The sequence below is a fragment of the Oculatella sp. FACHB-28 genome (genome assembly GCF_014696015.1).
GTDB lineage: Bacteria > Cyanobacteriota > Cyanobacteriia > Elainellales > Elainellaceae > JAAUTN01.
Map to the genome: position 1 here is coordinate 1 of NZ_JACJPJ010000108.1, position 57671 is coordinate 57671.

At 42.4% G+C, this 57671-nt stretch carries 53 protein-coding genes, 1 tRNA gene, 1 pseudogene and 1 CRISPR repeat array (1 of these 56 running past the window's edge); of the genes and pseudogenes, 38 read left to right on the forward strand and 17 right to left on the reverse strand.

The features are described 5' to 3' along the window. Positions 1 to 114 precede the first annotated feature (114 nt). From H6F88_RS31505 to H6F88_RS31535, 8 genes and pseudogenes are all read right to left on the reverse strand, one after another. Positions 115 to 453 carry a hypothetical protein gene (locus H6F88_RS31505; protein ID WP_190646778.1) on the reverse strand — a complete coding sequence of 113 codons (339 nt, stop codon included), beginning with the start codon at positions 451 to 453 and terminating at the stop codon, positions 115 to 117. A 28-nt stretch (positions 454 to 481) separates the two neighbouring features. Then, positions 482 to 970 (reverse strand): hypothetical protein, encoded by a 489-nt coding sequence (locus H6F88_RS34770; RefSeq protein ID WP_347277771.1) that lies wholly within the window; start codon positions 968 to 970, stop codon positions 482 to 484. A 381-nt stretch (positions 971 to 1351) separates the two neighbouring features. After that, a pseudogene (locus H6F88_RS34775) lies at positions 1352 to 3232 on the reverse strand (hypothetical protein); the annotation flags it as partial. A 28-nt stretch (positions 3233 to 3260) separates the two neighbouring features. Next, the gene (locus H6F88_RS31515; RefSeq protein WP_190646780.1) at positions 3261 to 3680 is read right to left on the reverse strand and encodes a type IIL restriction-modification enzyme MmeI; all 420 of its coding nucleotides are present in this window, start codon (positions 3678 to 3680) and stop codon (positions 3261 to 3263) included. A gap of 364 nt (positions 3681 to 4044) precedes the next feature. Then, positions 4045 to 4980, reverse strand: a complete 936-nt coding sequence (locus H6F88_RS31520; RefSeq protein ID WP_190646781.1) for a hypothetical protein — start codon at positions 4978 to 4980, stop codon at positions 4045 to 4047. Positions 4981 to 4988: 8 nt separating this feature from the next. Then, complete coding sequence (locus H6F88_RS31525) at positions 4989 to 5378, reverse strand: hypothetical protein (RefSeq protein WP_190646782.1); 390 nt, start codon at positions 5376 to 5378, stop codon at positions 4989 to 4991. Positions 5379 to 5522: 144 nt separating this feature from the next. Next, on the reverse strand, positions 5523 to 9563 hold the full coding sequence (locus H6F88_RS31530) for a caspase family protein (protein WP_190646783.1): 4041 nt from the start codon (positions 9561 to 9563) through the stop codon (positions 5523 to 5525). Positions 9564 to 9733: 170 nt separating this feature from the next. Next, positions 9734 to 9913: a hypothetical protein gene (locus H6F88_RS31535; protein ID WP_190646784.1), complete on the reverse strand. Its 180-nt coding sequence runs from the start codon at positions 9911 to 9913 to the stop codon at positions 9734 to 9736. Positions 9914 to 10126: 213 nt separating this feature from the next. Here H6F88_RS31535 and H6F88_RS31540 point away from each other — a divergent pair, with 213 nt between their 5' ends. Further along, positions 10127 to 10306 carry a hypothetical protein gene (locus H6F88_RS31540; RefSeq protein ID WP_190646882.1) on the forward strand — a complete coding sequence of 60 codons (180 nt, stop codon included), beginning with the start codon at positions 10127 to 10129 and terminating at the stop codon, positions 10304 to 10306. A 171-nt stretch (positions 10307 to 10477) separates the two neighbouring features. Beyond that, a CRISPR array of direct repeats spans positions 10478 to 10662; the repeat unit is 33 nt; unit sequence AGTCCCGTGAACCGGGATGTGACCTTTGCAACT. A gap of 203 nt (positions 10663 to 10865) precedes the next feature. On the opposite strand, the gene cas6 is transcribed toward H6F88_RS31540, so the two are convergent. Genes cas6 through cas10d form a run of 4 tightly spaced genes read right to left on the reverse strand, consistent with a single transcriptional unit; the run spans position 10866 to position 16402 of the window. After that, the gene (gene cas6 / locus H6F88_RS31545; RefSeq protein ID WP_190646785.1) at positions 10866 to 11687 is read right to left on the reverse strand and encodes a CRISPR-associated endoribonuclease Cas6; all 822 of its coding nucleotides are present in this window, start codon (positions 11685 to 11687) and stop codon (positions 10866 to 10868) included. After that, positions 11656 to 12441: a type I-D CRISPR-associated protein Cas5/Csc1 gene (cas5d, locus tag H6F88_RS31550; protein ID WP_190646786.1), complete on the reverse strand. Its 786-nt coding sequence runs from the start codon at positions 12439 to 12441 to the stop codon at positions 11656 to 11658. The genes cas6 and cas5d overlap by 32 nt, the downstream gene beginning before the upstream one ends. 11 nt (positions 12442 to 12452) lie before the next feature. Beyond that, the gene (cas7d, locus tag H6F88_RS31555) at positions 12453 to 13490 is read right to left on the reverse strand and encodes a type I-D CRISPR-associated protein Cas7/Csc2 (RefSeq protein ID WP_190646787.1); all 1038 of its coding nucleotides are present in this window, start codon (positions 13488 to 13490) and stop codon (positions 12453 to 12455) included. Then, positions 13487 to 16402, reverse strand: a complete 2916-nt coding sequence (gene cas10d, locus H6F88_RS31560) for a type I-D CRISPR-associated protein Cas10d/Csc3 (protein WP_190646788.1) — start codon at positions 16400 to 16402, stop codon at positions 13487 to 13489. The genes cas7d and cas10d overlap by 4 nt, the downstream gene beginning before the upstream one ends. Before the next feature lie 427 nt (positions 16403 to 16829). On the opposite strand from cas10d, the gene H6F88_RS31565 reads away from it, so the two are divergent. Genes H6F88_RS31565 through H6F88_RS31580 form a run of 4 tightly spaced genes read left to right on the forward strand, consistent with a single transcriptional unit; the run spans position 16830 to position 22915 of the window. After that, a complete protein-coding gene (locus H6F88_RS31565; protein ID WP_190646789.1) occupies positions 16830 to 17570 on the forward strand; it encodes a TniQ family protein in 741 nt (246 codons plus the stop codon). Between the two features lie 33 nt (positions 17571 to 17603). After that, positions 17604 to 20378 (forward strand): DDE-type integrase/transposase/recombinase, encoded by a 2775-nt coding sequence (locus H6F88_RS31570; RefSeq protein ID WP_190646790.1) that lies wholly within the window; start codon positions 17604 to 17606, stop codon positions 20376 to 20378. After that, complete coding sequence (locus tag H6F88_RS31575) at positions 20366 to 21511, forward strand: ATP-binding protein (protein ID WP_190646791.1); 1146 nt, start codon at positions 20366 to 20368, stop codon at positions 21509 to 21511. Before H6F88_RS31570 ends, H6F88_RS31575 begins: the two co-directional genes overlap by 13 nt. 48 nt (positions 21512 to 21559) lie before the next feature. Next, positions 21560 to 22915: a TniQ family protein gene (locus tag H6F88_RS31580; protein ID WP_190646792.1), complete on the forward strand. Its 1356-nt coding sequence runs from the start codon at positions 21560 to 21562 to the stop codon at positions 22913 to 22915. 154 nt (positions 22916 to 23069) lie between these two features. Here H6F88_RS31580 and H6F88_RS31585 read toward each other — a convergent pair. Further along, positions 23070 to 23142: transfer RNA gene (locus tag H6F88_RS31585), tRNA-Ala, on the reverse strand. A 618-nt stretch (positions 23143 to 23760) separates the two neighbouring features. Between H6F88_RS31585 and H6F88_RS31590 the strand changes: the two genes are divergently transcribed. Then, a complete protein-coding gene (locus H6F88_RS31590; protein WP_190646793.1) occupies positions 23761 to 25485 on the forward strand; it encodes a hypothetical protein in 1725 nt (574 codons plus the stop codon). 85 nt (positions 25486 to 25570) lie between these two features. Here H6F88_RS31590 and H6F88_RS31595 read toward each other — a convergent pair whose 3' ends face one another. Beyond that, positions 25571 to 26206, reverse strand: coding sequence for a hypothetical protein (locus tag H6F88_RS31595; protein WP_190646794.1), 636 nt, complete (start codon positions 26204 to 26206; stop codon positions 25571 to 25573). 169 nt (positions 26207 to 26375) lie between these two features. On the opposite strand from H6F88_RS31595, the gene H6F88_RS31600 reads away from it, so the two are divergent. The 4 genes from H6F88_RS31600 (at position 26376) to H6F88_RS31615 (ending at position 29556) form a co-directional block, all read left to right on the forward strand. Next, positions 26376 to 27698: a HEPN domain-containing protein gene (locus H6F88_RS31600; RefSeq protein ID WP_199333889.1), complete on the forward strand. Its 1323-nt coding sequence runs from the start codon at positions 26376 to 26378 to the stop codon at positions 27696 to 27698. Positions 27699 to 27876: 178 nt separating this feature from the next. Next, positions 27877 to 28536, forward strand: a complete 660-nt coding sequence (locus H6F88_RS31605) for a hypothetical protein (RefSeq protein WP_190646795.1) — start codon at positions 27877 to 27879, stop codon at positions 28534 to 28536. Positions 28537 to 28738: 202 nt separating this feature from the next. Next, positions 28739 to 28969 carry a hypothetical protein gene (locus H6F88_RS31610; protein ID WP_190646796.1) on the forward strand — a complete coding sequence of 77 codons (231 nt, stop codon included), beginning with the start codon at positions 28739 to 28741 and terminating at the stop codon, positions 28967 to 28969. A gap of 182 nt (positions 28970 to 29151) precedes the next feature. Then, a complete protein-coding gene (locus tag H6F88_RS31615) occupies positions 29152 to 29556 on the forward strand; it encodes a hypothetical protein (RefSeq protein WP_190646797.1) in 405 nt (134 codons plus the stop codon). 462 nt (positions 29557 to 30018) lie between these two features. On the opposite strand, the gene H6F88_RS31620 is transcribed toward H6F88_RS31615, so the two are convergent. The 3 genes from H6F88_RS31620 to H6F88_RS31630 all read right to left on the reverse strand — a co-directional run bounded on the left by H6F88_RS31620 (position 30019) and on the right by H6F88_RS31630 (position 32265). Continuing rightward, the gene (locus H6F88_RS31620; RefSeq protein ID WP_190646798.1) at positions 30019 to 31527 is read right to left on the reverse strand and encodes a hypothetical protein; all 1509 of its coding nucleotides are present in this window, start codon (positions 31525 to 31527) and stop codon (positions 30019 to 30021) included. A gap of 148 nt (positions 31528 to 31675) precedes the next feature. Then, positions 31676 to 31819, reverse strand: a complete 144-nt coding sequence (locus H6F88_RS31625; protein WP_190646799.1) for a hypothetical protein — start codon at positions 31817 to 31819, stop codon at positions 31676 to 31678. Between the two features lie 203 nt (positions 31820 to 32022). Beyond that, on the reverse strand, positions 32023 to 32265 hold the full coding sequence (locus H6F88_RS31630) for a hypothetical protein (protein ID WP_190646800.1): 243 nt from the start codon (positions 32263 to 32265) through the stop codon (positions 32023 to 32025). 124 nt (positions 32266 to 32389) lie between these two features. Between H6F88_RS31630 and H6F88_RS31635 the strand changes: the two genes are divergently transcribed. The 28 genes from H6F88_RS31635 to H6F88_RS31775 form a co-directional block, all read left to right on the forward strand. Continuing rightward, positions 32390 to 32806, forward strand: coding sequence for a hypothetical protein (locus H6F88_RS31635; RefSeq protein ID WP_190646801.1), 417 nt, complete (start codon positions 32390 to 32392; stop codon positions 32804 to 32806). 187 nt (positions 32807 to 32993) lie between these two features. Further along, a complete protein-coding gene (locus H6F88_RS31640) occupies positions 32994 to 33401 on the forward strand; it encodes a hypothetical protein (protein WP_190646802.1) in 408 nt (135 codons plus the stop codon). A 61-nt stretch (positions 33402 to 33462) separates the two neighbouring features. Then, positions 33463 to 34005, forward strand: coding sequence for a hypothetical protein (locus H6F88_RS31645; protein ID WP_190646803.1), 543 nt, complete (start codon positions 33463 to 33465; stop codon positions 34003 to 34005). Continuing rightward, complete coding sequence (locus H6F88_RS31650; protein ID WP_190646804.1) at positions 34006 to 35256, forward strand: hypothetical protein; 1251 nt, start codon at positions 34006 to 34008, stop codon at positions 35254 to 35256. Positions 35257 to 35262: 6 nt separating this feature from the next. Beyond that, positions 35263 to 36771 carry a hypothetical protein gene (locus H6F88_RS31655; RefSeq protein ID WP_190646805.1) on the forward strand — a complete coding sequence of 503 codons (1509 nt, stop codon included), beginning with the start codon at positions 35263 to 35265 and terminating at the stop codon, positions 36769 to 36771. A 141-nt stretch (positions 36772 to 36912) separates the two neighbouring features. Then, positions 36913 to 37521 carry a hypothetical protein gene (locus H6F88_RS31660; protein ID WP_190646806.1) on the forward strand — a complete coding sequence of 203 codons (609 nt, stop codon included), beginning with the start codon at positions 36913 to 36915 and terminating at the stop codon, positions 37519 to 37521. 37 nt (positions 37522 to 37558) lie between these two features. Further along, complete coding sequence (locus H6F88_RS31665) at positions 37559 to 38557, forward strand: phage major capsid protein (RefSeq protein WP_190646807.1); 999 nt, start codon at positions 37559 to 37561, stop codon at positions 38555 to 38557. Between the two features lie 69 nt (positions 38558 to 38626). After that, entirely contained in the window at positions 38627 to 38980 is a 354-nt protein-coding gene (locus tag H6F88_RS31670) for a hypothetical protein (RefSeq protein ID WP_190646808.1), read from the forward strand. Between the two features lie 372 nt (positions 38981 to 39352). Beyond that, complete coding sequence (locus H6F88_RS31680) at positions 39353 to 39829, forward strand: hypothetical protein (RefSeq protein ID WP_190646810.1); 477 nt, start codon at positions 39353 to 39355, stop codon at positions 39827 to 39829. Continuing rightward, positions 39829 to 40452, forward strand: coding sequence for a hypothetical protein (locus tag H6F88_RS31685; protein WP_190646811.1), 624 nt, complete (start codon positions 39829 to 39831; stop codon positions 40450 to 40452). The genes H6F88_RS31680 and H6F88_RS31685 overlap by 1 nt, the downstream gene beginning before the upstream one ends. A gap of 121 nt (positions 40453 to 40573) precedes the next feature. Beyond that, positions 40574 to 41926, forward strand: a complete 1353-nt coding sequence (locus H6F88_RS31690; RefSeq protein ID WP_190646812.1) for a phage tail sheath subtilisin-like domain-containing protein — start codon at positions 40574 to 40576, stop codon at positions 41924 to 41926. 72 nt (positions 41927 to 41998) lie between these two features. Next, the gene (locus H6F88_RS31695; RefSeq protein WP_190646813.1) at positions 41999 to 42454 is read left to right on the forward strand and encodes a hypothetical protein; all 456 of its coding nucleotides are present in this window, start codon (positions 41999 to 42001) and stop codon (positions 42452 to 42454) included. Between the two features lie 62 nt (positions 42455 to 42516). Next, positions 42517 to 43020, forward strand: a complete 504-nt coding sequence (locus tag H6F88_RS31700; RefSeq protein ID WP_190646814.1) for a hypothetical protein — start codon at positions 42517 to 42519, stop codon at positions 43018 to 43020. Between the two features lie 252 nt (positions 43021 to 43272). After that, positions 43273 to 45300 (forward strand): hypothetical protein, encoded by a 2028-nt coding sequence (locus tag H6F88_RS31705; RefSeq protein ID WP_190646815.1) that lies wholly within the window; start codon positions 43273 to 43275, stop codon positions 45298 to 45300. 133 nt (positions 45301 to 45433) lie between these two features. Further along, positions 45434 to 46270 (forward strand): CBS domain-containing protein, encoded by an 837-nt coding sequence (locus H6F88_RS31710; RefSeq protein ID WP_190646816.1) that lies wholly within the window; start codon positions 45434 to 45436, stop codon positions 46268 to 46270. Positions 46271 to 46311: 41 nt separating this feature from the next. Beyond that, a complete protein-coding gene (locus H6F88_RS31715; protein WP_190646817.1) occupies positions 46312 to 46908 on the forward strand; it encodes a hypothetical protein in 597 nt (198 codons plus the stop codon). Positions 46909 to 47043: 135 nt separating this feature from the next. After that, positions 47044 to 47448, forward strand: a complete 405-nt coding sequence (locus tag H6F88_RS31720) for a hypothetical protein (protein WP_190646818.1) — start codon at positions 47044 to 47046, stop codon at positions 47446 to 47448. 83 nt (positions 47449 to 47531) lie between these two features. Then, positions 47532 to 48293: a hypothetical protein gene (locus H6F88_RS31725; protein WP_190646819.1), complete on the forward strand. Its 762-nt coding sequence runs from the start codon at positions 47532 to 47534 to the stop codon at positions 48291 to 48293. 14 nt (positions 48294 to 48307) lie between these two features. Further along, complete coding sequence (locus H6F88_RS31730) at positions 48308 to 48631, forward strand: LysM peptidoglycan-binding domain-containing protein (RefSeq protein ID WP_190646820.1); 324 nt, start codon at positions 48308 to 48310, stop codon at positions 48629 to 48631. A gap of 6 nt (positions 48632 to 48637) precedes the next feature. Continuing rightward, on the forward strand, positions 48638 to 50752 hold the full coding sequence (locus tag H6F88_RS33730) for a peptidoglycan DD-metalloendopeptidase family protein (protein ID WP_242050791.1): 2115 nt from the start codon (positions 48638 to 48640) through the stop codon (positions 50750 to 50752). 67 nt (positions 50753 to 50819) lie between these two features. Beyond that, positions 50820 to 52274 (forward strand): hypothetical protein, encoded by a 1455-nt coding sequence (locus H6F88_RS31740; protein ID WP_190646821.1) that lies wholly within the window; start codon positions 50820 to 50822, stop codon positions 52272 to 52274. A gap of 93 nt (positions 52275 to 52367) precedes the next feature. Then, positions 52368 to 52967 (forward strand): hypothetical protein, encoded by a 600-nt coding sequence (locus H6F88_RS31745; protein ID WP_206756480.1) that lies wholly within the window; start codon positions 52368 to 52370, stop codon positions 52965 to 52967. Between the two features lie 4 nt (positions 52968 to 52971). Continuing rightward, on the forward strand, positions 52972 to 53322 hold the full coding sequence (locus H6F88_RS31750) for a GPW/gp25 family protein (protein WP_190646823.1): 351 nt from the start codon (positions 52972 to 52974) through the stop codon (positions 53320 to 53322). 8 nt (positions 53323 to 53330) lie between these two features. Continuing rightward, positions 53331 to 54527, forward strand: coding sequence for a baseplate J/gp47 family protein (locus tag H6F88_RS31755; protein WP_190646824.1), 1197 nt, complete (start codon positions 53331 to 53333; stop codon positions 54525 to 54527). A gap of 11 nt (positions 54528 to 54538) precedes the next feature. Beyond that, a complete protein-coding gene (locus tag H6F88_RS31760; RefSeq protein ID WP_190646825.1) occupies positions 54539 to 55165 on the forward strand; it encodes a phage tail protein in 627 nt (208 codons plus the stop codon). 8 nt (positions 55166 to 55173) lie between these two features. Continuing rightward, positions 55174 to 56220 (forward strand): tail fiber protein, encoded by a 1047-nt coding sequence (locus H6F88_RS31765; RefSeq protein ID WP_190646826.1) that lies wholly within the window; start codon positions 55174 to 55176, stop codon positions 56218 to 56220. A gap of 6 nt (positions 56221 to 56226) precedes the next feature. Then, on the forward strand, positions 56227 to 56979 hold the full coding sequence (locus H6F88_RS31770) for a hypothetical protein (protein WP_190646827.1): 753 nt from the start codon (positions 56227 to 56229) through the stop codon (positions 56977 to 56979). An 18-nt stretch (positions 56980 to 56997) separates the two neighbouring features. Next, positions 56998 to 57671 carry the 5' portion of a tail fiber protein gene (locus H6F88_RS31775; RefSeq protein WP_190646828.1) on the forward strand. It continues 472 nt past the right edge of the window, so 674 of the gene's 1146 nt are visible here — the first part of the coding sequence; its start codon is at positions 56998 to 57000; its stop codon lies off the right edge, out of view.

The window sequence follows — 57671 nt, forward strand, 5'->3', positions numbered from 1 at the left end:
CTCATCTATTCAAACTTCAGAAGCTCCCTACCCGAATCATCAAGTATTTCAAACATCCATTCATTGCTTATGCTGCTTGAACAGATGTAGTCTCATTTATTGCCAGGTTAATAATTATTGACATTCACTTATAGATTGTTGAATTGCATCAATATCATTTGAAATTTTATTCTGAATTTCATCGCCACTCAAGCCTTCACTGCGAAAAGAGGTTTCTAACAGGAGTTGCATGATTCTAGACATGTGAACACTAATTTCTTGGGCTATCCTCGGATCTACTTCTCCATTTTCATCAGGTGAAATTAGATCCTCTGTCAGCTTAACAGTATCAGCAATTAATTCATTCCTCTCCTGGGAAGTGAACATCTCACTAGAGTTAAGGCGGCTTAAGGCTTTAATATTTGTAATAATTCTGTCCAAGCTAGGACATTTTGCACTACCACTACCACACATAATCGATCTCCCTAATGTAAGTTGTAAACTAGTTTCTTAAGCAAAAAGGCAAATCTTCCTCTATTATTTCAGGGGAGGTACTTGAATAGTTGTGTAAAATTTGACACCCTAACAACATTAAATTATCCAAAGTGGGCTGAAATTTCTCATTCACCGCTTCACTCTTTTCAATTTCCCAAATCCTAATATTTCCATCTTGATCAGCGGAAGAAAAAACTAGGGAACTCGTTCCCAACCGTGTTGGGTTTGGAATGAAGCTAATGCGATCAACTGAGCCAGGAGAAACAATTTCTCTATAGCGTGTTTCGGGTTCTCCTTTGTTTCTCCAAGTTTCAATTACTTCAGCGACATCCCATATTTTTATGGATTGACTAAAGTTGGTGGAGGCGATGAATTTATCATCTGGGCTAAATTCTGCATAGAATACATAATTTTCAGGAGCTTTAATTCTACCCAGAAGTTGTCCTTGTTGAGCCCATATATTTATAAACCCTTTGTCATCAGATGATACTATCATGTCCCCGTTATTGCTAAATCTGACTGAGGTGGCTACGGAAGATAATTCCTCTGTTGCTCTAAAACGCTTTGGATCACTAATATTGCTTCCATAATTCCATAGTGCAATGTCATAATTCTCATGCCCTGTAGTAACAAGTATTTTTCTTTGAGGATGGAAATCCAAACCGTATATCTTATACTCTGCATTTTCTAAAGATTCCTGCTCAAAGAGAACCTGCGCTGGCAACGGGTTATTAACATCTTCAATATTCCATATTGATATAAATCCTCCTTTACCAACAGCAGCAATTTCTTGATTGTTATTACTGAAGCCGATGTCGTAAACTTTATCTCTATGAATTAAATCACTTAATTTATTACCTTGGGTATCCCAAATTATTACGTGTTTATCAGTACTGCCTGATGCAAAAAATTCTGAGCTATGACCGAATCTCACAGATCTAATTAAATCTGTATGTGCTGATTTGATAATTGGTAAAGAACTTCCTTGAAATCTCCAGATCCCAATATCTTTATCAGCGCCACCAGACACAATTACGTCTCCATTTGGATCGGAATCGATGCCAACAATTTCTCCAGTATGGACTTCTAATCGATTGCGTTCATTGATACTCAACAATATTTCTTGTAATTCTCTTAACTCTTGATCTTTCTCTCTGTCTATCTCTTTCAGTTCGCTCAGTAGTTTTACACTGGCTAGAGCAGCCTCAAGTTCATTATGAGTTTCTAAGAGTTGTTTAGCTTTACCAAGCGATTCCCCAATAATTCGTGCTTCTTGTTCCGATGCTCTTGCTTGCTGATATTGTGCAAAACCTCCTAACCCTAAGCTAAAAGTTGCCAGCACTCCAGCAACGATCGCAAACTGTCTTTTGCGTTTTTCAGCTTTGGCTCTAGCAGTTGCTTCTTTTGCTGTTTGTGCTTCGGCTTCGGCTCGTCTTTCTGCCTCTAATTTCTTTTCGAGTTCTGCGATCGCCCTCGCCTCAGCTTCTTCCTTCAGCCGCTTTAGTTCTTGAAACTCTCGATCGCGCCTTTCCAAACTTTTTCTCACATACTCCGCTTCTGGTAAGTTCTGCCAATCGAGTTTCTCTTCAACAGCTGCTAGTAGAGCACCTGATAACAGCGCATCATCTGACGCTTGATACTTGTCTTTCCAATCAAAACAATCCGACTCAACTCGATGCTTAAGGCGAATTTTCTCTCGATCGCTTTCAATCCAGCTTTGTAGAAGTGCCCATTCAGGCAGCAGCGATTCATGAGCCAATTCAATGGTCTTCTCATCAGTTGCTATCAGCCGCTCATTAGCTAACTGATTGATGACCTCGCGCATCATGTCTGGCGCAAACTTTGGGAGTTGGGCAATTGCGTCTAACCGCTCCCAAGTTGTACGGCGGCGCGTAACGGCTTCCCCCTCTCCAAGTTGTACTAGTTCTTCTACAAACAGCCGACGGACAAACTCCTGTTCTGATTTGCTAAAGCTGTTATAAAGCAAGGTTGCTTGTCTTTCTAATGCACCACCTACTCGACCAATCTTGTCGTAGCTTTTCCAGGTTAAGCAGGGCTGAGGAGATTCTGTTTCCTCAATGCAGACCTTCCATAACTCCTTAAGAGCATATTGCAATAGCGGTAATGCTCCCGGACGATCAATGACATCAGAAATAATTTGCTGAATTAATCCTGGCTCAAAGTCAACACCTTGTTGAGCAGCAGGTTTGGCGATCGCCTCCTCCAACTCCGCCCGAAAGTCTGGCAAACACAGCGACTTCACCATGTACCCCGTAGGACGAGAAACATTAATCAGATCAGCAATTTCGGGATAGTCGCCACACTTCACCATGAAATCCGCTCGAATCACAACGACAATTCGGGTTTCACAGTCAGTTCTTCCGGCTTCGTTTGCAATCAACCGGATGAACCCTCGTCGCTCGGACTCATCTTCGCAGAGCGTAAAGACTTCCTCAAACTGATCAATGATTAACAAAAAGGGAACCTGAGAAGACTGGTGTTGCTCCAGAAATTCTATCAACCGCCGTCGAGGATGCCGACCGGGAGTGATGACCTCAATGTCCCACTGGTTATTACCAGAAAAATGGCTCTGTCTGAGTTTTGGCAGCACTCCCGCTTTAATCAGGGAAGATTTTCCACTACCAGAGGAACCCATCACTGCCAGAAATCGATTACTAGAGATGCAGCCAATGACATCCCAAACTGCCTGTTCCCGTCCAAAAAAGCGATTCTTCTGCTTCTCTTCAAAGGCATAGAGTCCTAGATAGGGATTGACAGGATTGAATTCAGAGGATTGGGAGGTTGGGACGGGGGCGAATCACAAAGGGCGGCTTGCTCGGCAAAAAGGGCGTATAGCTCAACGCCTGATAAAACGCCTTCTCCATCGCCGTGTCATAGGTCTTTGTGCCCCGCTTTGCCGTGCCCCGCTTTGAGGAATTGCCGCCCTGCTTTGCCTCAATCAGGAAATGCCCTTCCTTATAAAAATCAGCAAAATTGGTCGTGATTCCATCCTTGTGAATCACCTGAATGTCTTTATCAAAACAGTACGGGTCGCCTGGAATATTTCCCTTTGGCGGCGGGCGATCAACCCCCAACGCCTCACACAAATCCAGAAAAAATCCCTGATAGTTGGCTCGCTCATTCCCCTGCGAACCCTGCCATTTTTTGAGGAATGCTTGGATGCGATCGCCATCTTCAGGCTTCATACCCACTTCCCCCATTTCCAACACCAGCACAACTGGTAGACACAGTAAGAAGAGGGTTGAGCGACCAAAGAAAGGGCATGACAGACAAAAGCGTTACGTCTCGTAATTTATGCTTAGGCTGCCCACTATTTTGGCATTGCGCTCAAGCGAATGTCAGGGAATTCACAGGATTGCAAGAGATTAACCAGCAATACGATTGGCATTCATTCTGAAATAAAACCGGCAAACAAAAAGCGATCGCCCCCTATCCTCGCGAAGAGTTGTTGAGAACCCTAAATGCCCATAGCGATTAACCTCCCCAACAACAGCATCTCAGCTCATACTTCAGGATTGCTCTCTAAACTGATAGGGCATCGAACCAAAACTACGATTTGGGTGGTTGAGTAAATTCTGGGTAGGGGCGATCGCTTCCCCGCCACAGGTACTCGGTAAGCTGTTGCCCAAACTGCTTTTCTTCAGCTGGGTTAGTGGGAACGGGAAAGTGAAGGGATTTGTAAAGCTCTAGGCGGTGTAAGTCAAAGGCTGACTCTAATAGGTCGCTGTAGGTTGCGGCAGCTTCCAGCATCCAGCCATAAGCAAACCATGCTACTACTATCCCGACTGGAATTGCCCACCAAGCCCAAACCACCCAAACCCAAAACAAGACTCCCCATAACCAAACACGCGCTGCTGTATTGAGATCGGTACGGGCTTCCTGCAATTCTTTTTTGACAGCATCGGGAAGAACTAACCACAGGCGCGACCAGCAAATTACCGCATCCAATCCATATTTCTCAGTTGGACGGCTTTCGGCTGCCCTGAGGAGATTGCCCAGTTGGGTAGGCATTAGCCGTTCGGGTTGGGATGGGGCTTGGCGCAACTGCCAGTCGATCGCAATCAACTCATCTAGCTCTTCGGGATTCAGATCCTTTTGAGCTTGCCGCAACTGATCCCGCTTAATTGCCAGGTCTTGCCAACGCTGGTCAAGTCGATTGAGTTTCTTATGCTGTTGCTTGAGGAGCCAGCGACGCAAGGGATTCATCCAGCTAGACCAGTAACCCTCAAAAAATCGCAGCACCGCCAGATCTAGCTTTTGAATAGCGAAGGCAGTGACCAAAACGATCAACAAGCCCACAAACAAAATAGCGATCTGGAGGGGTTCGACCAGTTGAGTGAACCATTGCTCTAATGAACGCCAGCCAAATTTTTGAATCCACGCGGCTAATCCACCCAACCAAAAGACAAAAGCTGGAGTGAATAAGTTGGCTACCCACTGTTCTGCCAGTTTTCCGCCCAGGCTTTCTAACAATTTGGTTGGCATGGCAATTTCTATGCTCCCTGATCAGGGATAAGTTCACCATGTGTGGGGCAGGTCGGTACAGAAATCCCAACCGATCGCCGATACCAGACATAATCGCCTTGAGGGCAGACGTACTTCTGCGCGGGAACAGCACCACTGCCACCGGGTAGACGTTCAAATCCTCTTGAAACCTGCGCTGAACTCAAAAACTCCTTAATCCACTGAAATGTATTCGGATTGCTTTTGAGTAGCTCCAGAATTTGGGTATCAACTGATTCTCCAGCTTGTGCTTGTGCTAGCAAGTCAGCCAGTTGTTGATCAACCTGAGTAGCATCTGAACCTAATAGGGATGGCAAAGACGGACGGATGGAACGGGCGCATTCCAAAATATCTTCTGGGGAAAATTTCGGGGTCGGCATTGTGCAATTCCTACAAATAGGAAGAACTATTACTCAGAGAATAACCTTGTGAAGGAGTGGCAGAAGTTTCAAATGATGGTCAGGAGCGATCGCCCTCCTGACCACAAAATTCGAGTTCTGACTGAGCATTTCACAATCCAAAATTCAAAACTCCTCATCAATGGCTCCCATAAGCTTTAATGCTGTGCGCTGGGCACTGGTTAGCCCAGTTGCCCCAGTAATATTTAACCCAGCACAGTGCTGGCAATTAATCACTTGCAGGCACTCACCTGTAGCAGCATTCCAAAGGCGAAGGGTTTCGTCATCACCACCCGAGACAATCCGTTCTCCATCGGGGCTAAAGGTGACTGACCTGACCCAATCCTCATGTCCCTGAAAGGGCTGACCTACTGGGTTGCCCTGCAAGTCCCACAGCCGCACTGTAGCGTCAATACCACCCGAGACAATCCGTTCTCCATCGGGGCTAAAGGCAACTGACCTGACCCAATCCTGATGCCCCTGAAAGGGCTGACCTACCGGGTTGCCCTGCAAGTCCCACAGCCGCACTGTAGCGTCGTCACTACCCGAGGCAATCCGTTCTCCATCGGGGCTTAAGGCAACCGACCAGACCCCTCTCTCATGCCCCTGAAAGGGCTGACCTACTGGGTTGCCCTGCAAGTCCCACAGCCGCACTGTAGCGTCGTCACTACCCGAGGCAATCCGTTCTCCATTGGGGCTAAAGGCGACTGACCTGACCCAATCCTCATGCCCCTGAAAGGGCTGACCTACCGGGTTGCCCTGCAAGTCCCACAGCCGCACTGTAGCGTCACCACCACCCGAGACAATCCGTTCTCCATCGGGGCTAAAGGCAACTGACCTGACCCAATCCTGATGCCCCTGAAAGGGCTGACCTACTGGGTTGCCCTGCAAGTCCCACAACCGCACTGTAGCGTCGTCACTACCCGAGACAATCCGTTCTCCATCGGGGCTAAAGGCAACTGACCTGACCCCTCCCTCATGCCCCTGAAAGGGCTGACCTACTGGGTTGCCCTGCAAGTCCCACAGCCGCACTGTAGCGTCGTCACTACCCGAGGCAATCCGTTCTCCATCGGGGCTAAAGGCAACTGACCTGACCCCTCCCTGATGCCCCTGAAAGGGCTGACCTACTGGGTTGCCCTGCAAGTCCCACAGCCGCACTGTAGCGTCAGCACCACCCGAGGCAATCCGTTCTCCATCGGGGCTAAAGGCAACTGACCTGACCCAATCCTGATGCCCCTGAAGAAATAATAGAATCCGTCTGGTCGCTGTTTCCCAGAGTTGAATCGTGCCTCTGCTATCTCCGATTGCTAGGTATTTGCTGTCCGGGCTGAACGTTACAGAATTCACCCCTCCTAACACTGGCGCGACAACAGCTCCAGTCAAATCTGCATTCACCAAGTTCACCCAGCGCAAACTGACAGGGGCAAAGTTAACTTGCATCAATACTGTCTGGCTCAAGTCACTCTGCTCCAGAGCATAGGGATTGACTCCCAGCAGTAATTTCACCAGGTTACCTCCGAAGTACCAGACTTCACTCTGTTGCTTAGCCCGCGTTGTCTGCACCAGGGCTAGCAGCCGTTCTCGATAACCCTGTTTATCCAGCATCGGTACTGCCAGATCCAGCACAGCTTTTGCCAACGGAGAATCCGCTAGGTGTTGCATCAGTTGTTCCAGAGGAGCAGTGGTGAATGAGTGGAGTGGCGCGATGGGTAGAGGCAGATTCTCTGCCCCACACTGACGCTGAAAGTAGTTTGTCCAGGTGTAGACTGTTGCCGAAGCAGTATCATCCAGATAGGCTTGAGCCTGAGCTAATTCGGTAAAGTCAGGGGCTAATATGCCCAACTCTGCCACCAGCTTGTAAGCCACAAAAAACTCCAGAAGGGAGCGATGGGCAGGGCTGTAATCGCCTTCGGCGTTGCGAATCAGCATCGTTTGCCCCATCATGTCGTACTGCCAGTGGTCTAAATCTTTCTCTTCCTGCACCTGAGAACTAAATAGCGTGCGAATGCGGTCTGGAAACTCTACGTAGTTTATGCTCATCCGATCCGTCGAAAGCATCTCCCAGGACAATTCACACAGAAAATAAAGCTTATCTGCTAGAGACGTAAAGGTACGCTCTGCCTTAATGTCTCGCTGCATTTTGTGTCGCACTGCGTAGAGATAGACCCGTGCAATGTCTATAGGTTTTCCGGCTTCAATCTCCGGGAGCGCTTCTATAACTAGTTCCGTCATCACCGGACGACGAGCCAAATCCAGAAGGGCTGGGTTGCTCATTACCTGTTCGACTGTTTCCGATTGCGCCTGAAACGCCAGCACCTGTCGAATCTGGTCATCATTAAACTTCTCCAATTCCAGCACTTCAAAGCGGGGCGTTTCAAACGGCAGATGAATTGTAGATGCCTGCAACTCTGCACTTAGCAATGCCCGTCCTTCCTTCGCCTCTGGAAAATGCTCCGTGCGGCAGGTCAAAATCACTTTGGCTCCCGGCACTACGACCTTCGCCAACTCCCAGAAGTTATTCACCATCTGCTGACGGTTTATCCTGGCTGCCATCTCATCAAACCCGTCAAAGATCAGCAGCAGCTTGCCCATCTGGTTCAGTTGTTCAAATACCGAATAGCCAGGAATTGGAATTTCATGCTTACGGAAAAAGAATTCTGAAAACAGCGATTCCACACTCACTGCTTTGGCATAATCCCGGAGCGGAATTACCAGCGGCAGACGCGGACGTTCTACACCCCGTTGTTTCGCGTCTTTATATCGTTGCAAAGCTATCCAGGCATAATGCAGCACAAACCAGGTCTTGCCTGTGCCAAATTCCCCCAAAATCGACAGGTGCTCTTTCGCCGGGTCATCCAGCCAGCGATCTACATAGCCATCAACCCAGCCATCCTCCGCTGCATAACGGCTAACCCCCATCCTCTGCTTCGTTACCAAATCAAATTCTTCTTTAGTGCAAGCCAGAGGCACATAGTTCTGATCAATCTTCCGTTGCTGAATCTCTTGTTCAAGCCAGCTCAAATATCCACTAAAGTCAGCGGTTTGATCCAGCAATTCATCCAAGGTGTAGCAATAAAGGTGCTGGTTTTCCTCCTTTGTCTTTTCAGTACGGCAAGCAGGACTAATTCGGCGATTGGTCACTAGCCATCCTTCATCAGTTCTCTGTTGCTCAACTGCTTGGCGAAGGGCTATAAAATCCCCGATACTTGCCTCGCCAGCGACTCCCCGTACCACTACCCGGTCATATCCTCGTCGTGTTGGAATGTTAATGCCCCATTCAAAATAATTTGTATCCCAAACCTTGTACGACTCAAATTTGTAGTCCAGCGTCTCAAACCACTCCCGCAATTGTGTTGCCAACCCCGCTGCCTGACAGGTTTGCTCAGGGGGTGACTCAGCGATCGCAGGCGTTGGTTCGGCAGTGCTTGTCGCTCTAGAAACAAGATTGATCACGCCCACATTGTTGGACACAAATCGCTGAGGTTCTGCCTTCAATTCTTGCCGTAAAAAGGTTACTAAGGTTTCATTCGTCACCCATTGATTTGACGGTGGCGCTAAATCAAATCCGCGCAGAATTGCCTGAGTGAACGCACTATACTCTTCTCCATTTACCCCAAGTACTGGCTCAAATTCTCTTGAAGCCGCAATGAAACAGCGATCGCGTGCCCGCCCTCGATTGCCCGGATCAGCCTCCGAAAAATTCAGCAATTCTCCTGAGTAGCAGCAATCCAACCAAACAATCTGCTGCCGGATTGGGCTTTCCTGCAACAATTCCCGCAACCACTTCAAACTCAATCCCCAATTCCGTGCAGCTGGATTAGCGTCACTCGCTGCCAAAAATCCCTCTGAACTTCGCCGCCCTGTTTTCCGTAGTCCATGTCCAGAAAAGTAAAAAAGAGCTGTATCAGGAATGCTGTTCCCTTCAGGATAAAAAAGCTGTTCTAATGCTGCTTCCAGGTCTGCTACTGTGACATTTTCGTTGTGAGCAATCCGACGAGCATCATCCTCAAATGGGTCTAGATACTCCGGTAGACGTATGACATTGAAATTGCCATCCTGTTGAAGCCGTTGAGCGATCGCTTCTGCATCGTTGGCAGGTGCTGACAAATTCTGCAAGCCATCGCACTGATAGGTATTGATCCCAACGACTAAAGCATCGCGGCTCATAGGAGAAACTGCTCAACTAAAATTCCTTCGACGAATTTGACACACAATTCCAGGAAAAGCCGTGATTTGGATGCGATCTTTAGACTTTGGCAAAGGCAAAGAAGGCGATCGCCCTCGAGAATAGGAGCGATCGCCCAAACACGCCCTAAAGACCGAACCTAAAGACCGAACTACATTGGGTCACTTGGATCAAACACGACCGAAAACTCAGCTTGAGGAATCAACTGCTTCAGCGTTTTTCGGTGTCCGTCCGCATTCGACCAATTGCGAAACCTACCAACAACTATCTGTTGCATCGTTGGCAACAGTCGAACCACAAGCCAGGGATTCAAACGGTTCTGATACGACATAATGAACTCATCTCCAAAACTAAACAAACGGAGTCAGAGCCAGTCTTCATGCTTACCAGGCGGGGACTGGCTCTTGTTATTCAAAGATTCGCTCCAAATTTAGCACGAAGCAAGCCCAAATTTGTAGCTAAAAGGTAGCTATTATGTCGTTATAATCTAACTTGTCCACCTTGGCATGTACGATAAAGGACGACACCAATGCCAGAGCCGCCCGTGAGCAAGCGTATTCACATCACCTTGCCAGATTCCATTTATGAAGCCTTAGAGCGATGGGCAGACAAACAAGGTCGCCCCACCGCTAATTTGGGATCTTTCCTGATCGAAGTTGCCGTCCTAGAAGCACAAAAAACGGGGGAAATTCCCCCCGGTTCAGAAAATCCGCAGAAACGATAGTTCTCAAACCTTTTTTGAGCTATTGCTCTTATTATTCTTTCCTCAGTACACCTGTTTTATAGTCTGCTGACTCGCATTTCAGATTCTTAAACGCGCAACTAGAAAGAGCTATGCAAAACTGCGATGCAAGCATCTGCTCTTCAGATGGTGTTAGAGGCTCCAGACATACATCTTTCAGTCCCGTGAACCGGGATGTGACCTTTGCAACTTCAGGGTTTGATAGTCGCGATTGGGATGTTTCCGCTTTTAGTCCCGTGAACCGGGATGTGACCTTTGCAACTTGGACCCGATGGAGAGGAAAACGTTCTAGACAAAGACTTTCAGTCCCGTGAACCGGGATGTGACCTTTGCAACTGATGCGTGTAAAAGGCAGGGGATAAACGGCTTTCAAGGACAGTTTTGGCAAACCTCAAATTGGGGGTTAAATATCCCTTTCAAAAACTTACCATCGTTCTTTCATTTCAGCTAATAAAAACCAGAAAGTATTGTAGTTTATGGGTTCTGGCAATTCTGGCAAACCTTCTGGGATTTTAGCCCTCGCTTAGGTTTGCCAAAAATCTCATCGCACTGAATTGTCTAGCACTGTCTCGCCCATTCCCATCGCTGTCTTTCGCCCCACTCCAGAAAAGAAAGCAAAATGAGCCAATATCGTTGCAATTTTTGCCTGCTCTGAATCAGGAAATCGGTACCTGACCCAGCCAACTGCTCCAAGTTCAACTGAATTTTTTATTCTCACCTTTTCAGTTTTAAGGTTGTAATCAGAAGTCCATCCGCTCCAATGAACTCCACGAAATTTTAATTCTGCCGGGGCAAATGCATTCCAACGGCGACATAAACTGCCGAACACAGCTTCAGGTAAGGGAAAGGGTTGAATTCCTTGCCCAGTGTTCAGCTTAAAGCTAGTTGGAGAGAGGTATTTCAGTGTCAATTCATTCAATATGATGGGGGTCTTAGTAAGCAGAGCATAATCAGATGAACGAACCCATGAATCAGTACCCGGCAGCATGTTGATGCTTTGAATTACAAAAGAAAATCTTGCCAAGGAGAACGGTGCATCTTCCAATTTCTCTAATCCCTTGAGCAACGGTTCTATAAGACCTCCGTTCAACAGTCCAATTCGGAAATAGAATTCATCTCCTGCCTTCGCTTCTGTCTTCTGACATTGACTCATTAATCTAGAAAGGCTGAGGGGCGCTTCTTGGCTCTTGTGAATTGCCTCAGAAACTTCTGGATTGCCTTGACGAAACCACTCTAAAACTTGAGCATAAATGGCTCGACCACAAGCTGAAGGTAAAGCCCCACTCTCTGCGGCTCTTAAATGAACGACTAGAGTATTTAACCCAGTAGGCTCAACACAGGGCAGGGGCATTACTGGCTCCATACGCTATTCCACTTGGTAAGCAAACTCTACTCGGCAAGCCTTTAAGGGCTGACCATTCTGTCAATCCCTGCCAGTTAGCTGGTTTGGAAATTTTCCAATAGTTACCGAATAGTTGTGCTTGACTCAGCAGGCTTACAGGAGGCATGACAACTCGGTTGTATAGCAGTAAGCGATTTGAATCGGGTAAATCTATTGGATTTAAAGGATGCTCACAAATATACTCACCTGATTTTTGTTTGATCCCCGCTTCGGGAATTGGTTTTACCTCTACTTGAATTTTGGCTGCCCACTTACCCAATCTAATCCAACGGGGAATTTGAACAGTTTCAGGCGCAATAATATACGTTCTATAGGTGCTGCCTACTGCTAATTCTTTTGCTCGCCCGTAGTTAATGGGATAGTTGCGATCGCTGCCTTTTTCGCCTAATTTTTTAGGGCGATCGCAGTAGGCAACAGGAGACGATTTGAAAGTATTAACTTGGTATGACCAGCGAATGGGTAAGGCTGGAAAGACATAAATTCCTGCATCGTTCAGATGCAACAGGTTTTGTTCGTTATCCGCCTCCAAGTAGCCGGGACGTTGGGCAGTTTCGCCCTGCAAACTGTATGGTCTTGGGATGTAGGTTGCTTCAAAGAAGGCAAAGCTAAGTGCCCAGTTGTGTAGGTATTTCTCTGTCTCGTAGAGAGTTCCCATCTCACGCGAGGCAAAGAATACGTTGTCGTGGAGGGTCAGATGACAGAAATAGAGAACCATTTGACCACCTCTCAAATAGAAGAGCCTTGCTCTGCTTTCTTCTTCTCTGCTTTTTTCTTTTCAAGGACTAGTGCTCCATAGGTTTCGGAGTAGGTCTGGGCTTTTTGACACAGCGTACTCATCGTGGTTCGCAGCCTTGCTTCATCCTGATACATACCAATCACTTCCTCCAGTAAACTATCTAGTTCATTGCCAGAAATTATAGTGCTGCGAACTGGCTCCTTCCTCAAACAGTTTTCTGCCACCATTGCTGCCTGCTGGCGAACTTCTCCAATGGGTACCTGAGTATCACCTTTTGCACTCAAGGCATCATAGATTGCTTGGGTGAAATACAGGTTGCTGAAAACCTCACCGTCGCAAAAGGCAATACCGATAATATGGTTAGTCATCGTTCCGGTTCGAGATTCTTGCCCGCCATAACGGCGGGTGCGAAGCAGATTACCCAGCACATAAATGAATCCCTCAAATGTTGGATCACGCAAGGTTTCGACACTGGGAAACGTCACTTCCGGCAGGACGTGATCCAAGTCATTAATCGAATTCCTCATTTCTCCTTTTTCGCTCATCGTGCCGTTTTCAGATGGGGCGTTGAAGGTAAAACTGCGATGAGAGGTTTCATAGGGACTAAGCGAGAAGGCTGAGTCTGAGTAAACCTTTGAGCGCTCTGCTCCTTTATCTCCAATACCAAATCCGTAGATAATACAATCTGGGCACTTTTTGCACGATTTTTGACTGTTGTACTCGCAAAAGTTGTTTTCCCCTTCCACTGCACTAGTCAATCCCAGCGATCGCAGCAGTTGCCGCCCAACCAATCGTTCTGGTGTCACCTGCTTGCGTTTGAACATCACTAAACGAGTGATCAGTTGTCTGGACTTTTCACCCTCACTTTCCAATCCAGCTTGAGTTCGAGCCGTATTCAGTACTCCGTCGGTTTGAAAGACTGGAAAAGACTGGCTGTGACGCACCAGGAAAAAGTGAACATAGTTTCCCGATGCCAAGCGGGGAAAAGCAGCGTGAAATTGAGGTCTTAGTTTCTCCAGCAGGCTCATAGTTGTGCTCCTTCCACGTCCTGCTGTTTCGTTTTAGATTCCGACTCCTGCATTGCCAGTAGGCGGTAAGCAAACTCAGCACCTGACTTAACTCGATGGCGGTGTTCTTGCAGGAGGGCGCGATCGCCTTTGTACTGCCCTAGAAATAGATCCTTGATACAGGTAGTTACGAACTGATGGATTGCCTGTATCTCGTTGTTGACGCGAATTTCAATCGACAGCGACTGATCCATGATCAAAGGACGCTTGTAAGGTTCCTGGCGCTTTAGGGCATCATGCAGCCGTCCTGCTGTCTGTAACATAAGGGTCTCGATCGGTAGGTCACTGGAAGTTGAAAGAATGTCTTCTAAGACCTTCGATAGGGGGAGAACAATGGCGTAGGATGATTTCGCCACATGGACTCGATAGAACATGCGATATTCCTGAACCAGCCGTTGAGTCAGTTCAAGTTGCTGTTCCATATTTAGATCTCCTGCTGCCCAAATCTGAGCAAATTCCCAGTACTGTTGAACTTTGTCATCCGAAAGATTTTGAAAATGCGAGCGAGCAAGGCTAAAAATAGCTAAGACATCCGTTACGATCGCATGTACTGTACCCGGAAATGATTGCCAGCGAGAGTCGGGGGGTTTCGACCGACAATCAAGATGAATCGTGTAGGCAATCAGTAAGCGATCGATCCAATCACTCAGATGTTTGGACTGCTCCTGCAAGTGCTCCTCCAGATGAAGGGTAGTTGGCAAACCCAAAAGACTCCAAAAACTTGCGGGTCCATCCACCTGTGCTGTCGCCTGAAACTCGCTGCCCCTGTTGTAAGAAGGTACGGAACTGGCAGTAGCAACTACTTTAATACCCAGTAGAAGTGGGAGCGCGATTGCTAAAAACGCAGGTTCAATCCAGGCATCAGTCGTAGTTTTACCTTTTGTAGTGGTGTAAGTGACCGCCAGGAAAGGCAGATCACGTTTATCTTCCGTGTTTGAGTCGAGATCAGTTCTAAGCCAGGGGTAGAAGCGCAAAGCATTGGCATCCATCCCGTGCTCCTGCCAGAATCGACGAATTTCCCACAAGTTGACCTGCTTGAGTTGATTGACTAAAAGTCGAATGGCTTTTGTGATTTGGGGAGCGTGGACAAAGGCAGGAAAAAGGTATAGAAAAATAGGCTGTTGATCTTCCAGTTTGCCTGCGGGAACAGACCAGAATGCCTGCCGTAGGAGCATCTCCAACGACCAAATCTTAGAAATCCCTCGCTTAAGCTGCCGCCCCCCCAGCGAATTCTTGTTGCTGTACTGCTGCGGTTTGAACAGAACTACCGAGTCCACCTGATCTTCTGAGAGAAATTCTCCAGAACTTAAGGAGCAAATGGGCTGCTTGGCAAGCTTGGTCTTAGCATTGACGTAGCCTGCCAATTCTCGTTGAAACGAGGTTGCTTGTACATCCCAGCTTTGAATTTCAAGGTATTGTGTCACATAGTCATAAAAAATTTCGCGAGTCGGATTAGGGTGAGTGGGCAACAGCTGATTTTGCTCAGCCCAGGTTGCTAACTGTTCCGCTAAATCTTGAAGCTCTATCAAGAAGTGATTTGGAACTGGGTTATTTGAGTTCGGAGTGGGATGCTTGGCAACGTAATGAGCGGCTGCATGATACCAACCTAAGTTCACGCCTCCCGCATTCCGCTGAGTCTGTTCAGGAGTGATGTCAGATTGAATCTCTAGTTTTTCAAGAATCCAGGCAATGAATTCGGGACGATTCCTAAAAAATTCTCGTTGAACCAGGATGAGAAACTCTGCAAGGCGATCGCTTCTTAAATCGGCACCCCCCGCCAAAAACTCCTGCTCGGTTGAGTCAAGACTAAGCCTTACCAGTCGTTTAGGCGTTGCTGGTTCCTTCTCATTTCTGACGTAAGCTTTGATGATACTAGGTAAATTCCGAATCAACTGGGCTGGTGAGAATAGCTCCAGCGTTTGAGGTGCAGCTTTTAGACCTTTACCATCTCGCTTGAAGCCAGCTTCTCCTCGAAGCATACTGTCTATTAATCGATCACTGATCTGTTTCCATGCAAACTCCTGGAATTCTATGTGAGTGGGTACTCCACTATTGGGTGGTGCAAGGTAAATAATGCCTTCAGGGAAAAATAAAATTGGTTGCCAGTCCAGCTTCTCAGTAAATTGCAGGACTGCATTGTGGATACTGTTGGTGAGTAGTCCAATACAATTACGGAGGCGATGATAAATCAGAGTGCGATTAATCCCCAGCTCATTCATTACCCCTTGGAGGTAATTGCCCCTCAGTGTAACGACAATATCAGCAGGGTCGGAAATGTGAGCGGCGATCTTTCCAAAAGTAAGAAGTTGGTTTAGAAGCAATTTCAGCCGAGGTTCAGGAATTTTATAAGGAGATTGTTTTGTTGGAGCAATCCTCTCTCCTGCCGTCTGATAAATAGTTGGAACTATATAAGTAAGCTCTGGTAGATACTCTTGCCACCCTGCCCAAAATGCGTCAAGGTTCAAAGTTTCTCCTAAGAGAATAACTGGTGTACGTTCTGAAGTTTTTGCGCTGTGCTGCCAAAGGTTGCGATAACCCTGGAATGTGAATCCTAAGCAAAGCAGCCGTTTTTCACTGTCAGATAATGCAAGTTTTTTACTCAGGAATGGAAGTAAGTTCCAGACAGTTAGGAGTCCATTTAGAATGAAGATCAACAAGCTTTGGTCAGAATCATTAGTGCTGTAAAATACCCGCTGCACCTCATCCAGTTTTCCTAGCTGTACAAACCTATCGTTGCTTGATCCTTCAACAACAGGGAGCATCCCAAACTTCTGTTCCACAGCAGGTAGTACTGTCTCGATATAAGCAAGAAGCACTGGATCGAGATCGGCTGGTAGTGTCTGAAGGAGGAGAGTCTGAAGAAGGGTTGCCATAACGAACCCAGTTTGAGCTCAGAGTGCTGGTAATTCTCCGAATGCTACAGGAAATTTCTGGAAGGAATCAGAAAAGCAATATTTTCTTTCGATTGAGAGCAAAGTGGTTCTTCATACTCTACAACTCGCTGAAGAAGTGAGATGGAAGCAGTCACTGGCTATTCAATTACCTGTTAAGTATTTCTTTGTTTCTTCTTGAGGGATAACCTGCTAATATCTTTCATTAATACACCTGTACCTATTGAGGCTAGTGTAAATAGATCTCATAGTGGGTCAATAGCAAAAATTGTAACGATCTAGTATCAAGCTCTTGGTATAAGTCAACTCATCTATACATTAATGGAGGAAATCTGTCTCTCCAGAGTTTTCTAATCAGCAAAGAGGTGAACAGGTAACAAAGCAACATATTGTAGAGAACCCACAACCTATGACTTCTGAGAATTTAACCCTTCTAAATATCCCCGAACGGAGCAGACTTTACCATCTAGAGCCAATTGCAGTCGGTACTCCATACGTTGAAAGTTTAATCAGCTATATTTGCCGCCTTGCTGAAGCACATTGTGTCTCTCCAGGAATTTTGCTTAAGAAAGAAATCCTCCCCATTTTCAGGAAGAACTACTCCATTAGTTTTGGAGGAGTTTACACCCTACAAGCGGATGGATGTGGTGTTTTAGTGTCTTCTATGACTAAGCCTGTTTACCGGAAGAATCCCAACGAGTATGGGCTATTGGCTTGGCAGTATCTTGAGGGGCTTCAGTTATTGACATTGAGGGCAGATCTGCAATCACTGATTATTCCTATCGACACAAATCAAGTTTTGGAGGGTATGACGGGGCGGGAGCTAGGGCGAGATTTACGAGCCTGGTGCCCCGAATGTTTTCAGCAATGGCATTCGAGCGGACATTCCATTTACGAGCCCCTCCTTTGGTCAATTTCTGCTGTCATGATATGCCCCTATCATCACAAACCGCTACAGTTCCACTGTCCACACTGTCGAAAATCGCAGCGCCCTCTCACGGCTAAAACAAGAGGGGCTCAATGTTCTCAGTGCTTTAATTGGTTAGGTGTTCGTGCAGCAGCATCTGAAAAAGAACTTCTAATTGCGTTGCAATTAGAACAATATCTTGAGATTGCAGAACAGATGATGAAATTTATAAGTTTGGGTTGATTTGATTAGCTAGCAATCAATGGAGGAAAAGTAATGCTGTCAGGGGAAGAACTAAAGCAGTGGATTAACCACTTGAGTCTACCAGAAATAGGTCGTGAACTTTTAAAGGAAATACTTTCTTCTGAGCCAGTACGAAGAGTAGGAGGTGGAGCCAATAACACTTATGGCTTCTACTCTAGTACAAAGATGGGTAGGACTATCGCATTTGAATCTGGTAAGGTTGAGCAACCAGGTTTAGAACAATTTTACGAATATAACAATGAAGTTTTAGGATACCTCGATCAACCATATCGATTCACACTCAAATATCTGTCAAGAGATAGCAGGGTCGTTACAACTGGGTACGTTCCAGATTACTGTGTCTTCTACAAAGACTTTATTGCAATTGACGAATGGAAACCTGAAAAGAGACTAGTAGAACTATCAGAGCAGCAACCCAACCGCTATTATCGGGATGAAAATGGCCAATGGCGAAGTCTGCCTGCTGAGGAGGTTATACAACAATATGGTTTTCGTTTCAGGATTCGCACAGATACTGAAATTAACTGGGTTAAAGTCAGCAATATTAGATGCCTTCGGGCCTACCTTAATCTCGGTAGAAAATATCAAGTTGATGAGCGGATTGAGAAGAGTATTACTGCGATTGTGGCTTCCCATCCTGAAGGGATTTTTCTCAGTCAATTGCGCCAGGAGATAAGCGAGGCAACAATTGATGACATCTATGCTCTTATTGCAGAAAACGTGATTTGGGTTAACCAGGATGCAGTTTCTCTGACAGATAATCAGGATCAAGTGAGGATCTTCTCAAATCAGCAAGTTGCTGAGGCGTGTGTATTGATACAACAGACTCAAGTTCATTCATTAGAAAATGCGTTGCAAGTTGTAGATATTGTTGAAGGAACTACTTTTTACTGGAACGGAAAGTTACGAAAGATTCTTCATGTTGGCGAAGGCTTAATTTATATACAAGGTGACAGTAATTTAATTCGTCTCAGTTATGCTAATTTCAATGCGTTAGTTCAACAAGGAGACGTTGTCTACCCCAAAGTTCTTAAGGAAGAAGGTTTTTCGGATAAAGTCCGAGACACCTTGTTGACAGCAAGTCCTACAGATTTAAAAGAAGCAAATCGACGTTACTGGATAATTGCTCCTAGATTACACGGACAGCCTGTACATGGAAATACGGCTGATCGCACAATCAGGTTTTGGCTAGCGAATTACCGGGATGCTGAAGCAAAATACGGTTGTGGCTTTATTGGGTTAATTCCTCAGAAGAATCCAGGCAACCATTACTCCCGTTACTCGCAAGAAATATGGGATTTTGTTGACAAGATTATTAAAGCAGAATACGAGACAGGTACACAACCAACTAGGATCGCAGCTTATGGTGTATTACTAGCTGAATGGAGTAGGGAGAAAGAGGAGGGTAGAATAGCAGGAGATCCTCCAAGTTATCAAGCTTTCTGTGAGCGAGTAAAAAATCGTCCAATTCATCAAAAAACTCTAGCAAGACAAGGAAAGCGTGCTGCTTATCAAGTAGCATCTACCTATTGGGAACTAGATTATAAAACTCCACGACATGGTAGTCGCCCATTTGAGATCTGCCACATCGATCACACTGAAGAAGACATTGAGGTAGTTTGTCCGCGCACTGCGCGTAATCTTGGTAGACCTTGGACTACTGTTTTGATTGACGCTTATAGCCGTCGAATTCTTGCAGTGTGGATGTCCTTTGATCCGCCTAGCTATCGTAGCTGCATGATGGTACTGAGAATCTGTGTGCTACGTTTTAACCGTTTTCCAGAAGCTATCCTTGTTGATAATGGAAAGGAGTTTCAAAGCACCTATTTTGATACATTGTTAGCTGCATGTGAATGCCACAAGGAACATCGTCCTGCAGGAAGTCCTCGGTTTGGTTCGATAATCGAACGCTTTTTCGGCACAAGCCATACTCAATTCTTTTACAACTTAAGAGCTAATACTCAAATTACCAAGCACGTTCGCTGGGTAACAAAATCAAATGATCCTAAGCGGCAAGCTATTTGGAATCTAGGCGAGCTTTACGAACACTATGCTTCTGGATATTGCTATGGGTTTTATGATAACGAAAAAACTCATCCAGCACTTGGTCAAACTCCTCGAGAAGCGTTTGACCAAGCCTTACTACATACTGGTAGTCGCCCACACCAACTCACTAATTACAACGAAGCATTTATCATGTTAACGCTTCCATCAACTAGAAAAGGCACAGCCAAAGTTCAGATTAGCCGTGGTATTAAAATCAATGGTTTTTGGTACACCGCTAAAGATGGTTCCTTTAATCATCAAGGTGTCGAAGGTAAGCAGGTTCCCGTTCGGTACAATCCTTTTGACTTAGGTGAGGCTTTTGCCTTTGTTGGGGGACTATGGGTACATTGCATCTCCGAACATTATTCAACACTTCGGGGACGTACAGAAAAAGAATTACAAATTTACAGCGTTGAGAAACGCCAAGAACGGCGCAAATATGGGCAAGAACTATCAGATCTTGCTAAAGGAAATGCACTTCGTTTCTTATCGTCAGATCGACCAACTGAAAAGCAAGCCTTACAGCGCCAACGAGATTTGTCTGCACTGGATGTACAACAACATATTAATGGAAGTTATTTTTCTCCATCTTCCAGTCAAGTTATAAGCTTGCAACTACCAACGGATGATAGTTGTGATGATATGAATGATCCAATACTTGAATCTACCGATGAAAATGCTAGTGGAATTGATGTTACTAGTATTGAACCTTACGAGGATGATGCTTTATGGCAAATGTAGATCGTCCATTATCAGAGGATTTACTTCTCAGTTCCAACTCCGAAAAATTGGAATATTTCCGAAAAAAGGTCTTTGCCCCTCATCGAAATATCAACAACGCGCTTAAGCAACTTTTGGAATGTGTTGTTGAGCCTGCCGGAACTTCCTTATTTCTTGTTTTTGGATGCACAGGTTCTGGTAAATCGACTTTGCAGCATCAGCTTCATAAGAGGCTGAACGAACAGTTTAAAGCAGAAGTTTTAAGTAATCCCGGACGAATTATAGTAGCTGGAACAGAAGTTCGTGAAGAACCAGGTAAATTCAACTATAAAGATTATTATATTCGCGGCTTAGAAGCATTGAGTGAAGTGCTTATCCAGTACAAGATTTTATATCCATCCCTAATAGGAGAAAATTCTAAGCCAATTAGTGACACTTCAAATGGAGATTCTGCTGCCTACCGACGAGCTTTAGAGAAAGCATTAAAGAACCGAGAATTAATTGCTTTTACTTTGGATGAAGCACAGCACCTTCTTATGGCAGCAGGTGCTGCTCAAATGCTACGTCAGTTCAATTGGATGAAATCTATTGCTAATCTTAGTGAAACAACTCATGTCCTATTTGGTACTTATGAGTTGCTTAACTGTCGCACTTGGAATGGACAAACAGGAAGGCGTAGTGAAGATATTCATCTTGCAAGATATCTTCCCGATAAGAAAGAAGATTACACCGAGCTTATTCGGGTAATTCAAACTTTCCTCCGACACATGCCTTTGCATGAAGAATCTGATCTTGAGAAGCACTACGACTATCTGTGTGAGTACTGTCTCGGATGTGTTGGGGTTCTTAAGGATTGGCTACATCGTTCGCTAAGAATCGCTTTAAATGACAACGCAAAAACTTTGTTGGTGAAGCACTTAAAGAAAGGGGAGCTTTCTGTGACTCGGCGCAATCAAATACGTGAGGAAGCAGAGCGGGGGGAACAGATTCTGCGAAACGAGTTATTAGGGGAACGAAAACCGGCAGCAAATCCTTCGGATAGCGAACAACTTCAATCCAATAAATCAAAGCAAGGTAACCCCCGACCTGGTCAACGTAAGCCGAAGCGGGACCCCGTAGGTGAGTCGGAGCAGTCTAGCACTGCACAATCCTGATTTAATTGAACTTAGATACATTACGAAACATTAATTGAGGGCATAGATATGTTGGAATTATGGGATTTAAACCAGCCTACTATTCCTTCGCGTAGTACCTTGTATCATCTTGATTTAGCTAGTATTGGGACAGCTAGTGTTGAAAGTTTAACAGGGTATATTACTCGCTTAGCGGAATCCCATAGTGTATATCCAGGGGTTTTGATGGAGAGAGAAATCGCCCCACTTGTGGCAAAACAATATGCAGGTGCAAATTTACATACAATCTATAGCCATACTTGTGCATTAAACGGTACGGGCGTGATGGCATCTGATTTGGTTCAAGCCTTAAACAAACTTACAGGGCATAATAGGCTTCATCTGTTGACCATGTTGTCTTGGTCTAAAGTGCTTCCATCAAGAGCACTAATGCGCTCCACTAGAGCTTGGTGTCCAAAATGTTATGAAGAGCAACGTGTTAATGGTTATGAAATATATGAACCTTTACTGTGGACATTAAACGTAGTAAAGATTTGTCCCATTCATCAGCAACTATTGTGCAGTAGATGTCCCCATTGCCATGAGTCTAATCTTCCTCTTACTTGGCGATCGCGAACAGGGCATTGCTTCAAATGCGAAAAATGGTTGGGAAGCTCGTCTCCCTCATCCTCGGAATGCAAAGATTTAGCAGAAACTGAATTAGAGTGGCTTGTCTGGGCGGCAAATGCTGTTGGAGAACTAATTGCGGCAGCTCCCGTGTTAGAGAACGAGATCTCTAAAGAGAGAGTAGCTCATGGTTTAAGCAATTGTGCAAAACACTTTAGCGAAGGTAATATAGCCAAATTTTCCCGATTGATCCAGACCCCCACAAATACTGTGTGGCTCTGGTGCAACGGAAAGAATTTGCCTCAATTAGATGCTCTCGTAAGGCTATGCTTTTGTTTGAGAATTTCAGTTCTTGAACTGCTTACGCAAGATGTAATTAAAATAACTGACAGTTCCGTGAGACTTCTACCCAAAAGTTGCCAGCAGAGGAAGCATAGAGCTGCTATCAAATTAGTTAACCATGAACAGGTTCGTTCTCAACTAGAAAAAGTTCTCCTAGACCACAAACTTCCACCACCGTCGCTCGAAGCAACAGCAAGGGATTTAGGTTACCATCGGGAAACTCTTAACCGAAACTTTAAAGATTTATGTCGCGCCATTTCTACCCAGTATGACCAATATGAGCGGGTTCGTTATCTAAACTCTGTCGATAAGTGTTGTGAGGAAGTAAGACAGGTAGTTCTCCGACTTAACAGTCAAAGTGTCTATCCTTCAGAGGCTCGCGTATCTGAACATCTTACTAAGCCAGGTCATCTCAGACATAAAAAGGTTCGTGGGGTTTTACAAGAAACACGAAAAAGTCTTGGTTTGAAGAAATAGAAGGCTGGTTCTAAATTTAGAAGAGCCTACTGACTCTCGTTGATTGATAATAAGGCATCCCTTTGCCGCTTAGTATTTAAGGCATCCTTTTGCCGCTCCGGCAAAAGGATGCCTTAAATCACATTTAACGTGCGAATGTACACTTCAAAAAAAATGGAGCTAAGGGAACTCGAATCCCTGACCCCTGCAATGCCATTGCAGTGCTCTACCAGCTGAGCTATAGCCCCATACTGCGCTTTTTGGGCTTCGCTGCTTCTAAGCTTTTTAACTTACTAGTCACTTACTAGTCAGCTTAGAAGGGTAGCCGTTGCGCGTCTCTTATTCTAGCTGAAGAAGTCAAAAATAGGAATCTTTGACTAGTAAGCTGTATCTTACTAGTCAAACTAATGAACTGTCGTATAAATTCAGGGTTCTTTTTTGCTGCTCCTAAAAGATTTTCTTATATTGAAAGCGTCAACTATAAATGCAGCTTAAGCCAATTTCTGATCAGCTGTTCGACCGGATTGGGTCAACGTCCTAGTCAACTTACCTCTTCAGGAGGGCTCCTCTGTAGCTGAAGTAGCTGCATTAACAAGCAACCAAAATAGAACAAAAGTACTATTCTAATCATAGTCTGATTAACTAGAAGTCTGCTGAATACCTCTACAAACAAAGATTCCTGTAAATCTCACATTGACCAGAGCAACTTTATAGGATCTATACAGTTTCTGCCGCTGATCAGGATTTTGAATGGGTACGCTGTATGAAGAAGCTAAAGATCCATTCTCAAGAGAGATGAATGAGCTTTAGCTAAAGTAGGAATGCTTATCTAGATCTGTCCTAGCGGTATTAGTCAAAGTTCTACTATGGAAAACTCAAAAGACGCTTACTTTGAGAAGATTCTTGCTAATGCCGCCCATCTAGTTGAGACAGAGAATATAGATGCAGCTAACATTCTTAAGCAATGCTCTTTAGAAATAGAGATTATAGAGCGCACAGACCATCCTTTTGGGAGGGATATCTGGGGCGTAAAGATTACTGCTCCTCGTGAGGCTTTCAAAATTCTTAGTAACGAAGAAAACTGTATTACAAATGTAGTCTATGATGCTTTCAAGATAATTACAGACGCAGAGAAAGTTGAACTGAAGGGCATTGAGGTTGTACCAAGATTACACGATCCTGATCCTGATTGGAGATACAAGACAGTAGACATTTCAAGCTCAGATGAGCAGCTGCTTGCAAGTACGATTCATTATCTTCTTCAAGGGGGTGAGGAAGATAGGTATGTAGCAGGTTTATTGAAGGACTGTATTCTTACTACTGAAGAGCGGTTGGAAGACGACAGATTTAGAATGGAGCCATCTTTAGTACTAGAAATTGAACTCAGATGTCCGCGCCAAACTTACCATATCTTTTCTGATAAGGAATGTAATTATTTAAGCGTTGTGCAATCGGCAGTTGAAGTCTTAGTCGATAAAAGATATCTAGACACCCTCAAAGTGTTCATTACCAGAGCCGAGCTAGTTCAAATTAAGCCTGGATGGAGAGATGAGCTAATTATAGAACAGGCTATCAAACAAGAAGAAGTAGAAGTTGTACCGTTCTTGAGCTTTATAGATGTCCTCAGATCTCAGCAGCGGGACTTTATAGAAAGATTGCAGACCAATCCAGCTAATCTACTGCAATCTAATATTATGGGTTTTCACAGTGAGGTTACGCTGATCTCAAGTGAAAACCCAAAGAGGCTAAGAGATTTCTGCTGGAAGATGACTGACAAATTTAAGAGATCATCTTCTCCTAATCAAAAGTTATTCATAGAAAACTTAAAAGGAAAGCTAGGTGAAGAAGCTTTCTCTGCTCGTATAGGAAGTCTAGTTACTGAAGTTGACTATGAACAGAGAGTAGGAGGAGATGGAAAGGTTGATTTCAGACTAAAAGCTAATCCAGCAGTTGGTATACAGGTGAAGGCTCGAAATGGAGAGGCTGACACCATAGAATGGTTTATTAGTGAAGAAGAAGTTTTAGAAAATGCTATTGTAGTTTGCTTTTTAATTCAAGAAGAGGTGGATGAGGCCCAACCTGAATATCGGATTATCACAGCTGGCTTCCTTCCAACTAATTTGATCAAAGCAAGTGATCTGCCCCAGCGTTTTAATAAGACGTGTATTTCAATGGAGAACCTGTTGTATGGGGGAGGGCTTCGTAGCTATCTAGAGTTCCTTGAGATTGAAAACCAGTATTTGATATCAAAGTCTAAGCAGGAACCGCAAACTGAGAGTGAGCGACAGCACCTAGATAAGATTTGGCAGCAGGTGCTAGATTTGATTCAACCACCAAGTACACGAATGCTGATGAGACAACAAGGTGAATTACTTAAGCTAGATGATTATGGTGTGAGAATCTTTATACAAAAAGGGTGGTCAAAGACTGCTCAAGATAGGGTGGCTTTGATTGAGGCTGCATTTGAAAAAGTACTTCAACGTAAAGTAAAAGTAGAGATAGTTCCGTCAAAAGAGTCCTCTGAAAATACTTCAAACTTACCAACAAAGCAGACAATAGAGTTTGCTGAATATAAGGATATTCCTTTCTAGTTAAGTTGACTAGGATTTAAGAATAGTTTCTTCTGCTACAAACTATTCTTCATCTTCCCTGTAATAGAGTGCTTGAACTGCAAAATCACCTTCTAACAATCTCTATGATGGAAGGTGGTAAGGAACTGTTTCCATAGGACGATACTTTAAGAATTTCCTTAGGACAAAGATTAAAGCTAACAATTGTTGGGATAGAATTCATAATCTGATTAGGCTCTAACAACTCTTCAATCTCAAGTTTTTGCTCGGATAGTTTGATAGGTTTCTTCTTGAAGGGAAGGAAGGCATAGAGAGAGAGTTTATAATATCCCTTCCTAAGAGTAAATCCTAGATGATCAGGAAAGAACGTGTAGTGTCTAGTCATACTCTCACCTGCCTTGATGAAAGTAGATATGGGTATATTTGGACTAAATACTAAGAGGTCTTGTCCTAAGATGTTGCCTTCCTGCCAAGCATAGAATATCTCAGATTCTTGACTATTATAACTAGTCAGTTCAATGTAGAAGGAGTCAACTACTCCTGCACGACTTCCAGTATTTCCAATGGTGAAAGCGAGGTTAATAATAAGGGTGTTACTTTCGGGTAGAAGCCCAAAAACAATCCACCGTGGAGGTGGGCTAACGTACTTTGGTCCACGCAGAATGTTCCAATAAGCTGTGAAGAGAGATATTAAAAGAGAAGTTCCTGAAATTAAGCTTGTAATAACAAGTTGTGTATTCATTGGATCTGTAAGTACCTTCACGTATACAGGGTACCCATTCTAATCTTTGAAACACAAATGGCGGTCGCAATAACTGAGTAATGACTAAGCCAGCTCCAGCAGACGATGGCAAGCTACTCAGATTTGGGAAAGCTAAGTAAGTTTAACTAGAGTGTCTGATTAAGGGCTTATGCTTGAAGAGTTTGTCGGATTAGGGGAATGGTGGCTTCCTAGTCAACCAGAAGTAAAGCTGCAGGGTAGGCTGAACTTTATTCCCGGTAAGGAGGTGACTTTAGAATTAAACGGCTCCTTCTACAATTCAATTTTTGAAGAGGCAGGTCAACCAGGAGAACCTATCCCAGCAGGTCAAGTAGCAGATATTTGGGACGAAACTAGGGGAGTTGCCTTAAAGTTTATCCGACCTGAGGAGATTATCATTCTAGGTACGCTTGATAACAACGAAGATGTCACTTTATATAAGTGCTTCGGACGTGTTAAGAACGTAAAGCTTATTGGAGGTAAATCTGTTCTTTCATTTAGAGCTAGATATATTTTTAGAAAAATTCATTTCCAGAATGAAGAGGATGTGCGGTTTAAGTCAATTTCTAGTCGATATTTTCATTTGGAGCAATGGGTTGGTATATCTGGGGTACGACCTTTCCGGTCTCCAGATGACAACACAGTCTGGATTAGCTATAAACCACCTTCTGATATTCAATTAGCTCAAATCGATGGATTAGATCTATCAGTTACCTTTTCTAAGACATACTTTAATCCCCTCCCCTTAGCACTTGGCGCAACCTATTACGAAGGAAGTGTTGAGCAGATAAATTATTTGACAATATATAACCCTGAGGGTAAACCAATAGACGAATCTATTAACTTACTAACACACTTCCGCGATCTACTGAGCTTTGCAATGTCAAAGTCAATTCCCATTGTGTCAGTTAGCGGAATAGTAGATGTTCCTAAACCAAAATGCTCAAGACAAGCTGATGGAATGTATCTTGAAGAAGAGGAAACTCAAGAAGCTGAAGTCACAATATTATTCGGACTTTGGAACAACATAAAATCTTCTGGTGACACATTCGATCCTTACGATATGCTATTTTTGTTTGACGATACAGATGGTAAATTGGGTGAAATTCTTCAGAAATGGATTGAGAAAAAAACAGATGAATATAAACCTGTTTTTGATCTATTGCTGGACACAATGTATCATTCCAGCCTTTATCTATACCACAGCTTTCTAAATACAATTCAGGCCCTAGAGGCATACTGCAACAGTAAAAAATCAAAGAGACATTACAAACTCAAGTTAGAAGAAATAATTGAGAAAAATCTGAAGGGTATTTCACATCTATTGCCTGAGAATTTCATAGGTGATCTAGAAGACAGAAAAGAATTCTCTAAAAGAGCTTCTTATACTCGTAATGCACTAACACACTACGATAATGAAAGGTATGAAAAAGCGGCTAAAGGTAAAGAGCTTTTTAGCTTTCTCATACCTTGAACGTAACTCTTAGAGTATGTTTACTACAAGAGTTAGGCTTCCCAGATGATTCTATTAAGAGTTTAATATCTAGAAACAGAGATTACCAGAAGGAGTGGAAGCCAACTTCTAGCTAGGCTGGATGGATTGGTAAGTCTGAATGTATTAATCAAAAGTTCTGTAAGTCGTTGGTAGAATTATGCGCTTAACTACGTATGGCTCAATGGTAGGAATAGCTCGTGAGAACTTAGATTTAGCTTTGAAGTGCCAAGAAACAGTAGATACATTGTGTAAAACTTTAGAGAATTTGAAAGGGGATGATGCAAGCTGTTTTTACAGTCAAAAGTTAGCTCCTGTTGAAAATAAACTTAGCAATTATTGTGTAGTCACTATAGTTTTCTCAGCTTTAGCTGTAGAAGGCTACATCTACGATTATGCTGCAAGGAAATTGACAGATAACTTTGTCGAAGAACATATTGATAAATTAAAAGTCATCAGTAAATATATCGTAGTCACAAAACTAGTTACTGGAAAGGATTTTCCAAAGGACGGGAAAGCATATCAAATGCTAAAGCAACTTATCAGCAATAGAAACTATATTGTTCATAGTAAATCTGCAAACTTAATGAAGCCTGACGCTGAGGCAGAACTAGCTAAGCTAACCAAGGAAGATTTATTAAAAGATTTACCGGCATTGCTTTACAGTAAAAAAGCAAATGATATGCGAACTTTCGAGGACTCTCTTTTAAAGAATGCTCAAGAGGCGATCATAGCTTTAGACGAGTTAGCAGTTGTTATGAAGGATTTAGATCCAGATGAACATATGGCTGCTCATCTGTCGAGGAATTCTGACCTTTAGCGCTGAGCATAGTGCAAACCTTATCTAGCTTCTCAAGCATTAGTAGGCTTACAGAATTACTTAGACTGATCCGGGTTATATCAAACCAATCTAGCAACTCTTTATACAAATTAGAACTAGTGAAAAGACTTGAGTAAGGAGACTGGGATCGGGAAACACTGAGGATAAGATAGCTCCGTCCCCTTCCCCTCTAGGTTTTACTATGGATGGTCGAACAGTAAAGCAGTTATTCCTACTTTGTTTATTGATTGTGATGTGGTTTGGGGGTTGTAACATTCTAAACGGTTTCTCTACCTACACAGAAGAGGGTTATGGAGGAGAGGTCTACGTTTATGAAGATCCAGTCACATCAGAAGAAACAGTAGCTGGTATATTCATCAAGGCATTTCTGATTACTGCTACGGGTTGGATTCTGTCAGCTCTGGACAAATAATAGAGAGCTAATTCAACGAGAGAATCAGGGGCTCTCTGCTCAAATTTACTGGCGATCACATCTATCCTCAGACAGATGACATCTGACCGATTACAGCCTCAAAACCTTAAGAAAAAGCGTTGACTGGAATTCCGGGTAACGCCTTTTACTTATAATTGGCTCGTACCTGAAAGTCTCTACCTATGAAGCTAGAAATAGAAGCTGCATCCGTCCAAGAATTAGCTGTAGCACTGAACACTGTCTTGAGTAAGCTTTTGATTGAGGATGAATATCTCAAGAACTATAGGGAAGGAGATAAAGTACTTCCTTATGAAACAGATATAGGGGCAGCTCACTGTAACCTAGAGCTTACAGGAGATGAATTTACTGATGTATGGGCTCAACACGTTGTTATGAGTAGAGCTTTGCAGCGTGTAAATAGAGCGTTAGATCCAGAAGATATGCGTAGTCCTATGGAAGAGGTTGAGGATACTCCTGAGGCAAAGAAGTTTTATAAGGTAAAGCAGCTTAAGGAGTCCTTTGACCTCTCAGGGGATAGGCGTACTCTACAAGATGCTTTGATAGATAATCTAGCGCTTAACTTCTAGGACTCATTGGCGATCGCAGTTGGTCAATCAAGAATACTAAGCTAATATAGCCCTGTGTTTTTAGTTGATGACTCTGCGATCGCTAATCTCATTATCAGTAGATAAGATTGACATTTTAAACGTTTGTTAAAAATGGGAGTAGCTGAAAAGCATATGGGGTAAGGCTTAGAGTACTATTCTATATAATAATATATCTCCCCTTGATTAGTTGGTTCCTTGGGTCTGTGACTTAGTGGGTTGTAGATAGTGGGTTGTAGATAGTGGGTTGTAGATAGCGGGTTGTAGATAGTGGGTTGTAGATAGTTGGTTGTAGATAGTGGGTTGGGTTTAGTTAAAAAAAATTATAAAAAATAAAAAAAGGGGGTCAACTTCTCAGCCAGCCCCTTCAGTTAATTGAATCAGTTGAGGGTCTTATCTTTCTTCCCACTACCGCCCGAAGGGCGCATATCCTAAGCGAAGCATTCACCAGACTTTAAACTCTAACTGAGCCTTACAAGCTGCACCTAATCTGTTGATCAGGTTCTCAACTTCAGTGGGCTCTACTTCTAAATTCAAACCATCGTACTGAAAGGTGAGAATATTCTCAGTGATGTGGTTAGCGATCAGATCTTGAATGTAATATTGTTCCTGTCCTTGCGCTAGATGAGCTAGTAGATTGCTACCTAATTTGGTTGAGGCTAGTAATTTCTTCGTTAGTTTTCCTTTGCCCATTTCAGCAGCTTCTTTATAAATGGAGTAACCATAGCCTAATGCATTCTTAATCACACGAGGCCCTCTACCTTTGATGATCTTCTCAACAGTGTATTGCTGTAACCATTCCTCTCTAGCTTTTACAAGGGGCTCAAGCAGACCACTTAGGCACTCATCAACCACTTCTTTAGTAACTCTAAATCTCAGACCTTGATTACGAGCTTCTTTGTTTGCTAAGTAAGGTAGGTTATTTATCTCAGCCCCATAGCAGAATGCATACACGATTATCTTTTTAACTCTTTTATCAAGGTTAGGATCGCCAATAGAAGGCCAAACGCTACCATCTCTATCTAATATTTCCTTGATCTTAGCCTTGAGTTCAGGTAGTTCTAAAATGTCGCAGAGGATCAGTAGCTGGCAGCACTTTAGATCCAGCTCAACTCTGACATTGCTCTCCTTCACTGGTAGAACAAACTCTTTTCTAAACCAGCTAGGCATTTGAATACATCCACCAACCGTATGCATCCTACCTGCTTCTTGTAGATGGAATGATTCGTGGAACTGAGGTCCACTTGTATGAGTATTGGTAAAGTTAAGTGCAGCGTTTAAGCTTTCTACCTGTTCATCTGTAAGTTTATGATCCTCAAATAACTCCTGCTTCTTTTCACTTCTATATAAATCTAAATTAAATCTCCACTGACTTGCCTGTAATTTGTCAACTGTTGTAATAGACCAAGGATGCAATCTATCAGCGTGTTCAAAACCATATCCTCTAGGTTTAGGTGCTAGTAGATATTCAAGTTCTGACTCATCTTCGGGCATAGCAGGTGTTTCAACGAAATAAAGTAAATTATGTTGTGCCATACGGTAGTATCTTGCAAATTCTCTATCAATACCAAATTTTCTACATTTACCTTTACTGAATGGAGAAACTAAAATTAGATCGCCCAATTCATCAATACAATTCTTAGTTACTTCAGCCATATACTTTGCTACTAGGTTATTCCCAGGCTTATATACCGTATGAAAGTACGGAGTCATATGACTAAATAAAAGTTCTACTGGAATCTCTGTTAGAGCCCAACCGTAGTCAACTAAATTCCCATCACTAACAGCCATTACAGCACTAATATAAGCTGTCTGCTGTTCTGTTAAATCACGTCCTACCTTTGCGTAAGCTGCCTCTTTAATACACTTACCTCTGGGCCCATAATATATTTTATTCTGGTAAAGCGAAACCTGTTTCTCGAACGTTTTAGGATCTAATTTATTTAGTTTCATTTTTTAATGATTGAAGTATAGAGGTTTTTATAAGGTTGATTGATTTAAGAAATGGGGGAAGGGAGTCAATCACTCTCCCTTTTCAGTTGCGCTACCTATCCCCCGTATAATTTCAATATCTCAGAAACACAATGCGTATAGTAGGCAATCATTTAGCTCTATTTCTCTGTAGATATTCTCGTAAAGCTGCACGAACTACATCTGAGAAAGCTAACTCTTGTTGGACTGCGATCGCCTGTAGTTCCTCTCTAACAGATGGATCAATAAGTACGGTTATGCTTTGTTTAGCCATTGCTCTATTTAGCTTTAAAAATTAGGTAATGGTGAGATATAAGTAATTCTCTTATGCTCCCTACTAATATACTTTGTCCAATAATTGATGGCCAGTAGTAGTAACCGTAAAAGAAAAAGGGGAGTGACCCCTTCATTTAACCAGCTAGGCTTCAAGATCAGCAGGGGCAGTTAACTGTGCGAATTGAATTTCTAGCCCACACTTCAAGTGTTACCTGAGAATAAGAACTCAGCGATCATCGCTAGCATCTCTTCAGTAGGTTCTCTACCTGTTAGTAATGCCACCTGTTTTACAAACTCAGACTTATCGATATAAGCCTCTACAAGACCTCCTTTAATTACAACAAACTTACACATTTGAACATCTCTAACTAAGCTTGTAGGGTCATCCAGCCCTAGCTCAGAAGCTTTTAGAGTTACCTTGAGCAGCCCATTTTTATTGGTCATAATGATCCTTTTATTGATTTGCCTTGAGCGATCGCTCAATAAAAAAAGGACTGATTAATTAGTGCCTACTTTTCTCTTGTCACTTCTGAGATCATATAAATAATCGAGTTAATACATATAAAAAATGATTATTCAGAATCCCTATAACGCTTTCGTTAACGCTATTGAAGAACCCAAAGTTATCCCGACATCTTATGTTGACTTAGAAGATTTAGAAGAAGTGTTAGATGTATTCTTCCAAGGCACTCTCGATGATGTAGAGCTCGAATGCGATAAATTCCATTTACCCGTTTCCCAATGGTTTCCTAACAGCCTTATGGGTCAGGTAGATAGTGAGATGCTGATCAATTGCTCTAACGAATTACCTCTTAGAGAACAAGCAGCTATCACCTATTCATTTACCTTTGATCCAGAAGTTAAGGTTCAACTCTTACATTTCTGGGCTTATTCCAATGAAGACAGTAGCTTTGAAGAATGGGTGGAAGAAGTTTACGATGTAGCGCTAAACAATCTAGCGATCGCTGTAAAGTCTAAACTCTAATCCCTCAACTCTAAGGAATTTGACAACCCGTACCTTTTCACTTTCCAACAGTGATGTTGAAAACTAAGGAGCCTTAACCAGGCTCCTTCTTTATCTCTAGAATGCTTTAAACAAATAACCTCTAAGACAGGCAAACCCTTACTTATAAGTCAATCTATGGTTTCCCCAACTCACTTACAACTGAATAATGAAAAGCAACAGCAAAAGAGGTCGCAATTACAAAAATGCCGAAGCTACATTACATAGAGCCTTCCAACAGTGGCTTCAAGGAAAGGGGCTACGAGATATATCTACCTTATTTTCTATACCCTCTACTACTCTGTCTTATTCGTTTCGTAGATTATATGGAAGAGATTATAAGGCGCTAAAGAATACTAACGGCATCCTTCCTATTATTCAAGAACATCTAGCTAACCCAAAGCTATCCTCCTCCCAAAGAAGATCGATTGAGCAGTGGAAAGATACTCAGCTAAAAGAAATATTATTGAACGATTTAAATAACAAAACCACTCGTTTACTTACTGCTAAAGAAGAGAATCAACTAACCTTTAAAGAAACCTCTCACACCGATAAAGATTGGCGTGACGTTCTTTAATTGCACAAAACCTAAATATAGGTACCCCAATATAAAGAGCCATTAACCTAGCTCTTTTTTTATGGACAAAAAAGAATCAATCAGTCATAGAAAGCTTACTGATACAGAAACAGCTTTCCTCTTACTACTAGCAGCATCCAGACCTAATCTAATTCAACCTCAAGTAAGCTCCTTACTACAGGAACGCTACGGCAGAACTATTTCTTCTCACGGTTGGATGACCTTTAAGGAACGAAACGCTGACAAGATAGAAGAACTACGTAACTCTACTACTTCTCAGATCGATGCAGCCTTCTCCTGTGGGCTAATTACTCTATCTAATCCTCTTAATAGACTCAAGCAACTAGAAGATTTAGTTGCCGCTAATACTGAAGGCTATCAACAAGAAGTTGCCACAAAAGACGGCAGTATCTTCAACATTACTAGAAAAGATCATAGAGTAGCTCTTCAAGCTCTTAAACAGATTAAAGAAGAACTAACTGAGCTTGGTATTAAAGAGGAACCAGAAGATCTGTCCCTAACCATCTCACTTGCCCAGTCACCAGAACAAGAGGATGTCTCTGAACTATTAGAGCAAGAGGGAATTAGTTTGGAGGATTTGTAAATGCTCCTATCTCTACATCCCTCTCAACTTAAGATATTCAATGATCCAGCCTCCGTTAAAGTTATTTGTTCTGGTAGGGGTTTTGGTAAGACTGTTCTCACACTCAGTAGTGCCATAAGTTATTGCTTAAGTTGGAAAGGTACTATCAACCCATTAGCACCTCAGACTGCTGTATTAGCGGCCCCTACTATGAAGATGGCTAGGAGCTTACATTGGATTCCCTTACTTAATGTCCTAGAAGATAGTCCTCTGGTATCTGATATCAATAAAACCGACTTCAGAATTAAATGGAAGGCTAAGAATAAACCTGATTTAGTAGTTCGCGGAATGGAAGGTCCTGAGAAACTAAGAGGACTTAACCTTATCTATGCTTCTCTGGATGAGTTCCAAGATGCTCCTCCGGTGATCATAGACGACATTATTTGGCCTGCCCTAGCACGTAACCACAGCTACCAAGTCTTAATTACAGGGACACCTGATGGTCAAGGCTCTTACTTCCATAGCTTCTGTGAAAAGGCTAATTCATTAAAGGATTGGGTCTACTTCAATGAGCCGACCAAGAATAACCCCTTCTTTCCAGTAAAAGAGTTAATCAAAGCTAGGAAGGTACTACCTCCAACTACTTATGCAGTAGAGTTTCAAGCCTCTTGGGTTACTCCAGCAGGCCAAATCTATGATCAGTTCGACAAGTCGAAGCACGTAGTTAAACCCATCCCTCAGTTCCAACATACCTATATTGGATGTGACTGGGGTTCTACTAATCCAGCTCTTGTTGTAATAGGTTTAACCAAAGACTTGAAGTACTACATCATTGATTACTGGTGGAATAAGTCAGGAGTCCCTATTCCTATAGAAGATTTGGTTAATGAAGCAGCTAGATTAGCTGGTAAATATAATGTCTGGAAAACCTTTGGGCCAGATGATATGCCCTCTAATGTAACTACATTCAAGAGAGCGGGAGCCAAACTAAAAATTAAAGGTTTATTTCAAACTGAACAGGTATCTAGAACCAAACCAGGACTAATGCCTGGTAATGCAATAGTAAACAACCTTTTCTATAACGATCGTCTTTTCATTAGCGCCCATCTGACTGATCTAATAGATGATTTTCACTCTTACCACAGAGCAAAGGACAGCTTTACTGGAGCCACCATCGATAAAGAAGCACCTAATCAGAGGCAACACTCCTGCTCTGCCGCTAGATACTGTCTGACCACTATCGAAACTCACGATAATTTAGCTTATAAGTAACAAAATATGATTCAATATCCCACTTCCATTAGCTTAAAAGCTTTGGAATCAGTCCACCCTGAGTATGCAGAACTACTTGAAACTCTTAAGGACATTGATCTCCTTAGTACAGGTGGTCATAAACTCAAAAAACACCTTACTAGGTTCATCAAGCAACGTCCTGGAGAAGAAGGCCCTTTATATCAACAAAGGTTATCCAAGTTCACCTACGCGAATGTCCTTTCCAACGTTATCAAACAGCAGTCCTCTAAATTAACTAATAGTCCCCTAAGTGTAGAGTACCCTGAATCAGATGATGCCTTCTGGTCTAAAGTGAGAGAAGACCTCAACCTAGCTGGTAAGACGGAAAAGCAGCTGATCGCTGAACTATATTCCCATCTAGTTAGATTCAAGAAGGTCTTCCTGCACGTAGACAAACCTAAGACCGCTGTTAAACCTAGAAACAAGCTGGAAGAGACGCAGTTAGGTATTAGACCCTATCTCACTATTTATCCGGCTCTACAAGTAATCAACTGGTCAGAGAGTAATAACTCACTCGACTATATCAAAGTAAGACAAGTTACAGTTGACACTTCCAACCCTCTTTCCCAGCCACTTACTTTAGTAACTTGGACATTTATCGACCCCATTTACATTACCCGTTACCAAGCTACCGTCAAGCTAAGGGAAAATGGCAGCATCTCTCATATGATCGTCAATGGTAAGGAAGAACCTGTAGACGATGAGACTAAGATTCCTCTACTAGAGCAGCCGATCGCACATAACTTCGGTGCTATTCCAGTTCTAAAAGCTGAGATACCAGATGAACTGTGGATAGGAGATCAATTAGCTTCTAAAGCTGAGGAACATCTTAGAACTGATTGCCATAAGTACGATCTTCTAACTCTTGCTTACTTCCAGAGAACCTATAAGCAGGTAGAAAAGGAAGTACCAAACGTTCAGTTTGACGATGATGAACCCTTACCTACTGGTCTACAACACGTTCTTGAACTAGAGAAATTTGAATGGAGTGAACCCCAAGGCACAATCATCACTCATTTAGATACTTCTCTGGAGAAGATTAATCAGCAGATAAAAGATTTAGTCTCTCTAGGTAATATCTCTGCCGACAAAGGTGCAATTCAACAATCAGGACTATCTAAATCATTTGACTTCCTAAATGAAGCAGAAGCTCTTGAGTTCTATGGTCACGCTATAACTGACATCCTTCAAGATCTATTCCAGATCTTTGCTAAAGCAGCTAATGTCGGCACAGATATTAAGGTTAGCGGTCTAAATAACTTTAACGTAGTCACTCCAGAAGTCTTAGTTGCCCTATTAAAAGAGTTATCTTCTTTTAGCTTGGGGACTCTTAAAGCCAACGTTCCAATTACTTTATTGAAGCATCTTTATTCTCAACTATCTCAGAAGCTTATAGCTAATCTTACTCCTGAGCAGAAACAAGTAATGGAGGAGGAGTTAGAAGCTTTAATGATTAGAGTGCGAGAAATTGATGAAGTAGATGAAGCTGCTTAATTGATTTTTTGCACAGTTTCTATTTATAGATAGACTAATTTCTTGAGCTACTGGATAAGCTCTTTGCAAACCCCAGATGACCCTTACCTACAGGGATATTAGTAGGACATCCTAAATATTTTTACAAACAGGAATAAATTAATGACTGAAGATCAAGTTCTTGCTCTTATCTCCACAGCTCTTGCTGCTGCTAAAAGTGAGATTATGAGTGAAGTAACTCGCTCTAACCAAGGACTAGCTGCAAGCCTTTCTAAAGAGATTAAGAAGCTCCATACTCCTCAACCTGCAGTAGAAGAAGATGAAGCTACTAATAGCTCTGGTGAAGGTAAGCTAACCTTAAAAGCTCTTCAACAACAGATTGCCGATCTAACAACTCAACTCGAAGCTAAAGACAAAAAAGCTTTTGAAGCTGAGAAGACTTCTGCGATCGCTTCACTAATAGCTGCATCAGGTACTCAACAAAAATCAACTCTCCAGAAACTATTTGCCCTTCAATACGGTGACTCTATTAAGAAAGAAGGGGATAGCTGGTTTTTTGAAAAAGATGGTACTGCTCAGACATTGGATGCAGTCTTCAAATCCTATCTCGAATCAGAAGAAGGATCTATTTTCTTACCTCCTTCTACTGTAGATGGTTCTGGTTCTAAAGAAACTAAAGCTGTAGTTCCTCCTACAACTCAAGCTTCTGGAGACTCTATTTCTAACGCATTAGTACCCCTTTCTCAATTAGTAATGTCGGGTCAACTTTAACCCAACCAATCTCTAAATAAACACTAAATAAAATAATATGAGTTTACTTACTCCTCAAGGTTCTCTTAGTATTCAAATTGACGCTAAACTAACCGAGCTAGACGTACTTAATATGCCTATGCTCCAGCGTCTACCTAAGTTTCGTACTGCTCAAAAATCTCTCAATTGGAACGTTAACGTTGCTGGTGCTGGTGCTACAGGTGAAGCTGTTACCGCTGACGTATCTACCTACTCCAGTGATCAAATTCGTCCTGCTGCTCTACCTATCGGTGTTCATCGCGTTAGAAGCTCCTTCCAAATCCCTCGTGGATTTATGGCTCAAGCTGCTGCTCACGGTGAAGGCGAACTCCGTAATCTCTTAGCCCTTCATCTCAAAGGTGCCTCTCGTGAGATTATGCAGACTGTTGCTGGCGCTATCTACTCTGGTACTGGTGCTGCTGCTAACGGTGGTATCGTTGGTCTTGGTGCTATCCACGCTACTGCAGTTCTAGATAACAAATCTGTTGATGCTTATGCTGGTATCGACCCTGATGATGCTGGCAATGCTCTCTGGACTAACTACATCAATCCTCTGGATGGTGAATTCACTCCTGATGTAATGTTCGAGACCGCTGAAGAGATTCTAGAAGGTACAGTTACTGGCACCAAAGGTAACTACACTGCTATCTACTGCCGTCCTTCCACTGCAACCAAGTATAAGAAACTCTTTGCTGCTGAAGCTTCCATTCAAACTGCTCCTTATGGAGTTGCTGACCTTGGCTTTAGCTCTTTGAGCTTTGAAGGTCGTCCTGTGATTCAGGACCCTTACTGCCCAGCTGGTTTGATGTACTTTGTAAATGAGTCTGAGATTTCTCTCTACTCCTTCGCTGACCAAGTGACTCTTCAAGCTGAGACTGTACCCGATCAGATCGTAACCATCTACTTGGTACCTATGCCTTCTACCAATCCTGAGATGGTTAACTTTGCTGCGTACCTCAAACCTCAATTGAAGATTGAGCGTAGATCTGCTGTAGCTGTAATCACTGGTATTGCTTAGTAATTAATCTAAGATTCAGTTCACATATGGAGCTCTCTTAATCGGGGGCTCCTTTAATATTTAATCCTTATGCCTCAACTTAACCCAGATACTATCGAAGAAGTAATTCTTGTACTTGGTTTTACAGATGCTCCTCATATAGTTGATCAAAGGTTGGCTCAAGAATATACCTCTACTACTATCTCTCAAGTACATAAACTCTTAGCCCAGCTTAACCATATAGATACCTTACTTAATGAGGCATTAGAAACCTCTTACGTATTAGGTTCGCGCAACGCTAAATTATCTTACGCTTCTCACGTTAAACATTTAAACTCTCAAGGCTCTTCCTACTTAAAGGAACTAGCTAATCATCTGGGTATCTACATTAACTACAACAAGTACTCTAAGTCAAACAAGAGTAGTACAGTCTCTTATTGGTAATGGTAAACAAAGTTCAACTGATCGGACCTCTTCTTACAAAAGGACCCCAATTAACTAAAGAGATTATCTCTGATTCACTCAAAGAAACTGCTGCTTTTGCCAAAGGATTAATTGCAGGACGTACTCCAGTAAGAACAGGTACTCTACAGAAGAACTGGGAGGTCACGACCTCTGAAAGGCAGTGGGAAACCTCTATCTACCAAAACAGGTTGGAAGTGAGTAACCCTATCAACTATGGAATCTATGTAGAGAAGAGGGTTGAAATGGTTAAGCGAAGTATTCCCGATATCCAAAATCACTATAGTAGATCCCTCTCTCAAAACCTCAAACGTCTAGCGTAGCTGTGCTACGCAGTATGCACTAGGTTAAATTATGAAATTATTCGCAAAGCTAGCTCAAATTGAGGAGAAGATTGGTGAGATAGAAGTCAGGCTAGGAGTACCTCAGAGAAGATTTCTACTGGTCAGAACATCCATAGGACAGAGTAATATACCTGAGTATGAAGATGAGTTCATTTTCCCTCCTCCCTACATTACTTCTGCACCAAGAAAGTATACAGGTAATGTAGTTGGCAATGGTAATTCAGCGATCGTAATAAGCCACTCAGACTTTTACGTTGAGCTCCCTAGAACTAGACCTTATTCATTCCTAAATCCAGCATCTTCTGGCAGTAAGAGCAGAAACATTTTTATTATTGACCCTCCTGCCTCAATGATTCCAGAAGATATTGACTCATCCTTAGATTACTTTAACCAGACTACTAATGGATTTAACTGCAGGCTGCTCTTTGTGGATGATTCTGATCCAGTGGTCTATAAGTTAATCCTTAGAAACGAGAAGGATAAGTAATGTCGAATATAAAATCATTACGTACTGACCTTAGGAACTGGCTAAGCTCTCTTATTCGTATAGATAAGGTTGACCTGGATTCACCCGTTGGTCTGTACTCAGATGTAGCTGGAGCAGGCAATAGGCTACTTGCAGCTAACACATTAATTGAGTTTCCAGTAGAGAATCTCTCCTACTCAAAAGAGAACAATAGAGCAGTTGTAGGTTCTGGAGTATTCAGGTATTCACTTACTTATAGATACGCTGAAGAATTATCTCTACACGACCTTCCTATTTCAGAACTAGAAAGCTTAGTAGAGTCCATTCAAGCTCTTGCTCTAATCAATTCACCCTCTCGCTCTATTAGGAATCTAACTATTGAAGCAGTAGAGTATCCTGTCAATCCTAGAAGAGATGGAGAAGAAGCTGATGATTGGTTAGTTTCCTGTAACTTTTCATTCAACATCACTTTTACTGTTACAGAACTCTGCTTGTCAGAAGACTTCTTCAATAATCCAGATATTCCTTCAGGATTCACCCTTAATAGTCTGACTCTAAAGGTAAATAAGAGTGAGATACCAGTCACTACTAAGCCTGGAACCTTTGTAGAAGATTCCAATATTACTATTCAAAATCCTAATTAACTAACAGAATATGTCCAATATTTCTTTAGCATTCGCTAATTTCCTCTCTCCTGGGGTGAAGGTTGCTGAGACTACAGCTGGCTTCAGGAACTTGCCACTCGCGTCTTTTGGGACTGTTTATATGATTGGCTCCTCTGCTGAAGGAGACTTTCTAAAACCAACCCAAGTAACTAACTTAACTGACTTCACCAATGTATTCGGTGAATCTCCTTCTACTGATTCAGTAAAGCTTTACTTCCGTAACGATAGACGAGGCATCCTCTACTTCGTTCGTACTCCTATTGCTGAGCAAATCAAAGTAAAGGTTGACACTGCTAGCACAGGAGACTATACCCTCACTGTTCAGGGCATTGCTTGTACCCATACTGCTACTGGTACTTCCACTCCTGCTACGATCGCTACTGGATTGATTAGCGCTGTAAACACTGCTGCTGGTTCTCAAGTAACCGCTGTTGCAGGAGCTGCTACTGATGAATTGATCATCAGATCAGACAACCCTCTAACTGATCTAACTGTAGTTGCGACTCTTGGGGACGTAACCCTTACCTCAGCTACTCCTGCCAGTCCTACAGCTGTTGATTATGTCTATGCGATCGAGAATACCTTTGACTATGAAGATGAATGGCCTCAAGGCTACATCATCGCACCTGAAGCATTCCAACTACTAAACCAATCTGGTCGTCTATCCGTTGGTATTGCTCTGCACGATCTAGCAGTCAATGAAAAGTTTGATTGGATGGCGATCGCTGACTGTGGAGACGAAACTATTACTATTGCTCAAGCTGCAGTAGATGGTCAGCAATACACAGCTCCTCAGGGACATCTCTCTTACTACTTCCCTTACGTCATTGACCTAGAAGATGAAGAAGTACCTCCTTCTTCTGCTGTTGCTGGTGTAGCTACTCTAAGACATAGAGAACAAGGCTTCCATCAACCTGCTGCTGGCGCTAAGTACGCTGTTAAAGGTGTTAAGGATGTCAAAGTCAGAGTTAATACTCAGCAACAAGATACTCTTAACCCTCTAGGTATCAACATTGTTCGCAACCTACGTAACAAGGGCATTGTTATCTGGGGTATGAGGACTCGTTCAGCAGATACCTTCTACACTCAGGCACCTGGGCGCATCGTTATGAACGTCCTCAATGGAAGCTTACGTAAAGGCTTTGACTTTGAACTCTTCAACTCTATTGATGGTGAAGGTGTTGCTCTTCACTTGATTGATCAGGCTGCTACATCTATATGTCGTCTCCTGTGGGTAGGTAAAGCCCTCTTTGGTGCTGATGAAGAAGAAGCCTTTGAAGTACGCTGCAACTTTGAGAACAACACTGACGCTAACTTAGATCAAGGTAATGTACTGGTTGAAGTTTGGGTAGCTACTAGCCCTGCTGTAGAGAAGATCCTAATCAATACTGTCAAAGTGCCCATCAGACAAGTACAGGCAGCAGCTAATCAGAACTTTAATCAAGCTGCCTAATCACTACCAACTAACTGCTCAGGAGCCTCTACTCAGGGGCTCTTTTCTATTTAAAGGAATAAACAAACAAATATGGCGAACGTCAGACTTGATGATATACAGCCCATTAGCAACGCAGATTATTTGATGACGATCGAAGGCCTAGATGCCTACTGGACTGAATTCTCTGGCATTCAAGTTAACTACACCAGAGCTAAGTACAACGATGGTCTATCCAATGTTGAAGGAACTACTTCTGGTGGTAAGAAAGTCTACCAAGATGTAACTATCTCTAAACCCTTCGATCCTGAACAAGATGCTGCTGTTATCCAATGGATTCAGTCTAGAGAAGATGGCAGTACCTTTGATATGACCGTTAGACCCGTCCGTAAAGAGGCTGGTCAATACTTCAGAGGTAATAGAGCTTGGAGATTGAGTGGATGCAGAATTATGAATGCCAACTATCTCTCAGCTGTTGATACCAATGGTGGAGATGAAGTATCTATGATCGGTTTCACTTTCACTCTTCAAAGCGCAGTATTCAATTAATAAATAGTTTCCAGGGAGTCTTCTGATCAGGAGACTCCTTTTTTATCTAGGCTTAGATTTTTATGGCTAAAAGAACAATTACATCTAAATCAACAATTAACACTACTCCAGCGACAGCAGAGCTGCCGAAGGATGCTCCAGAAGTTATCCCTACTGCTTCGCAGAAGTCACAAGTTCCTATCCAAGGACAACTAGTATCTCAACCAGCAATAGTAGAAGAGCAAGAAGAACCCAAAGAGTTTGAAATTACTCAGGATGAAGAAGCAGGCATCGTTTCCTTTGAATTAGTAGATGGTACTCCTGTAGTGCTGCGATCGCCTAAGCCAAAGGATTTTCTGCTGATGAATAGCTTTGTCAAGCTAGCTGACGATGAATACAAGACTGAAGAGATGCTTGGATTCAAGCTGATCACACTTTGTATGACCAAGTATGGCTCCAAAAACAAGGTTGACTTCTATGAGTTTCTAGATTCAGTAGAAGATATTGAAGATCTGCAGAGGACGGCAACAGCCTTCTCATTTTTTCGCAGTAACCTTGAACGTCTTCAAGCAAAACTCAAAAAATAAGTTAATAGTTGATTGCCAGGGCAGAGCTTTCTACGTTGACAATCTGTTCCAAGATATTCTAGCTGCTTGTGGTAGTTCCATATCTCCAGCTTATTTTCAGATGCTAGAGATGGACATTTCTGAAGTTCTTTATCATCTAAATACTTTTATCGAATTATACAAAAAACAACATCCCGAATCCCAGCCTGAATCGAAAGCTCAGAAGTGGGGACTCAAGGATACAGACTTCGAGCCAATATAAATAACTAAATTATGGCTAACGTTATTCGTGTATCGTTGGAGGGGGTAGATAACCTCTCCAACGTTATTTCCGGTTCAATTATTAAAGCGAATCTATTGGGTAGTGCAATCAACTCAGCAATGAGTGTAGCTACCGCAGCTGTTAGACAATTTACTACCTCAATAGGAGATTCAATTGTTGCTCAGCAGCAGAACATATCTATCGCTGGTGACTTTGCAAGGCTAACAGGAGAATCCTTTACTGAAGCTGGTCAGTTCATTGATGACTTTGCTGAACGTATGTCAGCCGCTGCTGGAAGTCTCCCTGGAGCTACTGCTGATTATGTGAACCTTGGTAAGGGTATCTCTGACAATTTAGTTCCAGCATTCAAAGATCTAAATGGAGTATTTGACCCTGAACAATTCCAAGAATACCTAGACGCGATCTCAAGGGATGGCGCATTCAGATCTATCTCATCTGGTGTAGATGTTGGTAATGCTGGTCTAGGTATTTCTAAATATCTAGGTGGTGCTTCTATTGCTGAGTTATCTCAGATTAAGTTCTTTGAGGCGAACCCAGCAGTGTTGAACTTCATTCAAGAAGAAGCTAAGGCTCTAGGTAAGGAGCTAGAAGACCTCTCAACTAGAGAAAGGGCAGATGTATTAAGAAGAGCATTAGCAGTCCCAGATGAGGTAATCAAGGCCTCTCAGAACACAATCTCAGGTCTAGTCGAAGGATTCAAATCTACCTTATTTGATCCAACCAGCGGCTTGTTTGGCTTGATGCGTAGAGTAAATGGAGGCACTGCGTTAGAAGCAATTACTTCTGCTATAGGCTCTCTCATTGGTGAAGATGGTCTGCTCACTGCTATCGGTGAAACCTTAGATGTTCTTGGTATAAGCTTCGGTGATCCAATGGTAGCGCTAAGAAATACAGCTCTAACGTTCACAGCCAGAGTCAAGTACGTAACAGGCATTCTCAACGATATATCAGAAGGATTTGGTGAAGCTGGTAACGGCCTAGACTGGGACAGTATTACCAACGATATCTTCTACCTATTCACTCAGCTATTTGATGTTGGTCAACTGAATTCCATCCTTAATGGGTCAGGATCAAAAGTAGCAGAGCTAGTTAACAACCTTCTTGATGGAATAGCTTCTCTCGACTGGGGTGCTATAGGGGCTATGAGTGGAGAACTCTTAGCGGATGTACTAAACGAAGGACTAGACTTCCTCAATGGATTTGATTTCACCGTTCTATTACCTCTAACCCTCAGAGTCTTAGACAATCTCCTCACTGGAGTAGGTTCATTCCTAGCCAATGTAGATTGGGGATCTCTACTAATGGTAGGCATCAAAGTAATAGCGCTGAATGCTGTCTACGGTATTGCCTCTGCGATCGCAGTCTCTATTGCTGGTGCTGTACTCTCATTGGGTGCTATTCCAGCAGCTATTATTGCTGGTGTTGCTGCCCTAGTAGCAGTGATAGTAGCTAACTGGGATGCTATTGTCAGCTTCTTCCAAACCCAATGGGGTAATCTAACGAATGCTGTATCCGGTGGCTTTCAAGCTCTAGTTGAATTTGTCAAGAACGGCTGGGATAGCCTAACTGAGACAGTAGGCAGTCATTGGGAGAGCATCCAGTCCTCTGTAACTGGATTCTTCTCAAGAGTTCAGAGTTTTTTCACTCGTGCCGTTAATCTCATTCCTGGCTTAGGAAGTCAGGAAGTACAAACCTCTCCTGTTCCTAATGCTGCAAACGGTCTTAATGTAGGGGGATTATTAGGTGCGATCGCAAGAGAAAGCTCAAGGATGCCTTCTGGTTCAGAATTGGTAGTCGCCAACTCCTCTGAAGCAATTCTCAACCAAGCTCAACAAGCTAGTCTCGCTAGACTCATAAGCTATGGTAGGCAATCCTCTAACGGTGGTTTGAGCATCGGAAATATCACCATCCATACTCAAGCAACCGATGCTGAAGGAATAGCCGATGAAATAATATCTATGATTTCACGTAAGTACGTACAATTCCAGAGGAGCCAATTAACTGCTACAGCGGTTTGATCACCCGAAAAGGTGGTATTAGTTCATCGACAAAAAGCCTAACAAGTGTTGGTCAGTAAGAGCTTGAAGACTCAGTTAAAAAGAGTTACAGCTTTACAGAAACTTCTACAAGAAAGCTATACATAGAAGATCAATGTCACTTTTGTCTCTTGAGCTTCCTATTATGGCATCCAGCATTACAAAACCCTCAGACAAGCAATCCGAAGACAGGCTTACTAAACTACTCGAAAGTAAGGATATAAAAGCTGCTATTACAGCGTTTATTTTTGTACTGCTTGGTTTTCTAGTCGTAGCGGTTTCTAAAAAAGTCATTGGAACAGACAGTGATCCGATAGTCATTACTTTGCTCTTACTCCCAATAGTTATGTATTCAATATGTTCTGGCAGATTGGGAGAAGTAAAAGTAGGAGAAGTTGAGGCTAAATTTCAATCTTTAAAAGATCAAGCAAAAGACTCAATTTCATCTGAATTAAAATCAGAACAAGTAGCTATCAACAATGTACAAATGTATATCGTTGATGATTACAACAACTTAAAAGATATGGATGATAGAACAGAGAACATCATTCTAACGATATCTCTAGGTAAAGACTATCAGCCAATAACTTGTCTGAAGTACGTGAAGAACCTTCTTTCACGCTATATCAACTTCAAATACGTTGTGTTTCTAGATACCTCTGGAAAATTTATAGCTTACACAACTGCTAAAGCTATTCTCCAACTACTTGAATCTGGAGATGCAAAAAGGTTTGTCGAGGCTATTAACAGCAATCAGGTATATGACTTAATAAGATGTCCAGGTGTTGTGAGAGCAAAAGTATCAATTGATGAAAGCAATTTGAATGCTCTTGAAAAAATGGTGAAGGAAAATTTAGATGCAATTGTGGTTGTAGATGAAGATAATATGTTAGCTGGAATAGTAGAGCAAGAGCATATTACTAGCAAACTACTGCTTGAATTAGCGAAGTAAGAAGCAGTGAAGAGAGTTCAGAATTATAGGTGAAGTTAACGATGATTGATTTACTCAACCAAATTCCACCTACAGTTTATGTAGCTCTTTTCACTGCTTCCTTTACAGCAATTGCAACCCTTACAGGTGTTTATTTAACTAATAGAGCTAATAATCAAAGACTAAAAATACAGTTTGACTATGAACAGAGTGTGAAAGAAAGAGAGTTTAGAAGAGAGAAATTAGAAGAGCTATATCTTCTATTTAAGAATAGAGTTTATGTTTTGAATAAGCTTTGTCTGCTGTATTTAGAAGCAGCAAAAAAATCTTCAAGTTATTGGGAGACAATTGGAATAGAAGGTGAGCTGACGAGCAGCAAAAATCTTGATTTTAATCGAATTTCATTAATAATTGATTTGTATTTTGGTGATATTAAACCTGTCTATGAGGAATTTCTAAAAATAGAAGAAAGAGCTGAAGACTTCATAAGATCTTCGAGATTTAAAGCATTGTCAGCAGGACGGTTTTTCGAGTATAGTTTAGGCGATACGCCTGGAGATTACTCATCTAAGGATGAGTTTATTTTTTTAGTGAAGAGTATTTCAACGGAAGCTGATAGGGTCTTTGAGTGTATTAATAAAAAGGCTTCTTCCACTTAAAACAAGAAAGTATTAATGAGCCGTTATAAGGCAAGTCAACGGTAGATCAAAAATTAGACTGCACTTTGGTCCTAGAGAACGTGAGAGTAAAGCACGAAAGTGGGTACTCTTAATCTTGATAGCAGGACTAAAACTATGACTTTCTACTACGACGCAAAATCCAAAACCCTTATACCCAATGAATTTTTCCTGGAGAGGTCTAACTTGTCTGCCCCTGTAACAGCGGCAGCTCTAACTGGACTTGCTCTTTTAGGATCTCCGATAACATCACCAGAGATCTTGGCAGCGGCAGGAAAAACTATTTCAAACCTTCTTGATAAATTATTTTCTCCAGGCGGCAGCGCTAAAAGAGATTCAGAAGTGATCAATGAGATTATTAAAGAGGGTAGAAATCAGGGAGTGGAAGAAATGGAGTTTGAATTTGATAGAGATGTATCTCTTGGTCTGAATCTAAAAGGATTCAACGATGTTGATTTAACGATTGGATCGAAAGGTAAGACTCGGTATAGCTTAAAGGTTAAGTACAAGGCTTCTAATTAACAAGCAATTCAATTAATTTTCCAGAAATTGAGAATGGTATCAACTTTATCAACAATTCAATAACTATAAAAGTAACTTAATATATGAACCTCGATGTTCTCAATTCCCTTCCTCAAGCAGAGAAGACAGGGCTTATAACAGCTTTTCTCTCTAGGCTTGATGGAACACAGCACTTTGTCTTTCTGTACAATCCTGAAGCAATTAGAAGCAGAAGACAAGCTCTCTATGATGTTGCTCCTACTACTGCTACATCAGCTCCTAGAAGAGATTATAAATACACAACCGCTATTACTAAAACCTTCTCTAACCTTTTGCTAGAAACATCTGGTGAAGGTAGATCAGTCAGACCAATCATAGAAGAGATTCAGACTCTAATGGTGGCTGATGTAGTCAACAACTCCTACGAGCCTCCTCTCGTCTACTTTAATTGGGGCACAGAGATGTTTGGCCCAGCTCAACTAGATGATCTTGACTGGGAAGAGACAGCTTGGCTAGGTGGAGAGCCTGCTTCTGTAAGACTTTCAATCACCCTAACCCAAGTACCTTTACCTGATAATCAACCGTCACAGAGCCAACCGCCGACCGCTGATGAGCTGAATACTGTCAGCCTTACCGATCGCCAAAGACAAGATGCTAGAGCAGCAGCTGGTACTTGGTTGAACTCAAACATAAATACTCTAAGACCTAGAGTACGTGAAAGAGTTAGATCTAGAAGCTTTCGTTATCTGACCAATGCTAATGGTGAAGTAAGAATTACTGACTCTGAAGGAAATGATTTAGGTCTAGTCGGAACTTATAACGGCACTACTTTAGATACCTCAAGGAACAATGTTACAACGCAATAGGAGCATAGCGACTTATGCAAAGCAGTAGGAACGTATCAAGACGTATTGAATTAAGTGCTGCTGATTCTCTAGATAATCTAGCTCATAGATACTTGGGTAATGCTTCCAACTTTAGAGAAATAGCTGATCTAAATAATATCGATATTTTCTCTGAATTACCCGTAGGACAGGTCATAAATATACCTTCTATTGAACAAGTTGAAGAGATAGTACGAGAAAGATTAGCTCAAATTAGTAATACTGTCTCTAGTGAACTTGAAGAGTTAGACCTATCTAGCATCCTTACCTCTAACCCAGCAGCAGCTGAGAATTACCAGTTAATTAGCTGGCTTATCTAAAAGCTTATGGCTCAATTTAATATAAATCCTTTGCCAGGACGTAACCCAGGTCCTGGCTTTATTCGTATACGTATTGGTAAACCACCTTCATTCTCTTCGGAACGAAGGGAAGGAGATATTTTTCAGACTGGAGATGGCAGACTTAAAAATGCTTCTATCACTCTAGCTGAGGGTGAGAATGGCAATAGCTGCTTCTTTGATATCTATGATGCTGGTGGAGTCATTGCTAACAGATACTTCCAACATATCTACGATATAGAAGGACTAACCCCTCTTAACCCTCCTAATCAGAATAGAACCACAGGTGCTCCTACTAATGGAACTGCTAATGGTGAATTAAGTCCAAGGATGAGAGCGTTCTTAGATACAATTGCTTTCTGTGAGGGAGGAGATTACAACGTTAGGTTTGGTGGCTCTACCTTCGATAGTTATGCTGATCACCCAAGACCAGGAGGCAGAAGCTCAGCATCAGGTAGATACCAAATCCTAGCCTCTACTTATGACGATGTTAGAGATGAAGTAGGAGTATCTGACTTCACACCTCAATCTCAAGACAGGGTAGCCGTTTATCTAATTGGTCGTAGGGATGCTCTAGAAGAGGTTGAGGCAGGTGATATTGAATCAGCGATCGCACTACTAGAGAATGAATGGACTAGTCTTCCAGGGGCTGCTGAAGAACGTAAAACACTAGCTGAGTTTCGTGAGTACTACGAACAAAGGTTAGCTACCTATCAACCAGGTGGACAGGAATCTCAAGCTGCTACTGACTCAGTAGCTGACTCAAGCAACAAAACTCTAGATGACGTAGCCAAAATCAAATCTGAATCAGGAAGTCAAATAACTGTAGAGCTAGGCTTTAGAGGAGAACCCATTACTGCCCATTCATTCCTACACACATCTCTTGACTACGATCGCTTCACCCCATACAACTTAAGCTTTGGTGGTCAGGCTGCTACTTGGGTACTAACTCAAAGGCTCAGGAACACTGCTTACATCAACGTCAATCTAAGGCAGATAGCTGAGAAGATATGTCAGTCCTACGGTCTAGTGCTGGAAATGGAAGGGGATGGTTCTGAGTATGAGTACTTCCCTCAACGTGGTGTATCTGACTACGAAGCTCTGCTCATTGAAGCTAGACGGATAGGCTACCGAGTCTACTGTAGGGGCAATAGATTGGTAATGAGGCCAAGGTCTACCACTCAAGATGCGTTCGTTCTTGAGTATGGAGACAATGCTGGCATCGTATTTAGAGTTAGACACTCGGCTCAATCTGATTCATCAGGTGGTGCTAGAAGTTCTACTCCAGGACAAACTACCTCAACTGGTGAAGTTAAATATGAAATTGACCAAGATACTGGACAACAAGTAGAGGTTAGATCAGATACTCCAATAGGTGCTGGCGTAGGCTCAAGAGTCTCTACCACTGGTGCTGCGATCGCCAGGGTCAAACCTAGAACTAAAGGAAGTACAGATACCTTAGACAATTCAAGAAGAGAGAATGAGCTAAGGATCAAAGGAATCGTAGCTGACTTTGAACTGCCCACTACTGCTGAAGCTTTACTGATCACCCCAGATACTCCTCTAATGACCAGAGGGTTTGGAAGCTTTCTAGATAGAGTCTGGGTCATTGAATCTATTACCCATAACTACCAGGAAGGTAAATTTACTACCTCTGGAACCTGCTATAGCCCAATGAAGAATAGATTCCCTCCTCCACCTGAATCTACAGCTTCTACTCCTACTGCTAGTAATCCGGGTGGATTCATTAGACCAGCTGAGGGAAGACTAACCTCTGGATTTAGAACAGCTCGTAGACCCAATCACCAGGGTGTAGACATTGCTAATGCTACAGGTACTCCTATTGTTGCTGCTGCATCAGGTATAGTAACCTTTATTGATTTTGATGTGGGTGGTTATGGTAACTGGATAGAGGTAGATCACCAGAATGGTTTTAGAACTAGATACGGTCATCTAAGCTCTAGTAGCGTCACTGTAGGACAACAAGTTCAGCAAGGACAGACTATTGCACGTATGGGTTCTACTGGTAGGTCTACTGGTCCTCATCTGCACTTTGAGATTAGGCTGAATGGTCAGCCCCAAGATCCTGAAAACTACATCTAGGTAGATGTGGCAGTTGGCTATAAGAGAGGATTAGACTATAGCTGAGGTTTTGTCAGTAATAGTCTTTATGCTTCAATTTGATCCACCTGAATTAAGAGAACAGTTTAATGACGCGGTGAAGGAATGGGTCGACAAACTTTCTATACAGCCAGAAAATTTATTTAGATGGATAGATGCTTCAACTGAAGAAGACTTCGATCCTAATGAAGACAGAGACCAAACAATAACTTTAAACACAAGGTTAGGATTGTACTCCCCTTGGTGCAAAGAAGAAGTTGTAATATCTTGCGAAGATTTTATTGATTCAACGGAAGAATGTAAATGCACTAATCTAATCGAAAATAGAATTTGTCGTTCTCAAAAACGCTCCTTAATCCGTATTGAAGCAATGAATGAAGCAGCAAGTCTTTTCTCCTCTTTCTCGATTCCAGCTGCAGAACCTGGTGATATGAGAACATTAGGAGAGATAATTGGAGAAGAGACGGAAGAGGAGTTCCTGGAAAAAAGAACTTCGATGGAGATTAGAAATGATGAAATTGAAGAAGAGTTAGCAGAATTTTATTGGGAACGCGACTTTGGAGTAGGTGTAATACAAAGACTAGAAAAACCAACTCGAAGATATTGTATACAAAATACTCAAATAAACGGACATAACATCCTCTGCTCTATAACCCAAGGTTTTACTATCTTTGGAATTATGCTTGCATTTGAAAGAAGATGTACAGAGAAATACCTCCCAATAAATGAGGATATTTTTGTTGAAATTAGATTTGACCAACAGATTCCTAAATCACTTGAGGAGAGCATTCTTGAAGCTTATTTATTTGAACTCAGTAGTAGTCTGACTATTGACTTTAAAGTTTCACCTCGTCTTGATTATGATGATATCGATCTCAGCTATGAAGAATTTGAAAACCATAATTTTAATCCACGCTTTCGTCCCCTTCTCATTGGCAAAGGTATGACAGGACTGTTGGAGTTATATAACCGAGCTACTGCTTCTACAGATCCAGAAGTTCAGATCCTATTCTTCACAAAAGTAATTGAATACGTTTCTCAAACAGTAATAAGAACGCAATCGCATAAAGCGATCAGAGACAAACTTCTAAGCCCACGTGCATTACAACCTGATGCAAGCTTCATCAAAGATCTTGAAGAAACTATTGAGTCTCAGCAAAAGTATAAGAAGGATAAAGAAGCAATACAAGAAACAGTATCAGAGTGCTGTGAGATTACTGATTTGGCTAGAATTGCTCCTCCTTTTTTAAAGGATTTGAAGAATTATCTCACTATTACTAATCAAAAGGAGAAAGAAAAGAGGAAGTCAGAGATCTTGAAACAGTTTGGTGCAAGTCTTTCCTCTACACGTAATGAAGTTGCTCACGCTAAAGCAAATTACACGCCCAGCGGTGATGAGTGTCCACCAGAACAGCTAACTGAGTTTGCTAATTGTGCAAAGTTAGCTGCACAGCAAGTCATCCGTTGGTATCAGCTTGTTCCTGAATCAACTAGGTTGCCCTAGATTCTCCCGAAGTTAATTTCTATTTTTTGTACACATTCCTATAAGTAGGAGGGGTAATTTTCACCTCTCCTACTTTTTTGTATATTCAAAAATATGAATAGCCCATTGAATGAAATATTTAAAGTCTTACACACAAGTCAAAAGGCATCTCAGATAGCTCTAGACCAAATAGGAAGAGTACCTTACCCTGTTCTAGCTGTAGTTACCAATAACGTAGATCCCACCGATCGCAGAAGAATTCAAGTTAGCGATCCTGCTAAGCCTGATCTTTCAAGCGACTGGTTGAGACGTATTAATCCATTTCCTTTTATTGATCCTCCACTTCCAACGGTAGGACAAACAGTACTTTGTTTGTTTATAGGAGGAGATGAACTAAAGGGTTGGTATCTATCTCTCAACAATGATACAAATCCTCCCCACAACAAACTAAATCCTATTGAAGATTTATCCCTTAGAGTTCCAAAGAATCTAACAGTTCACTTTGGAGAAACTGCTAAAGTCACCTGTGATTCAGGTGTAGAAATATTTATAGACGTAGCAGGAAGGATAACTATTAAAGCTTCTGAGTTAGCGATAGATGCTCCTACAGTAGCCTTCAATAATGCTTCTAGCGTGAGCATCAATGGGAAGCAAATCCTTACGATCGGCTCTGTAGATACTAGAGGTGACACTAATACAACTAGAGGCTGGTAATTAAATGGCAGATATAACAGGTATAAAGTATCCCCTTGAAATAGACGAAAGGGGTGGCTTAGTAATAGCTTCAGATGAAGAATTGATAGCAGGACATATCATTCAATTCTTAGAAACAGAGCCCTTAGAACGAGTAATGAGAAAGGATTATGGTACTCCTGACTTTCTCTTCTCCTCTGCTCAAGAAGTTAATAGTCTAGCTGCTGATATTAATCGTAGGTTAACCCAATACATTCCTCAAGCTAGCTTCAGGGTAGAAGGTTCTCTAACTGATTTAGGTGAGTTGCAGATAGATATCTACTGGCAATACAACTCAATCGCTCAACAGCCTATCACGGTTGTATTCAACCAATAAATAATTATATGGACGAAGATTTAACATTATCACTAACCACTCCAGTATTAGATCCAAGATCGGAGACCCAACTAGCTAGAGATGCTGAGATCGTAGTCTTCAACAAGAGTGAAGGTAAACTAAATGACTTCTCGGATGGTAGTATCCCTGGAGCTTTAATTCAAGGTCAGGCCTGGTCTGGTGCTGAATTCCTCTATTACGCGAATAAAAATTTACAAGCACTGGTAGTTGAATTCCTAAAGAACACAGGAGAGACTAGAAGCTTAGGTAAGAAGTCTAGAGCCTCAGTAACATTCTCCCTTACCGCTATTAGAGAACAACCCTTTACCATTCCAGCTAACTTTGAAGTCAAGGCTACAGTAAGAACTAAAACCTATAGCTTCTTCACTGAATCAATCATCCAGATACCTCCTAGAACGGCTTCTATCACAGTAGATGTGGTAGCTGCAGAAGAAGGCCCTGAATACAACGTACCTCGTTTTACGATCAAGGAATTTACCCAGCCTCTCAACTTCCTAGCCAGTGTCATCAATCCATCTCCTGCCGAAGGAGGTTTGACCGCTGAATCAGAAGAAGCTTTCATCGCACGAGCAATTGAACGACTTAGCTTACGTAATCCAGTATCAGCAGCTGATTTCGAGAAAAGAGCTAAAGCAATACTAGGAGAAGGTTCTGTTGCAAAGGCTATTGGACTACTAGCTGCTAACAGAGTAACTAAAGAGCCTGGTGCTATCCATCTATTCCTACTCAATTCCAATGGACAGCCTGCTAATACAGCTCAGCTAACTCAGGTATCTTCAGAGATATCTCAGAGGCTAATGCTTGGTACAGCTCTCTATGTTAGCCCTATGGAGCTTAAGGAGATTAGTGGGGAGGTAACAGCTAAACTCAATCCTGGTGAAGACCCAGACGTAGTAGCCGATGAACTATGGGCAGCATTCCAAGACTATCTATCACCAGCTAAGTTTCCTGTTGGCTCCTCTGTGATCCGCAGTGAAGTCATCTACAATCTCAGACTAACTGGAGGAGTGGACTACATTAATCAAGTGAGACTCAATGATGAGTTGCTTGATATTCCTATGCCCAATCAATGGACTGTTCCAGTTGCTTATAGTCTCTTGATGAATCTAGTTACAGATACGGGACTAACCTTTGAGCTGGTAAGGGGTGAAGCTGAGCCCAGCAACTTTAATCCAGTACCGTAGGAGAAATAACAATGACAACTCCTTATGTTGCTTGGGTCGTTGATCAACGACCCATTTTTAGTAGGTTGCCTCAAGCTTATCAAGACAATCCTATAGCTGATTGGTTAACTGCATTCTGGGACCAACTACTAGTAGATGTAAAGGCTAAGTACGATGACTTACCTAGACAACTCAATCCCTTAGCCTGTGACGTAGAGTATCTAGACTTCCTTGCTCCAATACTTGGATGGACAGATGAAGTATGGGATAAGGATTGGCCTGTTGATTCAAAGAGGCAGTTACTAGCTAGTTCATACACCTTGATATGGCCTGATAAAGGATCTGAGAGAGTCCTTGACTTCATACTTACCGCGCTAGAGGTAGAACACCAGATTGAGGTTACTGGCAGCTTTAGGATTGGTATTTCAGAGATAGGAGATGAGATAGGACTTATCCCTTGGGACTACACAATCTATCTTCCTGACTATTACAAGAATCAACCTCAAGAAGTTCTAACTGAGAAAATTAACAGTTTGTTTGGACCTATCTGGTGTGATAGTCGAATCCTATTTGAAGAAGAAAGATTCCTTGTAACCAAGGTGATAGGTACAGAAACAGGTCAGGCCCTAGCTACAGAAGATTTAAAAGCTATTCAATAATTTATAAAATGGACATCGAATTAGTAAAAATATCAGAGCTGGAGCCTCTTATTACTGCTCCAAATGCAGCTGTACTTCCAGCATCAATAGATGATCAATCTAGAAAAATATCAATCGAAACCCTAAGAACTAGCTTTGCAAACAACTCTCAGCTAATAGGAAATACTACAGTTGTTGCTCCTGCTGCTGGAGATGATTCCAATAGAGTTCCTTCTACAGGTTGGGTTCAGGATGAATTAAGCGCATTAGGTCTAAACCCAGCTACTGCTACTGCTACTGGTACAGTAAAAACTAACTCTACTGACGATGATCCAGTAGTTTATCTGAAGAATGAAGTAGACGATCTAATTGATTTAGTCTCTACAGAAATCATTCCAGTAAACAGAGGTGGTACTAATGCTACTACTGCAGCCGCTGCTAGAACAAACTTAGGTGCCGCTGTTAGTGGATCTAATAATGACATTACAGCTCTAACTGCTTTAGCTAGTGTGCCTGGTGTTATCTCTACCTTCGTTAATGCGGTAGTTGATGCTGTGTTCCCTATTGGCTCTATTAGATCCTATGCAGGAGAATTCACCGCTAGTAATTACTTACTCTGCAATGGCTCTGAAGTTAGTCGTACTACTTACTCAGCGCTATTTGCAATTATAGGAACTATCTACGGAGCAGGGGACGGTATCAACACCTTTGGACTACCTAACCTAGTGGGAAGAGTTCCTATTGGTGGTGGTGGATCTTATGGGTTAGGAGCCACTGGTGGTTCTGAGACTCATACTTTGACTACTGCTGAGATGCCTGCTCACAGTCACACAGGATCTACTAACACAGCTGGAGTTCACTCTCACACCTATAACTATAGAACTTCAAACACTTTAGGAACGGGTAGCTCTAGAGGTGACTTCAATAACGGAACCCTTAACGGTAGCAGTACTATTGCAAACGATGAAGCTGGGGCTCATAACCACACCGTTACAACCACTAATACAGGTGGTGGCCAGGCTCATAACAATATGCAACCTTACCTAGCAATCAACTTCTATATAAGAGCTCTTTAATCAACTATGACTAATATTGTTGGAACCCTGAAGGATGCTTCAGGGCTATCTCTTGGTGCTCGAATTTATGTAAAGCTAGCTGAGAGAATGCTAGATGATTCTACTACTCCAGACACTATATTCGCAACTAAAGAATTAACCTTTGAGGCTACAGGTGGGGTAATCAACTTTACTTTACAGGAATCAGAGACTAATGCTGTTACCTATCACTTTAGAGTATTTATATATTCAGCTGCAGCTACTCTAGAGACTGAACCTTTCCTAGAGTTTGATGCTGTAGTACCTAATGTAGGAACAGTACAGTTTAATTCTCTAGTACCTACAGGCATCACCTACGACACTCTAGACACTGGAGCGATCAGAGTAGCTAAAGCCATTACAGATGACCCTGATCTACTGACTAAAGTTAAATCTGATTATCTATTAACACTAGTAGCTAGCGCAGAAACAACTCAGAAGACTGTATACATTCCACTGCACTTCAACAAACAAGTTCAGATTAAGAGCTTGCATATCTTTGGAGTAGCTGGCTATTCAAATTGGACATTCTCAGCAGGCATCACTAACAGCTTAGGTAACGAAGAAGTCTTAACTCCTGCTGGTAGTAGCCAATCAACTGCTGGAGGCAAACTCAAGAGAACCCAGACCTACGACATTGTAAGGTCAGCCTCAACTATGTCCCTGTTTGTAAGGATTACTCCTGGAGTTGGAACTGGTATTTTTACTGGCTCTGTAGCACTCACCTATAAAGACGTTTAATAGAAAAAATATAATAATATGGCACGTCCAACATTAGTAAATGGAAACATCTGGGACCCTAATCTAGCAAACGCTAGTGGAAATCCTATCTTAGATGGATCAGATGAATTTGGTCACGGTGCGAAAGTCATAGATGATTGGCTGGATGATGGGGCTGACCAGATTAAAGCTAACTTCTATGGCTTCTACGATCGCATCCAATTATCTACTGGAACTGGAACTACTCTTAACTACACAGGAGCACCTGTAAGACTAAGGAATGGTAGCGTAGTAGCTCTTAACGCTGGTAGTGTTAATATCCCCGATGGCACTTCTCAGTTTGTTTTTGTAACTCAAGTTGGTAATAATGCTGAAGTTTCAGTCTCAACCGTTCTACCTGCTGAATGCATTCCTTTAGGATTTGCTGCAGCTAGTAGTGGGGTAATCACTCAGTTAGATGACTTGAGACATCAAAGGGTAGAGGAGATTAAGCCTGTTTATCTACCTCCTCAAGCTTCTTCATTCCAGACAGGAGACTTCAAACCTAGTCTTAGAAGTACAACTGAAGCAGGTTGGTTGAGATGTGATGGATCTACAGTAAGTAAAACGACTTACCCAGCTCTATTCAATATCATTGGCTATCAATTTGGTGGAAGTGGAGATAACTTTGTTTTACCCGATCTTAGAGCTAGAACAGTTATTGGTGCAGGACA

Bases quoted from the DNA above. Each gene is read 5' to 3' on its own strand.
- H6F88_RS31505 (WP_190646778.1), bottom strand. From the start codon at position 453: ATGTGTGGTAGTGGTAGTGCAAAATGTCCTAGCTTGGACAGAATTATT.
- H6F88_RS34770 (WP_347277771.1), bottom strand. From the start codon at position 970: ATGATAGTATCATCTGATGACAAAGGGTTTATAAATATATGGGCTCAA.
- H6F88_RS31515 (WP_190646780.1), bottom strand. From the start codon at position 3,680: ATGAAGCCTGAAGATGGCGATCGCATCCAAGCATTCCTCAAAAAATGG.
- H6F88_RS31520 (WP_190646781.1), bottom strand. From the start codon at position 4,980: ATGCCAACCAAATTGTTAGAAAGCCTGGGCGGAAAACTGGCAGAACAG.
- H6F88_RS31525 (WP_190646782.1), bottom strand. From the start codon at position 5,378: ATGCCGACCCCGAAATTTTCCCCAGAAGATATTTTGGAATGCGCCCGT.
- H6F88_RS31530 (WP_190646783.1), bottom strand. From the start codon at position 9,563: ATGAGCCGCGATGCTTTAGTCGTTGGGATCAATACCTATCAGTGCGAT.
- H6F88_RS31535 (WP_190646784.1), bottom strand. From the start codon at position 9,913: ATGTCGTATCAGAACCGTTTGAATCCCTGGCTTGTGGTTCGACTGTTG.
- cas6 (WP_190646785.1), bottom strand. From the start codon at position 11,687: ATGGAGCCAGTAATGCCCCTGCCCTGTGTTGAGCCTACTGGGTTAAAT.
- cas5d (WP_190646786.1), bottom strand. From the start codon at position 12,441: ATGGTTCTCTATTTCTGTCATCTGACCCTCCACGACAACGTATTCTTT.
- cas7d (WP_190646787.1), bottom strand. From the start codon at position 13,490: ATGAGCCTGCTGGAGAAACTAAGACCTCAATTTCACGCTGCTTTTCCC.
- cas10d (WP_190646788.1), bottom strand. From the start codon at position 16,402: ATGGCAACCCTTCTTCAGACTCTCCTCCTTCAGACACTACCAGCCGAT.
- H6F88_RS31565 (WP_190646789.1), top strand. From the start codon at position 16,830: ATGACTTCTGAGAATTTAACCCTTCTAAATATCCCCGAACGGAGCAGA.
- H6F88_RS31570 (WP_190646790.1), top strand. From the start codon at position 17,604: ATGCTGTCAGGGGAAGAACTAAAGCAGTGGATTAACCACTTGAGTCTA.
- H6F88_RS31575 (WP_190646791.1), top strand. From the start codon at position 20,366: ATGGCAAATGTAGATCGTCCATTATCAGAGGATTTACTTCTCAGTTCC.
- H6F88_RS31580 (WP_190646792.1), top strand. From the start codon at position 21,560: ATGTTGGAATTATGGGATTTAAACCAGCCTACTATTCCTTCGCGTAGT.
- H6F88_RS31590 (WP_190646793.1), top strand. From the start codon at position 23,761: ATGGAAAACTCAAAAGACGCTTACTTTGAGAAGATTCTTGCTAATGCC.
- H6F88_RS31595 (WP_190646794.1), bottom strand. From the start codon at position 26,206: ATGAATACACAACTTGTTATTACAAGCTTAATTTCAGGAACTTCTCTT.
- H6F88_RS31600 (WP_199333889.1), top strand. From the start codon at position 26,376: ATGCTTGAAGAGTTTGTCGGATTAGGGGAATGGTGGCTTCCTAGTCAA.
- H6F88_RS31605 (WP_190646795.1), top strand. From the start codon at position 27,877: ATGCGCTTAACTACGTATGGCTCAATGGTAGGAATAGCTCGTGAGAAC.
- H6F88_RS31610 (WP_190646796.1), top strand. From the start codon at position 28,739: ATGGATGGTCGAACAGTAAAGCAGTTATTCCTACTTTGTTTATTGATT.
- H6F88_RS31615 (WP_190646797.1), top strand. From the start codon at position 29,152: ATGAAGCTAGAAATAGAAGCTGCATCCGTCCAAGAATTAGCTGTAGCA.
- H6F88_RS31620 (WP_190646798.1), bottom strand. From the start codon at position 31,527: ATGAAACTAAATAAATTAGATCCTAAAACGTTCGAGAAACAGGTTTCG.
- H6F88_RS31625 (WP_190646799.1), bottom strand. From the start codon at position 31,819: ATGGCTAAACAAAGCATAACCGTACTTATTGATCCATCTGTTAGAGAG.
- H6F88_RS31630 (WP_190646800.1), bottom strand. From the start codon at position 32,265: ATGACCAATAAAAATGGGCTGCTCAAGGTAACTCTAAAAGCTTCTGAG.
- H6F88_RS31635 (WP_190646801.1), top strand. From the start codon at position 32,390: ATGATTATTCAGAATCCCTATAACGCTTTCGTTAACGCTATTGAAGAA.
- H6F88_RS31640 (WP_190646802.1), top strand. From the start codon at position 32,994: ATGAAAAGCAACAGCAAAAGAGGTCGCAATTACAAAAATGCCGAAGCT.
- H6F88_RS31645 (WP_190646803.1), top strand. From the start codon at position 33,463: ATGGACAAAAAAGAATCAATCAGTCATAGAAAGCTTACTGATACAGAA.
- H6F88_RS31650 (WP_190646804.1), top strand. From the start codon at position 34,006: ATGCTCCTATCTCTACATCCCTCTCAACTTAAGATATTCAATGATCCA.
- H6F88_RS31655 (WP_190646805.1), top strand. From the start codon at position 35,263: ATGATTCAATATCCCACTTCCATTAGCTTAAAAGCTTTGGAATCAGTC.
- H6F88_RS31660 (WP_190646806.1), top strand. From the start codon at position 36,913: ATGACTGAAGATCAAGTTCTTGCTCTTATCTCCACAGCTCTTGCTGCT.
- H6F88_RS31665 (WP_190646807.1), top strand. From the start codon at position 37,559: ATGAGTTTACTTACTCCTCAAGGTTCTCTTAGTATTCAAATTGACGCT.
- H6F88_RS31670 (WP_190646808.1), top strand. From the start codon at position 38,627: ATGCCTCAACTTAACCCAGATACTATCGAAGAAGTAATTCTTGTACTT.
- H6F88_RS31680 (WP_190646810.1), top strand. From the start codon at position 39,353: ATGAAATTATTCGCAAAGCTAGCTCAAATTGAGGAGAAGATTGGTGAG.
- H6F88_RS31685 (WP_190646811.1), top strand. From the start codon at position 39,829: ATGTCGAATATAAAATCATTACGTACTGACCTTAGGAACTGGCTAAGC.
- H6F88_RS31690 (WP_190646812.1), top strand. From the start codon at position 40,574: ATGATTGGCTCCTCTGCTGAAGGAGACTTTCTAAAACCAACCCAAGTA.
- H6F88_RS31695 (WP_190646813.1), top strand. From the start codon at position 41,999: ATGGCGAACGTCAGACTTGATGATATACAGCCCATTAGCAACGCAGAT.
- H6F88_RS31700 (WP_190646814.1), top strand. From the start codon at position 42,517: ATGGCTAAAAGAACAATTACATCTAAATCAACAATTAACACTACTCCA.
- H6F88_RS31705 (WP_190646815.1), top strand. From the start codon at position 43,273: ATGGCTAACGTTATTCGTGTATCGTTGGAGGGGGTAGATAACCTCTCC.
- H6F88_RS31710 (WP_190646816.1), top strand. From the start codon at position 45,434: ATGTCACTTTTGTCTCTTGAGCTTCCTATTATGGCATCCAGCATTACA.
- H6F88_RS31715 (WP_190646817.1), top strand. From the start codon at position 46,312: ATGATTGATTTACTCAACCAAATTCCACCTACAGTTTATGTAGCTCTT.
- H6F88_RS31720 (WP_190646818.1), top strand. From the start codon at position 47,044: ATGACTTTCTACTACGACGCAAAATCCAAAACCCTTATACCCAATGAA.
- H6F88_RS31725 (WP_190646819.1), top strand. From the start codon at position 47,532: ATGAACCTCGATGTTCTCAATTCCCTTCCTCAAGCAGAGAAGACAGGG.
- H6F88_RS31730 (WP_190646820.1), top strand. From the start codon at position 48,308: ATGCAAAGCAGTAGGAACGTATCAAGACGTATTGAATTAAGTGCTGCT.
- H6F88_RS33730 (WP_242050791.1), top strand. From the start codon at position 48,638: ATGGCTCAATTTAATATAAATCCTTTGCCAGGACGTAACCCAGGTCCT.
- H6F88_RS31740 (WP_190646821.1), top strand. From the start codon at position 50,820: ATGCTTCAATTTGATCCACCTGAATTAAGAGAACAGTTTAATGACGCG.
- H6F88_RS31745 (WP_206756480.1), top strand. From the start codon at position 52,368: ATGAATAGCCCATTGAATGAAATATTTAAAGTCTTACACACAAGTCAA.
- H6F88_RS31750 (WP_190646823.1), top strand. From the start codon at position 52,972: ATGGCAGATATAACAGGTATAAAGTATCCCCTTGAAATAGACGAAAGG.
- H6F88_RS31755 (WP_190646824.1), top strand. From the start codon at position 53,331: ATGGACGAAGATTTAACATTATCACTAACCACTCCAGTATTAGATCCA.
- H6F88_RS31760 (WP_190646825.1), top strand. From the start codon at position 54,539: ATGACAACTCCTTATGTTGCTTGGGTCGTTGATCAACGACCCATTTTT.
- H6F88_RS31765 (WP_190646826.1), top strand. From the start codon at position 55,174: ATGGACATCGAATTAGTAAAAATATCAGAGCTGGAGCCTCTTATTACT.
- H6F88_RS31770 (WP_190646827.1), top strand. From the start codon at position 56,227: ATGACTAATATTGTTGGAACCCTGAAGGATGCTTCAGGGCTATCTCTT.